64 protein-coding genes and 2 tRNA genes (2 of these 66 running past the window's edge) are annotated in these 53,989 nt (G+C 62.9%); 33 read left to right on the forward strand and 33 right to left on the reverse strand.

Annotation, left to right across the window (positions count from 1 at the left end):
* From IEY38_RS14490 to IEY38_RS14585, 21 genes are all read right to left on the reverse strand, one after another.
* Window positions 1-199 carry the start of a phage tail tube protein gene (locus tag IEY38_RS14490; protein ID WP_188978967.1) on the reverse strand. 713 nt of this gene lie to the left of the window's left edge, so the window shows 199 of its 912 coding nt (coding positions 1-199); it begins with the start codon at window positions 197-199; its stop codon lies beyond the left edge, outside the window.
* 40 nt (window positions 200-239) lie between these two features.
* Entirely contained in the window at window positions 240-758 is a 519-nt protein-coding gene (locus IEY38_RS14495) for a hypothetical protein (RefSeq protein ID WP_188978969.1), read from the reverse strand.
* On the reverse strand, window positions 758-1,174 hold the full coding sequence (locus IEY38_RS14500; protein WP_188978971.1) for a hypothetical protein: 417 nt from the start codon (window positions 1,172-1,174) through the stop codon (window positions 758-760). Before IEY38_RS14500 ends, IEY38_RS14495 begins: the two co-directional genes overlap by 1 nt.
* Entirely contained in the window at window positions 1,174-1,305 is a 132-nt protein-coding gene (locus IEY38_RS21660; protein WP_268238773.1) for a hypothetical protein, read from the reverse strand. Before IEY38_RS21660 ends, IEY38_RS14500 begins: the two co-directional genes overlap by 1 nt.
* Before the next feature lie 4 nt (window positions 1,306-1,309).
* Window positions 1,310-2,065, reverse strand: coding sequence for a hypothetical protein (locus tag IEY38_RS14505; protein WP_188978973.1), 756 nt, complete (start codon window positions 2,063-2,065; stop codon window positions 1,310-1,312).
* A 3-nt stretch (window positions 2,066-2,068) separates the two neighbouring features.
* Complete coding sequence (locus IEY38_RS14510; RefSeq protein WP_188978975.1) at window positions 2,069-2,338, reverse strand: hypothetical protein; 270 nt, start codon at window positions 2,336-2,338, stop codon at window positions 2,069-2,071.
* 2 nt (window positions 2,339-2,340) lie between these two features.
* Window positions 2,341-2,646: a hypothetical protein gene (locus IEY38_RS14515; protein ID WP_188978977.1), complete on the reverse strand. Its 306-nt coding sequence runs from the start codon at window positions 2,644-2,646 to the stop codon at window positions 2,341-2,343.
* Window positions 2,647-2,658: 12 nt separating this feature from the next.
* Window positions 2,659-3,984 (reverse strand): hypothetical protein, encoded by a 1,326-nt coding sequence (locus IEY38_RS14520; protein WP_188978979.1) that lies wholly within the window; start codon window positions 3,982-3,984, stop codon window positions 2,659-2,661.
* Between the two features lie 9 nt (window positions 3,985-3,993).
* Entirely contained in the window at window positions 3,994-5,331 is a 1,338-nt protein-coding gene (locus IEY38_RS14525; RefSeq protein WP_188978981.1) for a hypothetical protein, read from the reverse strand.
* A gap of 83 nt (window positions 5,332-5,414) precedes the next feature.
* Window positions 5,415-6,890 carry a phage portal family protein gene (locus IEY38_RS14530; RefSeq protein WP_188978983.1) on the reverse strand — a complete coding sequence of 492 codons (1,476 nt, stop codon included), beginning with the start codon at window positions 6,888-6,890 and terminating at the stop codon, window positions 5,415-5,417.
* Between the two features lie 21 nt (window positions 6,891-6,911).
* The gene (locus IEY38_RS14535; protein ID WP_188978985.1) at window positions 6,912-7,301 is read right to left on the reverse strand and encodes a KTSC domain-containing protein; all 390 of its coding nucleotides are present in this window, start codon (window positions 7,299-7,301) and stop codon (window positions 6,912-6,914) included.
* Entirely contained in the window at window positions 7,298-8,905 is a 1,608-nt protein-coding gene (locus IEY38_RS14540; protein WP_188978987.1) for a hypothetical protein, read from the reverse strand. The genes IEY38_RS14535 and IEY38_RS14540 overlap by 4 nt, the downstream gene beginning before the upstream one ends.
* Window positions 8,902-9,444, reverse strand: coding sequence for a hypothetical protein (locus IEY38_RS14545; RefSeq protein ID WP_188979480.1), 543 nt, complete (start codon window positions 9,442-9,444; stop codon window positions 8,902-8,904). The genes IEY38_RS14540 and IEY38_RS14545 overlap by 4 nt, the downstream gene beginning before the upstream one ends.
* 36 nt (window positions 9,445-9,480) lie before the next feature.
* Window positions 9,481-9,756: a hypothetical protein gene (locus tag IEY38_RS14550; protein WP_188978989.1), complete on the reverse strand. Its 276-nt coding sequence runs from the start codon at window positions 9,754-9,756 to the stop codon at window positions 9,481-9,483.
* A 72-nt stretch (window positions 9,757-9,828) separates the two neighbouring features.
* Window positions 9,829-10,074, reverse strand: coding sequence for a hypothetical protein (locus tag IEY38_RS14555; RefSeq protein ID WP_188978990.1), 246 nt, complete (start codon window positions 10,072-10,074; stop codon window positions 9,829-9,831).
* On the reverse strand, window positions 10,074-10,334 hold the full coding sequence (locus tag IEY38_RS14560; protein WP_188978992.1) for a hypothetical protein: 261 nt from the start codon (window positions 10,332-10,334) through the stop codon (window positions 10,074-10,076). Before IEY38_RS14560 ends, IEY38_RS14555 begins: the two co-directional genes overlap by 1 nt.
* 152 nt (window positions 10,335-10,486) lie before the next feature.
* The gene (locus tag IEY38_RS14565; protein ID WP_188978994.1) at window positions 10,487-11,035 is read right to left on the reverse strand and encodes a hypothetical protein; all 549 of its coding nucleotides are present in this window, start codon (window positions 11,033-11,035) and stop codon (window positions 10,487-10,489) included.
* 51 nt (window positions 11,036-11,086) lie between these two features.
* Complete coding sequence (locus IEY38_RS14570) at window positions 11,087-11,344, reverse strand: MarR family winged helix-turn-helix transcriptional regulator (RefSeq protein WP_188978996.1); 258 nt, start codon at window positions 11,342-11,344, stop codon at window positions 11,087-11,089.
* The gene (locus IEY38_RS14575; RefSeq protein WP_229775326.1) at window positions 11,341-15,294 is read right to left on the reverse strand and encodes a hypothetical protein; all 3,954 of its coding nucleotides are present in this window, start codon (window positions 15,292-15,294) and stop codon (window positions 11,341-11,343) included. Before IEY38_RS14575 ends, IEY38_RS14570 begins: the two co-directional genes overlap by 4 nt.
* Window positions 15,282-15,509, reverse strand: coding sequence for a hypothetical protein (locus IEY38_RS14580; RefSeq protein ID WP_188978999.1), 228 nt, complete (start codon window positions 15,507-15,509; stop codon window positions 15,282-15,284). Before IEY38_RS14580 ends, IEY38_RS14575 begins: the two co-directional genes overlap by 13 nt.
* 135 nt (window positions 15,510-15,644) lie before the next feature.
* A tRNA-Met gene (locus tag IEY38_RS14585) sits at window positions 15,645-15,791 on the reverse strand.
* A gap of 145 nt (window positions 15,792-15,936) precedes the next feature.
* On the opposite strand from IEY38_RS14585, the gene IEY38_RS14590 reads away from it, so the two are divergent.
* On the forward strand, window positions 15,937-16,947 hold the full coding sequence (locus tag IEY38_RS14590) for a DUF7115 domain-containing protein (protein ID WP_188979001.1): 1,011 nt from the start codon (window positions 15,937-15,939) through the stop codon (window positions 16,945-16,947).
* 167 nt (window positions 16,948-17,114) lie between these two features.
* On the opposite strand, the gene IEY38_RS14595 is transcribed toward IEY38_RS14590, so the two are convergent.
* Window positions 17,115-17,504, reverse strand: coding sequence for a DUF5830 family protein (locus tag IEY38_RS14595; RefSeq protein WP_188979467.1), 390 nt, complete (start codon window positions 17,502-17,504; stop codon window positions 17,115-17,117).
* 51 nt (window positions 17,505-17,555) lie between these two features.
* Between IEY38_RS14595 and IEY38_RS14600 the strand changes: the two genes are divergently transcribed.
* Complete coding sequence (locus IEY38_RS14600; RefSeq protein WP_188979003.1) at window positions 17,556-18,215, forward strand: TVP38/TMEM64 family protein; 660 nt, start codon at window positions 17,556-17,558, stop codon at window positions 18,213-18,215.
* On the opposite strand, the gene IEY38_RS14605 is transcribed toward IEY38_RS14600, so the two are convergent.
* Together IEY38_RS14605 and IEY38_RS21665 are read right to left on the reverse strand one after the other, a co-directional pair.
* A complete protein-coding gene (locus IEY38_RS14605) occupies window positions 18,193-20,769 on the reverse strand; it encodes a hybrid sensor histidine kinase/response regulator (RefSeq protein WP_188979005.1) in 2,577 nt (858 codons plus the stop codon). The genes IEY38_RS14600 and IEY38_RS14605 overlap by 23 nt on opposite strands.
* Window positions 20,770-20,815: 46 nt before the next feature.
* Window positions 20,816-20,938 carry an HVO_2523 family zinc finger protein gene (locus tag IEY38_RS21665; protein ID WP_004591539.1) on the reverse strand — a complete coding sequence of 41 codons (123 nt, stop codon included), beginning with the start codon at window positions 20,936-20,938 and terminating at the stop codon, window positions 20,816-20,818.
* Between the two features lie 105 nt (window positions 20,939-21,043).
* Between IEY38_RS21665 and IEY38_RS14610 the strand changes: the two genes are divergently transcribed.
* The gene (locus IEY38_RS14610) at window positions 21,044-22,564 is read left to right on the forward strand and encodes a sulfite oxidase (RefSeq protein WP_188979007.1); all 1,521 of its coding nucleotides are present in this window, start codon (window positions 21,044-21,046) and stop codon (window positions 22,562-22,564) included.
* A 43-nt stretch (window positions 22,565-22,607) separates the two neighbouring features.
* On the forward strand, window positions 22,608-22,898 hold the full coding sequence (locus tag IEY38_RS14615) for a DUF7526 family protein (protein WP_005538095.1): 291 nt from the start codon (window positions 22,608-22,610) through the stop codon (window positions 22,896-22,898).
* An 84-nt stretch (window positions 22,899-22,982) separates the two neighbouring features.
* Here the strand turns inward: IEY38_RS14615 and IEY38_RS14620 are convergent, their stop codons facing one another.
* Window positions 22,983-26,099 (reverse strand): adenosylcobalamin-dependent ribonucleoside-diphosphate reductase, encoded by a 3,117-nt coding sequence (locus IEY38_RS14620; RefSeq protein ID WP_188979014.1) that lies wholly within the window; start codon window positions 26,097-26,099, stop codon window positions 22,983-22,985.
* 573 nt (window positions 26,100-26,672) lie between these two features.
* Here IEY38_RS14620 and IEY38_RS14625 point away from each other — a divergent pair.
* The 3 genes from IEY38_RS14625 (at window position 26,673) to IEY38_RS14635 (ending at window position 29,865) form a co-directional block, all read left to right on the forward strand.
* Window positions 26,673-27,233: a J domain-containing protein gene (locus IEY38_RS14625; RefSeq protein ID WP_188979021.1), complete on the forward strand. Its 561-nt coding sequence runs from the start codon at window positions 26,673-26,675 to the stop codon at window positions 27,231-27,233.
* Between the two features lie 37 nt (window positions 27,234-27,270).
* Window positions 27,271-27,954: a phosphoglycolate phosphatase gene (locus IEY38_RS14630; RefSeq protein ID WP_188979030.1), complete on the forward strand. Its 684-nt coding sequence runs from the start codon at window positions 27,271-27,273 to the stop codon at window positions 27,952-27,954.
* Between the two features lie 279 nt (window positions 27,955-28,233).
* Window positions 28,234-29,865 (forward strand): GTPBP1 family GTP-binding protein, encoded by a 1,632-nt coding sequence (locus IEY38_RS14635; protein ID WP_188979032.1) that lies wholly within the window; start codon window positions 28,234-28,236, stop codon window positions 29,863-29,865.
* Between the two features lie 24 nt (window positions 29,866-29,889).
* Here the strand turns inward: IEY38_RS14635 and IEY38_RS14640 are convergent, their stop codons facing one another.
* The 6 genes from IEY38_RS14640 to IEY38_RS14665 form a co-directional block, all read right to left on the reverse strand.
* On the reverse strand, window positions 29,890-30,387 hold the full coding sequence (locus IEY38_RS14640) for a hypothetical protein (RefSeq protein WP_188979035.1): 498 nt from the start codon (window positions 30,385-30,387) through the stop codon (window positions 29,890-29,892).
* A gap of 5 nt (window positions 30,388-30,392) precedes the next feature.
* Window positions 30,393-31,325 (reverse strand): methenyltetrahydromethanopterin cyclohydrolase, encoded by a 933-nt coding sequence (gene mch, locus IEY38_RS14645; RefSeq protein WP_188979036.1) that lies wholly within the window; start codon window positions 31,323-31,325, stop codon window positions 30,393-30,395.
* Between the two features lie 24 nt (window positions 31,326-31,349).
* Window positions 31,350-31,682 carry an MTH1187 family thiamine-binding protein gene (locus tag IEY38_RS14650; RefSeq protein WP_170095641.1) on the reverse strand — a complete coding sequence of 111 codons (333 nt, stop codon included), beginning with the start codon at window positions 31,680-31,682 and terminating at the stop codon, window positions 31,350-31,352.
* Window positions 31,683-31,779: 97 nt separating this feature from the next.
* Window positions 31,780-32,430, reverse strand: coding sequence for an HVO_2922 family protein (locus IEY38_RS14655; RefSeq protein WP_188979039.1), 651 nt, complete (start codon window positions 32,428-32,430; stop codon window positions 31,780-31,782).
* Between the two features lie 229 nt (window positions 32,431-32,659).
* A complete protein-coding gene (locus tag IEY38_RS14660; protein WP_188979041.1) occupies window positions 32,660-34,063 on the reverse strand; it encodes a sensor histidine kinase in 1,404 nt (467 codons plus the stop codon).
* A gap of 343 nt (window positions 34,064-34,406) precedes the next feature.
* Window positions 34,407-34,478, reverse strand: a tRNA-Gly gene (locus tag IEY38_RS14665).
* Window positions 34,479-34,826: 348 nt separating this feature from the next.
* On the opposite strand from IEY38_RS14665, the gene IEY38_RS14670 reads away from it, so the two are divergent.
* The 26 genes from IEY38_RS14670 to IEY38_RS14795 all read left to right on the forward strand — a co-directional run bounded on the left by IEY38_RS14670 (window position 34,827) and on the right by IEY38_RS14795 (window position 50,529).
* Complete coding sequence (locus IEY38_RS14670) at window positions 34,827-35,672, forward strand: putative RNA uridine N3 methyltransferase (protein ID WP_004957426.1); 846 nt, start codon at window positions 34,827-34,829, stop codon at window positions 35,670-35,672.
* Between the two features lie 4 nt (window positions 35,673-35,676).
* Window positions 35,677-36,693 carry a 50S ribosomal protein L3 gene (gene rpl3p / locus IEY38_RS14675; protein WP_005538112.1) on the forward strand — a complete coding sequence of 339 codons (1,017 nt, stop codon included), beginning with the start codon at window positions 35,677-35,679 and terminating at the stop codon, window positions 36,691-36,693.
* Between the two features lie 3 nt (window positions 36,694-36,696).
* Window positions 36,697-37,437 (forward strand): 50S ribosomal protein L4, encoded by a 741-nt coding sequence (gene rpl4p, locus IEY38_RS14680; RefSeq protein ID WP_005538114.1) that lies wholly within the window; start codon window positions 36,697-36,699, stop codon window positions 37,435-37,437.
* Window positions 37,434-37,691 (forward strand): 50S ribosomal protein L23, encoded by a 258-nt coding sequence (locus IEY38_RS14685; RefSeq protein ID WP_005538115.1) that lies wholly within the window; start codon window positions 37,434-37,436, stop codon window positions 37,689-37,691. Before rpl4p ends, IEY38_RS14685 begins: the two co-directional genes overlap by 4 nt.
* 2 nt (window positions 37,692-37,693) lie before the next feature.
* The gene (locus IEY38_RS14690) at window positions 37,694-38,416 is read left to right on the forward strand and encodes a 50S ribosomal protein L2 (RefSeq protein WP_004516968.1); all 723 of its coding nucleotides are present in this window, start codon (window positions 37,694-37,696) and stop codon (window positions 38,414-38,416) included.
* Complete coding sequence (locus IEY38_RS14695) at window positions 38,413-38,835, forward strand: 30S ribosomal protein S19 (protein ID WP_188979044.1); 423 nt, start codon at window positions 38,413-38,415, stop codon at window positions 38,833-38,835. The genes IEY38_RS14690 and IEY38_RS14695 overlap by 4 nt, the downstream gene beginning before the upstream one ends.
* A 2-nt stretch (window positions 38,836-38,837) precedes the next feature.
* Complete coding sequence (locus IEY38_RS14700; protein WP_005538121.1) at window positions 38,838-39,305, forward strand: 50S ribosomal protein L22; 468 nt, start codon at window positions 38,838-38,840, stop codon at window positions 39,303-39,305.
* Entirely contained in the window at window positions 39,305-40,222 is a 918-nt protein-coding gene (locus IEY38_RS14705; protein ID WP_170095646.1) for a 30S ribosomal protein S3, read from the forward strand. Before IEY38_RS14700 ends, IEY38_RS14705 begins: the two co-directional genes overlap by 1 nt.
* The gene (gene rpmC / locus IEY38_RS14710; protein ID WP_004516964.1) at window positions 40,219-40,434 is read left to right on the forward strand and encodes a 50S ribosomal protein L29; all 216 of its coding nucleotides are present in this window, start codon (window positions 40,219-40,221) and stop codon (window positions 40,432-40,434) included. The genes IEY38_RS14705 and rpmC overlap by 4 nt, the downstream gene beginning before the upstream one ends.
* Entirely contained in the window at window positions 40,434-40,718 is a 285-nt protein-coding gene (locus IEY38_RS14715) for a ribonuclease P protein component 1 (RefSeq protein ID WP_188979046.1), read from the forward strand. The genes rpmC and IEY38_RS14715 overlap by 1 nt, the downstream gene beginning before the upstream one ends.
* Window positions 40,709-41,047, forward strand: coding sequence for a 30S ribosomal protein S17 (locus tag IEY38_RS14720; RefSeq protein WP_004591559.1), 339 nt, complete (start codon window positions 40,709-40,711; stop codon window positions 41,045-41,047). The genes IEY38_RS14715 and IEY38_RS14720 overlap by 10 nt, the downstream gene beginning before the upstream one ends.
* Complete coding sequence (locus IEY38_RS14725; RefSeq protein ID WP_004516961.1) at window positions 41,047-41,445, forward strand: 50S ribosomal protein L14; 399 nt, start codon at window positions 41,047-41,049, stop codon at window positions 41,443-41,445. Before IEY38_RS14720 ends, IEY38_RS14725 begins: the two co-directional genes overlap by 1 nt.
* A gap of 4 nt (window positions 41,446-41,449) precedes the next feature.
* The gene (gene rplX / locus IEY38_RS14730; RefSeq protein WP_004957398.1) at window positions 41,450-41,812 is read left to right on the forward strand and encodes a 50S ribosomal protein L24; all 363 of its coding nucleotides are present in this window, start codon (window positions 41,450-41,452) and stop codon (window positions 41,810-41,812) included.
* A complete protein-coding gene (locus tag IEY38_RS14735) occupies window positions 41,809-42,513 on the forward strand; it encodes a 30S ribosomal protein S4e (RefSeq protein WP_188979048.1) in 705 nt (234 codons plus the stop codon). The genes rplX and IEY38_RS14735 overlap by 4 nt, the downstream gene beginning before the upstream one ends.
* On the forward strand, window positions 42,510-43,043 hold the full coding sequence (locus IEY38_RS14740) for a 50S ribosomal protein L5 (protein WP_004591562.1): 534 nt from the start codon (window positions 42,510-42,512) through the stop codon (window positions 43,041-43,043). The genes IEY38_RS14735 and IEY38_RS14740 overlap by 4 nt, the downstream gene beginning before the upstream one ends.
* Window positions 43,040-43,225, forward strand: a complete 186-nt coding sequence (locus tag IEY38_RS14745) for a 30S ribosomal protein S14 (RefSeq protein ID WP_004591563.1) — start codon at window positions 43,040-43,042, stop codon at window positions 43,223-43,225. Before IEY38_RS14740 ends, IEY38_RS14745 begins: the two co-directional genes overlap by 4 nt.
* 2 nt (window positions 43,226-43,227) lie before the next feature.
* Window positions 43,228-43,620: a 30S ribosomal protein S8 gene (locus tag IEY38_RS14750; protein WP_004516956.1), complete on the forward strand. Its 393-nt coding sequence runs from the start codon at window positions 43,228-43,230 to the stop codon at window positions 43,618-43,620.
* A gap of 2 nt (window positions 43,621-43,622) precedes the next feature.
* Window positions 43,623-44,159, forward strand: a complete 537-nt coding sequence (locus IEY38_RS14755; protein WP_121303379.1) for a 50S ribosomal protein L6 — start codon at window positions 43,623-43,625, stop codon at window positions 44,157-44,159.
* Complete coding sequence (locus IEY38_RS14760; protein WP_005538129.1) at window positions 44,159-44,881, forward strand: 50S ribosomal protein L32e; 723 nt, start codon at window positions 44,159-44,161, stop codon at window positions 44,879-44,881. The genes IEY38_RS14755 and IEY38_RS14760 overlap by 1 nt, the downstream gene beginning before the upstream one ends.
* Window positions 44,881-45,330 (forward strand): 50S ribosomal protein L19e, encoded by a 450-nt coding sequence (locus tag IEY38_RS14765; protein WP_004516953.1) that lies wholly within the window; start codon window positions 44,881-44,883, stop codon window positions 45,328-45,330. Before IEY38_RS14760 ends, IEY38_RS14765 begins: the two co-directional genes overlap by 1 nt.
* Window positions 45,330-45,893: a 50S ribosomal protein L18 gene (locus tag IEY38_RS14770; RefSeq protein WP_049944128.1), complete on the forward strand. Its 564-nt coding sequence runs from the start codon at window positions 45,330-45,332 to the stop codon at window positions 45,891-45,893. Before IEY38_RS14765 ends, IEY38_RS14770 begins: the two co-directional genes overlap by 1 nt.
* Window positions 45,890-46,528: a 30S ribosomal protein S5 gene (locus IEY38_RS14775; RefSeq protein ID WP_004957374.1), complete on the forward strand. Its 639-nt coding sequence runs from the start codon at window positions 45,890-45,892 to the stop codon at window positions 46,526-46,528. Before IEY38_RS14770 ends, IEY38_RS14775 begins: the two co-directional genes overlap by 4 nt.
* Window positions 46,528-46,992 (forward strand): 50S ribosomal protein L30, encoded by a 465-nt coding sequence (gene rpmD, locus IEY38_RS14780; RefSeq protein ID WP_050036837.1) that lies wholly within the window; start codon window positions 46,528-46,530, stop codon window positions 46,990-46,992. Before IEY38_RS14775 ends, rpmD begins: the two co-directional genes overlap by 1 nt.
* Window positions 46,992-47,489, forward strand: a complete 498-nt coding sequence (locus IEY38_RS14785) for an uL15m family ribosomal protein (RefSeq protein WP_170095649.1) — start codon at window positions 46,992-46,994, stop codon at window positions 47,487-47,489. Before rpmD ends, IEY38_RS14785 begins: the two co-directional genes overlap by 1 nt.
* A 6-nt stretch (window positions 47,490-47,495) precedes the next feature.
* On the forward strand, window positions 47,496-48,959 hold the full coding sequence (gene secY, locus IEY38_RS14790) for a preprotein translocase subunit SecY (RefSeq protein WP_170095650.1): 1,464 nt from the start codon (window positions 47,496-47,498) through the stop codon (window positions 48,957-48,959).
* A gap of 466 nt (window positions 48,960-49,425) precedes the next feature.
* The gene (locus tag IEY38_RS14795; RefSeq protein ID WP_188979050.1) at window positions 49,426-50,529 is read left to right on the forward strand and encodes a glycosyltransferase family 4 protein; all 1,104 of its coding nucleotides are present in this window, start codon (window positions 49,426-49,428) and stop codon (window positions 50,527-50,529) included.
* A gap of 300 nt (window positions 50,530-50,829) precedes the next feature.
* On the opposite strand, the gene asnB is transcribed toward IEY38_RS14795, so the two are convergent.
* Window positions 50,830-52,728 carry an asparagine synthase (glutamine-hydrolyzing) gene (asnB, locus tag IEY38_RS14800; RefSeq protein ID WP_229775327.1) on the reverse strand — a complete coding sequence of 633 codons (1,899 nt, stop codon included), beginning with the start codon at window positions 52,726-52,728 and terminating at the stop codon, window positions 50,830-50,832.
* A 41-nt stretch (window positions 52,729-52,769) separates the two neighbouring features.
* On the reverse strand, window positions 52,770-53,989 hold the 3' portion of the coding sequence (locus IEY38_RS14805) for a sulfatase (protein ID WP_188979053.1). It continues 247 nt past the right edge of the window; only the last 1,220 of its 1,467 coding nucleotides appear in the window; its start codon lies off the right edge, out of view — the gene reads right to left on this strand; it ends in the stop codon at window positions 52,770-52,772.

Consider the following 53,989-nt stretch of genomic DNA (forward strand, 5'->3'; position numbering starts at 1 on the left):
TTGCCCCTTCCCAGTTGCCTTCACGACTGCCAGCTGGTGTTGGGTCGTCTGGGTGACGCGAGCGCTCGAGTGCTTGCTCAACTGTGAGGTCACCGACTGTAATGTCGATCCCTGGCTGCATCCAAGTTGGATCTGCCGGGAGCGTGCCGTAGCTGTTCTCGAGGGCGAACGCGGCGTTTGCCGAGCCCGCCCCCGTCATACGATTCCTCCGTTATGATTTGCGTGTAGAGTCATAGTTCTCAAATGGTTTCGTAACCGATGAGGCGGACTGTCCACGTCCAGAAATACTCGTCTTGCCACTCCTGGCTGCTGTCGGTTGGGTCGTCGACGGTTACGGTGTGGTAGGCGACGCGCCCGATGTCGTCGGCGTCAGGGTCAACCGCTGGGTAGGAAAGTTCCTGCTGGATTGCATTCTGCGCATAGAGAGCAATCTGTTTCGCGTGTTTGTTCGAGTCGACGTGGCCGAACTCGCCGCCCTGTGAAGTCAGACCTTTGAACCGACAGTCGACAGTCGTTGTGACACGCCGGCGGTTATCTGGGCCAGCGACCTCTGGGACGCGAGAGCCGAGCGAGGCCCCCAGCGCGGACGCTGTCGATAGCTCGACTGTTTTCTCTCGTTGGTCGGTTTCGAGGACGAGTGGTTCGTCGCGGTTGACGCGGTAGAGTCGTTCGGTGCCATCGTCATCAGCAGGCCAGCTACCTGGCCAGTTGGTACGGATCGTCTCAAGGACCCACGCGACCTCGTCTTGGACAGCCATCAGAGCCCTCCTGCAAGTTGTTCGACAGCGTCACGGATGGCGCGGGACTCGGGGATCCCGCCCGTCTCACTCCCCCAGTTGACCGACTCGGTCGTGATCCACTGGTCTTTCGCCTCCCAGTAGAAGTGCAACAGCGGGTTCCCCTCGATCGTGTGCGGGTCGACGCCCCACTCGAACAGTGCTGTCAGTTCTGGCCACTCAATCCTGGCCGAGACGGTGCTGTCGTCGCGCTCGACTGATAGTCTAGCCTCGGTGGGGATGTGGCCGATGTCGTAGTCGTTTCGACCGGCGTACGCCTCCCAGTTGTCACGGGCGATATCGATCAGTTCGGAGCCAATTTCATCGCGGAACTGTTGTTCCACATCGTCGAGGACAGCGGCCCTGAGATCATCTTCGAAGCTATCTGGAAGCGTCATCAGTACGCCTCCAGCAGGCTCTGTCTAGCCGCGTCGGACGGCGCCTGCGGGACGGTGATGTCCAGCGTCGCGCCGATCGGGTCGACGGTGAGTTCCAAGTTGAACTCGATGGTGACCGAGACGTCTGCCATCTCATCAGCCACCACCCGGCGGCGTCAGGTACGGTTCGAGTGCGTCGCGACCGTCGTCGACAAGTTGCTGGCGCTGCGTGTCGACGCCGACCAGCTGACCGTTGTCGGGGATGCTCGTCACAACGTCGTCCTCGATGACCAGCTCGGCAGCGGCGAGTTGGGCCACACCGCGACGGACGTCCTGCCAAGACTCGTCGGTAGCGTCCAGACCGTAGTCGAACTCGGCGGTCAGGATGCCGTTGAAGTCGTATCGGGGGCCGATAGACCGCGCCCTGACGTACAGATGGGTCCGGCCGTAGGAGTCCTGGCCCTTGCGAGCGACGTAGTAGTCTTCGCCACGGCCCTCGGTCTTGTCGTTGGCCGCGACCCAGTCCTCAACGCCGCCTCCACGGCCCCGAACCTCTAGGCCGGTCAGGGACTGGACGTAGCCGTGGGGAAGCGTGACGCGAGCGTACGGCCCCGCCTTCGTGACCGGGTAACGCGTGTCGCTGTCGTGAAACAGTTGGTCGCGCTGACTGTGTGGCGACGACGGGATGTCCAGTCGGACATCCGAGACAGTCGCCGGGCTGTCCGGGACGAGGTCCGTGCCGCCGCCGCTGTCGTACCAGTAGCGGTTGCCCTGCCGCTGGAGCCAGTCGCTTACTTTCTCGATAGCGGCAGTGACGAATTCGGTGCCGGTCGGACCGTATACGTCCGTCTCACTGAGGTCCTTGTCCTGCAGCGCTTTCCGGACGTCGTTTTCCTCGCAAAAGCCAGTCATGTGTTAGTCCTCAGACTCGCTGTGGTAGGGGCAGGGAAGTTCGCGACCGCAGACGTCGCCATCAGATTTGACCGTATCGCACGTCTCGACGGCGTCGTCTGGCGGCGGTTCGTCCTCCACGATGATGTCATCAGGATCGACCCCGTGGCGGCGAGCGAACGTTTGGAGCCAGCTGGCGTCGGCCTCGAAGGTCCCCTCCGAGTCGACCGGCCGACGGTCGCCGTTGACGTCCACCGCCGATGGTGGTACGTCCGAAGGGTGCTCGACCCGCATGGTCACGCCCCGGGGTCGCCGTCGACGCGGAGGATGATTTCACCGACATCGGTACCGGCGGTCGTATCGGTGCCATCCGCGGCGCTCGTCACCGAGAGATTTCCGGCGACGTGGTCATACCGGACGAACAGCGACTCGTCTTCCTGACCGGCGACGCTGACGCCGAGAACGACGTCGACGGCCGTCTCGGCCGCGGGGTCGTAGCCCTCAGAGCCAGCGTTGTCGAGACTGGACACATCGATGGTGTGGAAGACGGTGCGGTGGCTGCCCGAGTTGACGTGTTCGTCGTCGACTGTGGTGTGCGTCATGAGACGGACACCTCAGATGTCGTAGCCCTGCAGCCAGAGGCCGTGGTTGCCGTGCGCCTTGTCGATGAGGGTGCCGTACTCGAACATCGCGACCTTGTCGGCTAGCCCGGTCCGGCCCAGCGGGACCGTCGAGAAGGGAGCGAGCTGTCGGAACTGCGTCGCTCGCTCGTCGATGAGGAAGACGTCGCCCACATCGGAGTTCGACCCGACACCAGAGAGGCCGGCGTAGCTGCGGATGTTGTCACAGGGCGTGATGTTGACGGTGCCCTGCTCGGTCCCGATGGCCAGCCCTCGAGGGCCGTACTCGACGTCGGCGTCGTAGCCATCGACGCGGACAGTCGGCGTGACCTCGTCGTAGATGGCGTTGTAGTACTGCGGGCTGACGAGGTATCGAGCAGCGTCCCACATCAGGCCGGTGTTCGTGACCTGAACGGTGACCTCGTCGAGCATGTCCTCCAGGAAGCCGGACGACGTGGTCGTCTTGTCGATGGAGTTGCCGGCGTCGTCGAAGATCTTCGCCATACCCTCGTAGGCGTCGCCGTCCTCGACCGACTTGTCGCCGGCGCCGACCGACGGGTCGCCGTAGAAGATCTGCTTGGCCTTGAACAGCGCGTGAGCGATGGTGCGCTGCCCCAGCGTCGTCTCGCTCAGGTCCATGTAGTTGAGCGTGTCCTCGGCACGCTGGCTGTAGTCCGAGATGCGGGCCTGGTCGAGGTAGATCTTCATCTTCTTGTTGTCCGTCGAGAGGCTGAAGTCGCCCTCGTTCAGGCTAGAGATGTCGCCGGCGGCCTCGGATTCGCTGACCATCCCAATGGGGTCGGTGCGGTCATCGATGATGTTGTACTGGGCCTCGAACCCGGCCTGGGCCTGGGTCGTGATGACCGACAGGACCGGCGCGGCCGAGCGCTGGATGTCGACGAGGCGCGGGTCGACCTCCACTGGAGACGCCGCACCGACGACAGAGTAGTCGATGGCTGCACGCTCGGCCATCTGCTCGACGGGCGCGATGCGCTCGTTCTCGTCGACGTCGTGATACCCCTCACCAGCGGCGGCAGCGGCCGCGAACGGTGATCGAGTGCCGAACTGCTGCTCGGCTTGCGTCTCGGTCTCAGGGTCGTCCGCGTGCTGCTCGTGAGACTCTAGGAGCTTGTCCTGGATGTGCGAGACAGGGACGCCGACACGGCCGCGCTCGATGGGGACCTCGGGAAGCCCCATCGCTCGCAGCAGCGTGTCGTAGATGGTGCGGGCGTTGTTGTCGGTAGGCGTTGCGAGACGGGCCGCGATGTCGCGGTCCGTCTGTAGATCGTCGAAAGTGTTGGTGTCAGAAGTTGCGGACATGAAGTCCTCCTACAGAAGCTCCTGGGGGTTCGCGGTCTGGTCGTCCGTGTCGGTGCCACGGTCGTCGTCAGTCTCGACGTCCGGGTCTGTGTCGTCGAGGCCGTCGTGGAGATTGCGGATGTCGTCGGCGGTGAACTCCTCACCGTCGACAGTCAGCGACTGCGTGTCGCCGTCGCCGGCGTCGGCGGCCGACTGGTCGTCCATGTCGCCGTCATCATCGTCATCATCGTCATCGTCGTCCTCGTCGTCACCGTCCTCGCGAAGGGCCTCGGCGAGGGCCGACAGCGTCTCGGTCTGCTGCTGCTGCATTTCGAGCATGGACTCGCGGTAGTCCGCGGCGTCCATGCCGTCCTGTCCGTCCTGCGTGCCGTCCGGGTCATCGCCGGACGAGTCGTTGTCTGGGTCTGTCACAGAATCACGGGCATCGCTGCCCTCGTCGCCGCTGTCGCGGTCGGTCAGGAACGGCATGAACCGCTCACTGATCGGTTCGTCCAGCGGCGTAGTTTCGCGGAAGTACTCCTCGAGCGCCGTGTGGGCAGCATGGAACTCGTTGTCGTCGAACTGGTGGCGGGCAACGCTCCAGAGCCAGCTCTCAAAGTTCTCGACGCTACCGTCACCCTGCTCGTCCCGATAGGCGTTGACCAGCTGCTCGGCAGTCTCGGCCTGTTGGTCGGAGAGGTGGCGCTCATCGGAATCGGGGCCCATCACCACAGCCCGGAACGCGTCGACGAGCTGCTCCGCGTCGGCATCGGGGCGGTTGCCCACTGCCGCACGGGCCATCGCCTCGGCCGCCGACTGGGACGTCGTCCGCGGGTCGGCCGGGATGCCGACGATGGACGCTTCCATCAGGTCGACGCCGCCGGGAAACGAGTCGTCATCCCGCCAGCCGATAGACGACGAGAGATTCATGTCGCGCTCAACCTGGGACTTGATAGCCGCCAGTGCCTCGCGCAGCGAGCCGGTCGAGTCCGGGAGTGTCTCGGGATCCATCATCCGCGCGTCGGCCATGAGGAGGTCGCTCCCGTCGTCGCCGGCGTCGTACTCGACATCTGCCTCTCGCCACCCGCCGATCTTCCCGACAGCAGAGTAGCGGGACCCGCCGAGCTCCATGTTGCTGCCGTGGTCCAGAAACGTCGGCTCGCCGCCCGCGTTGATCTGGCGGGCCATCCCCTCCAGTTCCTCACGGGTGAGTGGGTCGTCGCCGTTGTTGCGCACCTCGCCGGTGCTAGCCAGCGGCATCCGAACGGTCATGACACCGTCCTCGCCGTCGTCTGCATCGCGGACGGTGATCTGATCGGCGTCAGATTGGTGGTAAACGCGGTGCTGAGGGTCGTCAGTGTCTGTCATATCATATCCTCTCAGAACAGCCGTGGTGATGGTGCCCTTCCCGTCGCGACCCCACGGCGGGCCGCGGTCATCGGGGATCGTGGTTACGCTACCGGCGAGCCATCGTCGCCCTCGTCCATGTCGGAGTCCGCATCGGGATCCGACCGAGCGTCCCGGAGCAGCGCGTCAAGGACATGTTTGGGATAGTCGCCGTAGTCGATGGTGTTGCCGTTCAACTCCACCGTCATGTCTTCCTCGGCGAGGTCCTGGTCGCCGCGCCGGCGGACGTACTGGCGATAGGTCAGCCCGCCGGCCTGCCACATCTCGCGGAGGCGCTGCTCCCGTGCCTGCTCCTCGCGCGGGTCGGTGAACCGAAGCCGGATGTCGAACGGGTTCTCGAGGGCGGTGTAGACATCGAACTGCTCGGCGATCTTCCGGAACGCCCGCTCGAACTGCTTACTGAATGGCCCGGCGATTCGCTTGTAGATCCGCGTCGCCTCGATCTCCCCGTTGGACCGGTTGGCGTCCTCAGTGAACCCGAGCTCGTGCTTGCCCAGACCCAGCGCTCCGAGGCACATGTTGAAGAACCAGCGCTGTTCCTCGATGATGTTGAGGTTGACCGCGGTCCCGCCGAGTTCGAGCCACTGGGCCCCGCCGTCGCCACCGATCACCGGGACGTCGCGTGGGTCGCCGCTGGCGGCCTCGATCTTCTCCTTGATGTCGGTGACGTTCGTCGCACCCATCACTTGGATGAGGCCCGGCGGGATCTGGTTGTCGGCGTAAAACCGGTTGTGGTGGGTCGTGCTGTTGGCGAGGATCTCTAGCCACTCCTTGACTTGCATCGACGGCGAGCGGGGGTAGAACTCGTAGGGCCGCTCGCCACGCGGGTAGTGCATGACCGCCAGCTGGTCGTGCTGCAGTGGCGTGGGGTCGATGCTCCCGAGCGTCCCGACACCGTCGGAGCTGAACGCGCCCTGGGCCTGGTAGAACGGCGGGTCGCCCCACACGCCGTGCCGGTCGACGTTGTGCCGGATGGTCAGCGCGTCTAGGTTCGACAGCGCGACCACGGGATACCGTCCGTTTTCACTCGGATGGAGCTGCCAGTAGCCTTGCCCCGGGCCGAGCATGTCGAAGACGGACCCGGTGATCAGGTCGTCGAGATCCTTGCTGCCTAGGTGTGGCCCAGTGAGGACGTCCCGGATAAGGTCGCGAACGGCAGCCTCGGTGGCGTCGACGTCGTCGGAGTCACTCTCGAAGGTGAGTTCGCCGCCAAGTAGCTGGTCGACGATGCCGTTGCCGATGGCCTGCATAGCGCTGGTCTGGACGATCTCCCGTGCCTCGATGGCATCGCGACCGCGTGGGTGACCGTACTGTTGGGTGCCCGTAAGCCAAGTCCCGTCATCGTCGGTCTTGACCGTCTCCGGGTCTTTGACGGTGACCTGCTCGCCCTCGACGGTGGCCTGTATCTCGCGCTGACCGGTCGCCGTCGCAGTGGCTGCCGTATCGGGTGCGACGCCGTCGGTGGCGCTGCTGTCCATCCGGTCCGCCGCCTCTCGTCGTGCCTCGTCGAAGATGCCCATGTGTATCAGTCTCCTATGGTGTTACGGGTCCGTCACGAACCGACGGGCCAGGTCGTTGTCCAGCCCGTGGCCTCGCTGCGGGAAGTCGCCCGTCGTGAGTAGCGTGTACGGAAAATCGTAGGCGATGTTGCGGTTGATGTACCCGCCCTTGCTGCTGGCGTCGACGAGGCCCGACCACGTCTGAGCCCCAACCTGCCAGTAGCGATAGATAGCGTCCGGCCCGTCTCGCAGGTAGCGGACATACAGGTCGTTGCTACCGAAGTCGTACAGCGCCGAGTGGACGTTCGACGACGAGAACGACGACGTCGGCATCGTGTCCAAGGGCGCCCGGATAGTTTCAGGCGCGTCGCCGGCGCGCTGGTTGGCCGGGTCGTGTTCGATGCCGATCCCGCCCGGCGCCGTCGTGTTCATCGGCGGAACCCATCCTGTTGCTGCTGTCGGAAGTTCTCGACGGCTTGGCCGAGCGGCGACTCCCGGAAGTCGCGACGCCCGTCGTCCTGGTCACCCAGTTTGGCCGACGCCGTCGGGATGCCTGTCTCGGCATCACGGGCCCAGATGGTCATCATGGCCGCGTCGAGACGGTCCGGCGAGCGGCCAAGTGCTTCCTTGAGCGTGCTCTTAGGCGTGAGCTTGAGCACCTTCGAGCCCGAGTGGCCACGACTGGCGAGGTGGCGCTCCTCGAACTCCAGTGTGCGCGCGGCGACCAGCATCTCCTCGTAGAGCTTGCGGTCGTCGATGCTGCCGCCATCCTGAAGCCACTGCCCGAGGAGGTGCAGGCCTTCGGCCCAACAGTCGTAGAACGACTTAGCCTCGGAGGGCTCACCGCCGGCGTTGAACCGGACGACATCGGGAAAGCGCGCCGAGAGCATGTCGGCCAGGCCCGACCCCTCGCCGACGGCGTCGACGGCCGCTGGCGCAACCTCGTAGTCTTGGAACGTCTGGGTGATGGCTTCGGCCTGGTCGACGTGGTCGGTGCCCTGGGCAGTGTAGGGCAGCTCCAATTGGTCGCCGAAGACGCTGCCTGCGACCGTCTCGTCACCACCGGCACGGGCGACGTCGACGGCCCATGCCTCGGGCTCGGCCGGGTAGTACTGCGGGTCACGCTCCCACGCCGCTTCGACGTCTGTCTTCGTGAAGGGGCGGTGGGCCCGAGCGCCGGCCGGCGGGACCACGCCAGCCCGACGTCGGTACCATCGGGCGTCGAGGTCGTCCCGGAAGTCGGGATGGTCTGGGTCTGAGACTCGTCGGGCTTCCCCGAGGCCGGGCCAGGGTTCATCGTTCCAGGCTTCCCAGTCCTCGCGGATCATCTCCAGGCCGACCACGCCGGGGATGTAGTCGGCGTCGATCTCGCCGGCGTCGACGCGAACGTTGTGCGCGTCCAGGCTAGAGAACTGGATGGTGTGCCATCGGTCGGATTCGAGGCGCTCGTACACCGGGTTAGCCTCGTCCTCCGGTGGGTTGCAGATGGCGAGCATCCGGTCGTTGCCGTCAGTGATGGACGAGCCCGCGCTGTCGAAGTGCTCCTCAGTGATGTAGGCCTTGTCGGCTTCCTCGATGATGACCAGCATGTGTTCGGCGTGCCGGCCTTCGAGGTCTCCGGGGTCACGTGGCGAGACAACCTTCGCGAACCAGTCGTCCTCGATTTCGAGCGTGGGCTGGCCGCCGACGTTGGGGGATCCGAGGTCGACCGGCAGCGCTGCGTTAAGTTCGGCATGCAGCGTCTTCATCGGCCGCCAGACGGCGTCGACGTACTGGCTGTACGACCCGGACGTCCCCAGCACGGTCGAGTTGAGGTTGGTGACCAGAAAGGCGAGCTTCGCGATGGCCACGCCATAGGACTTGCCCGGGCCGTTTCCCGACATGACTACGACCCGGCGATGCTCGGCCAGCGCCCGGAGGAGTTCGCGCTGCTGAGCCGTGAGGTTGACGCGAAGAACCTCCTCGGCGAAGTTGATGTATCGGTCAGGCCCATCCGTGTAGCGGGACAGGTCGATATCGACTGCGTCGGCGCTCATGAGTCACCACCTCCAAAGAGATCGCGTAGGCCCCCAACGCCACCGCCATCGCCGTCAATCTTGTCGTGGGCCTTGATGAGCTTCCGGACCAAGTCGATCTCCTCCTGGGCGGCTCGGTTGTTCATGCTCAGCGCTTTCGCGAGCTCCTTGATCTGCTTGGCCGACAGTCCGGGCTCGCCGTTCTTGCGACCCTCCTGAACCATCTTGTCGAATTTGTCGAAGAAGGACTCGGTGTCGGCATCGTTTTTCTCACGGAGATAGCGACGGAGGCGCACCAATCGCCAGTTGATGAGTTCCTCCAACTTCTCGGCGTCGTCGACATCGTCGAGCTTTTCAACGGCCTCGCGGTCCTCGTCGGAAAGGTGGTCGCTGAACAGCCCGTGTTTGAACGTCGTCGACTCTTCGCCGCGGTTGGACTTGCCGCCGTGGATGTCGCACTTACCGTGTTCTCCGATGGCGGCACGGCCGCAGCGCTGCCCGGACGACTTCGCTGTCGCCTCGCAGCGACCGAACTCAGTGTCTTCGGGATTCTGTGTCATGGGTGGCTCATGAGGTGAGTATGGGAGATGGGCGGCTCATGGGGTGATCAGCCAGATGAGTGCCGCCACCGCCCAGGCGTCAATGGCCAGCACGAACGGGATGGCGGCCACACGGGCGAGGAACCCGACCGGCGGGAGGTACTCCCACTGCCCGGGCCGCTGTCGATCCCACCGAACCGCGATGGTCACCGCGTTGCGCCAACAGGCCGCGAGTGTCGCGACCAGTAGGGTGATCAGCAGAAGAGCGTAGCCCAACCCGACAAGCGTCGCGACGGGCGACCGAAACAGTTCGATGAAGGGATTAGGAATCACTTGTCGGCCTCCTCGTCGTCGACGTCGTCTTGGTCGGCGTCGCGAACCTCGCCGTTCTCGAAAGTCAGTTCCTTACTCATCGTCATCTCCGTCACCGCCTTTGACCTGTTCAGCCTCGTCGAGCGCCGCGCCGAAGGTGCGCCGGCCGAACACGGCGAACCCAGCGGCGATGACGATGGCGAGGATGACGACCTCCCAGAGCGTGCCGAGCGGGTTGTCGGTGAGCTGGCCGTGGGCCCACAGCGCGGTGACCGTCGCGATGACTGCTGTCCCGACGGTGGCGCGAAGCGCTCGGTACGGTCGTTGGGGGCGTTGCATCAGATGGCTCCTCCCTGCTCGATGACTATTTCGAGCCCCTCAGGACCCAGCACCATTACCGTCATCATCGCGAAGGTTGCCAGCGGCGGAGCTCCAAGCGACATGGCGTACACGCCGCCGGACACACCAACCAACTGGATGAGGAGCTTCAGCGTCTTGAAGAGTTTCAGCGTCATCCCGTACTGGCCTCTTAAGCAGGCGTCGAGCGAGCTGTTGTACTGTGCGAGTTCGTGGCGGAGCGTCGGTTTACGACTGGCCATAGTGGCATTTCACGAGTGCCCGGCTGGGGAGTTGCACCCCGCGCTCGACGAGCGCACTATGTCCGGGCTGGGCGGTCGGCCAAGAACACACGAAATGGGGGGCCGACCGGTTGACAAGCGATGCGGACCCTACCGCCGGGGTACGTGGCGGATCATCGGGGCCGGCGAGCGATGGTAACAGCTTCCTCTACGGCTTTCGAAAACGTCGCGAAATCGTCGCCGGCGTAGTCCGGGCGCTGTTTGAGGTCGTGTACGGCGCCTAGCAACACCGGCCAGTCGTGAGCAATTTCCAGTTCGTCGAGTGTGGCCGAGATCCCCGCTGCCGCAGTGACGGCCTCGCTGCGGGAGCGCGTCGACGGTGTCCGGTGCGTGTCGACGGTACCGCAGTACCAACACGCCGAGGTGTCATCGTGACTTTCGTCCGGGGGATGTGCGTCTTCGAGACGCTGCGGAAGCCGAACGTACTCGTAGTACTTCCGGTCGAGAATGTCAAACCGCGAGCCGTTTGGGAGCTCTTCGTCGACGAACGCCTGGATGTCTCGATGCGAGTAGCCGATCTCGTGGGGGACCTCCTCACGTCGGCGGAGTCGACGGTAGCAGTGTTTGCACACGCCGTCGTTGCGCTCGATGGCGACAGCGAAGACGCGGTCGGGTGAGAGCGGTTGCTCGGTCCGGTCGCTGGTGGAGTTGGTCGTAGACATAGCTGGACAGGACACCGCCGGACGGCGGCTGAGGAAGCAGTCGCTACTATATCACTTCTGGGAGGGGTTATATCTCCGCTTAGTCCCGAGTTTCACGACTACCTGTCTGAGGTCCTCAGATTTCCGCGTTCTGAGGAGGTAGTCACAATTTTCGAGAGTATCGAGGGCATCGTCGAGTGTACTCTCGGAGAGCTGTGTTTCCCCCTGAAGCTCCTTGCGCGACAGCGGACCCTCATCGTTGAGGACGCGATAGACATATTTGGCACTGGGCGGGAGGTCGTCGAACCCTCCCGACTCAGCGCCAGTCACGAAGTTGGCCCACCTCCAGATGGAGATACCACCGCCGATTGCTCGCCATGTAGGGTAAAGACGCGACGGGCCCACTCCAGCCAATCGAGGCCAGATTCCGATTCGGACAGTAGCGACCGTAAGCGCCGCTTGGCCGCTACTTTGAAACTCCCGTTATTGGATAGTACTGATAACGCTGATTTCAAAGTAGCAGAATCGACGGCGTAGGCTACTCCAGCGTGCTGTTCGTACCGTTCGGGAGTGAGGAGGCCGATGTCCTCCAGCGCGTGGACCCAGTTGTACACCGTCCGCTGGGTGACATCCAGACCCGAGAGCTGGGCCAGTCGGTGGTAGCCTTCGACACGGTTCGAGATCGTGCCGTCATCGCGCTCGTTGACGAGCCGTTCTGCGCGGAACCCGTCGGGGCCGTCGCCCCGAATGGCGTCGTCGACGGCCTCCAAGAGATCGACGGCACCCTCGGGAACGGGGAGCATCGCTTCGAGCGGGTCAGCGAGCTCGTCGAACGACGCAACCTCGTCGATGGGGACATCGGTCGGGACGTTCGTCAGCAAATAGGCGTGTTTGGTCTCGTCGGCCAGCACAGGTCGAGTCCGGTGGATGACCTGGGTGAGTTCCTTCGAGCGACTCTCCTCGAAGAGGTCGCCGGTCAATCCCGAGAAGTGCTTTGTCGGGACAGCGCGGCCCTGCCCATCGCCATCCTCGAAATGGAGCTTCCGGTAGACGGGGTCCTCAGTATCGGCTCGCGTCGAGTACTCGGTCCCACCGGCATTGAGGTCGGAGTGGTCCATCGCGAGCAACTCGGCTTCGCGCTGGAGGTCCTCAACCTTCGGATGAGGAGCGCCGATAGCGACAACGGCGTCACAGTCGTTGTAGTTGAGCCCACGGGCAGCGTGATAGTGGAGCACTGGTGCGCCATCGGGGAACTCGAAGTGCTGCTGGAGACTGCGCTTGACGACGTACAGCGGCGACGTATGGACGTCGGCCGCGGTGTCGATGACGCGCTGGATGCGCTCCTGGAGGGACTCGCTGTCGTCGATGGTTCCAGCGTGATACTGGCCGTCTAGGACCTGCGTCGCGCGGAGGTTGAACGACTGGGGTTCGTCACCAGTGACGAGGACATCGTCGACGGGTGTCTGGTAGAGCCCGGCGATCTTCCGTTTGGTCGTCGTCGCGTCGAGGATCAGCGGCGAGTCGGGCAGCGACGATGGCTGGGGGAGCTCTTCGTAGAAAACGCCCTGAGGCTGACCGGCCTCTTCGGGTTCGAGATCGAGCTCGGCACGCGCCCGGGCCATGGGCCCGTCTCGGCGCGTGATGTTGTGCTCGTCTTCGTGCCAGTCGCAGGTGTCATCCTCACAGTGGCGAGCGCCGTTGTCGAAGACGATGTCGGACGCACACCAGGGACAGTTGTCCAGCGTCGTCGCGACGGCAATGGCCTTCCGGCAACTCTCCTCGTCAAGGCCGGCCGCCGCTGCGGCGGCTAGGAGCGCATCGAAGACGAGCGGAGTCCCCGACCAGCGATCATCACGCATTCGCGCGATGAGCGTCTCGTTGAAGTGAACCTTGCATTGGGCGAGTGACTCCTCAAGCATGGTCTCCTCAACGACAGCCTTTTCGACCTCTTTGTACCCCTCGCGCGGCATCCCGGGACGTTCGCGAACGGTCTTCGTTTGGACGTCGGCTTCGTCGACACCGTCAGGAAGATCGTCGATGTCGACCTCCCGGGTGATGGTTTCGCTGTCGACAGCGGGTGCGTCCAGATCGGCGAGGTCATCGGGCTCATCTGGGTCGGTAATGGCGTCGACGAGGTCCCGTGAGAAGCGAGCGAACTCGCCAAGTGCATCTCGGTACTCCTCGGGGCAGTTCGAGGTCATCCCCTCCAGTGCGTTGCCGACACGGGCGAGGTCCTCAACGGTGACGCGCCGGTCTGACCGGAGCGAGTCGGGACTCTCGTCGACGAGGATGTCTCGCTGCGGGCCGTCGGACCCTCGCTTCTGGACCGTCTTCAGGAGCTGGTACTGGTGGACGCCGACGACGCGGTCTTCGCTGGACAGCTCGTCGAACTGGTCCAGCCACGCACAGTGGCCGTGTTCGTCATGTCCGGGCAACTCCTCGGCAAGGATCTGGTGGGCTTTGACTGGGCCGAGCTCACCAGCCAGCGCCTCGTAGCGCTTGCGCCCCTCGTGGTCTTTCGCGAAGTCGTAGATGGGGCACATGTGGGGGCAGTCAGCAACGTGACCGTGTTCGGGGCACCTGTCCTGGTCGTCGTCGTGGTCGACGTCCATACAGACATCGCCGCGCTTCTGGGCGCCACCGCGGAGGTGGTAGTAGTCATCAGCGGTCGGGTCGTCCTCGATGAACTCCCGGGCCTTCTGATGCTTGTCGAAGAGCACGGCGTGGGGACGGTCCCGCTTGGCGGCGCCGATAGCGGCGTTCGTCGTCTTGCCGTTCCCCGGATCGTCGGCCCAGGCAACCGGCCCGTCAGCGTCGACGAACTCCTCGAAGCGCTCGCCCTGGAGGTGGTCCCAGCGGTCCTCGGGCGTGACCGACTGGCGCTCAAGACCCGGGGGCTCACACTCCTCGATAGGCCAGTGTTCTGAGATACCACCGGTGGTCTGCTCGGCGTCGTAGTCGTCTTCGAGCTCGGGAATGTCGAACCCGAGGTCGCGTAGATGCTCGATACCAGTCCACCAGTCGGCACCGGAGACCCCACCGGCTGCCTGCTCCGGACGGAGTTCGCCGGCGTCGATGGCGGCCATGACCACGGGTCCACCGTAGCCACCCCGATCGCCGGTGTCCATCCATCGCTCCGAGTTGACGATGTTCGCTGTCCCGTTGGAGTTCGGTCCCCAGGTCGGCGCGAACGCCCGTTCGCCATCGCTCGTCGACGCTGAGTCGTTCCAACGGTGGACGATGGTCCGCTCGGCAACGCGCTGGGCATTGAGGCGGTCTAGGGCATGGAAGATGTCTCGGATGTCGGTCGTTGTCTCGTCTGTCGATGTCGCCGTGGGCTCGTAGTCAGTGCTGTCAAACTCTTCGCGAGCAGCGGCGGGCTCGTCGACACGGTCGGCCTGACTGGCGGCGACCGGGTCGTTGACCTGGACAAGCGTCTCGACAACATCATCGTTCCACTCACGAACTTCGGTCGGCGTCCCGGCCACGTGGTCGCCGGTCATCACGCAGACTCGCTTGCCGGGATACACTTCGATAGCAGGGAGGTCGTCGTTGCTTCCCCACGGCTCGTCGTCGAGCTGCCACGATGCCTGCTTGACGCCGTCGGGAAGCTCACCGCGGTAGATGGCGTGGGCGCCGGCGCCGGACTGCGAGATGTCGGCGTAGGTCAGCCCGATATGCTCGAGTATCGCGATGAACGCTGGATGGAGCTCACCCGTCTCGGGATCGCGGACATCGTCGCCGTCAACGTAGGCGAAAGAGTCGTCTGGTTGCTGCAGGAACGCCCGGCCGTCAAGGCGCGGGTCGACCTCGGCCATCGCGATGCCCTCGCCGTCGAGGTAGTGGCCCTCGTAGCCCCACTTGTACCGAGCGTCGCAGTCACACGTCGATGCGGTCGTGTGGCCGTCCTTGCTGCACTCGGCGGGGGCGTCACTGTCTCCCCACGGCGCGAATGGCTTCTTATCTTGGTGGCCCATCCACTGCTCGCGCTCAAGCAGCGCATGCGGGTAGACATCCGGCTCTGAGCTAGCCCAGTCGGCTCCGCTCCAACGATCCCATTCGAGGCCTCGTTGCGGCCGTGATGGTGGAGCGCTTACGCAGTCCTCCGTATCTTTAGTTGAATCTTGTCCAGATTCAGTGGTGCCCTCGTTGAGGACCTCGGCGACATCGGCCGGTGGCTCGCCGAGCGCGCCGGCGATGGCGACCATGCTGGCGTCGGGATTGCGTTCGAGGTAGTTCTCGACACGCTCCCGCAGCGAGAGGTCGCTCAAGGCGACCACCTCCAATCGTCGAGCGTCGTCTGTCCGTCAGTGTCAGGCCGCTCAGGGCCGTCATTGGGATGGGGGACGTTCTCGACTCTTTCCTCGCCGTCGGCGTCGAGACGATCGTCGACGACATCGACAGTTTCGCCACTGTCGTCCAGCTCCGGTCGCTCGGTGATGTGCTGGCCGGTGGCGTCCAGAGCGGGCCCGTCGTAGGAGGCACGCCCACTCATGCCGGACACCCCGCAGTTTCCACTGCAATATTTTGAGAACTGTCTATTGCGTTATGTGATTCATCGGCCGGCTGACCGGTCAGTAGACCGTCGTTAGACCGGTTGTGCCAATGGGTATGTAAAGTTTCAGAGGAGTGCCCGGGGAGGGCTCCGAACCCTCGATCTCCGCATGGCCCAGGTCTGGGGCGTGACGAGCGCCCCGGGGTCATGACGGGTTTGCACTGCCGCATGAGTCGAGAGACCCTATGAGTGCGGCGCTATGTCCAGCTAAGCCACCCGGGCGCGGGTGCATTCAGCCGTTGGCCGTTGGCCGTCTTGAAGGTTCTCATCTCTGCCGGGACTGTGGCACAGTCCCACGCTGTGTCCGCCTGATCGGCGCTGATAATCGACCCGCGGATTTAAGCCACCACGCAGGTATGCAGGCAGTATGGAGATACCAGACCTCGTCCAGCAGGAACTCGGGGACGAGGAGATCCGGGGCGGTGTCAACCTCGGCGACGAAGACGCGGCCTGTTTCACACCGACCCGGACGCTCGTCTACCGCGGTGAGGGCCTTCTCAGCGACGAGAAGGTCGACAGCTATCCGCACGACTTCGAACGGCTCACGGTTTCGGAAGGCCGACGCAAGACCAAGTTCTCACTCATCTACACCGGTGAGAAACTCGAACTGTCTGTTCCCGGGAGCCGCAGCGACGCCGTCCTCGAACGGCTACTCGAAGGGAAGCTCACTGTCTCGGGCGGTATCGACCCGGACGAGAGTCTCGCCGGCGTGTTCCGGTTCAGCGAACTCACGTTGGTCGTTACCGACCGCCAGCTACTCAAGCACATCGGCAACGTCTCCTGGGATGCCGACTACGAGGCGTTCTCCTTCGACGACGTGACCGGTCTGGAGTTCGAGGAGGGGAGCGTCGCTACGGCTGTCGTCCTCTCGTTCAACGAGCGGCCAGAGCGGATCAAGGCACCGTCTGAGCAGGCACCAATAGTCCGGAAAACACTCGAAGAGGCTCTCTTCGCGTACCACGAGGTCAGTTCGCTCACTGAGCTCAATGCCAAGGTTGGGGCCGGTTCCGAGAAGAATGCCGACGAAGCCGGCAACGGTCTCGGCCTCGAATCCGGCATCGACCCGCTTGTGAGCAACGACGAGCAGGGCGGTGACGGTTCCGAAGGCGAATCCACGAGCGCCAGTACGCAGACCACGACCGCAGCGACCACCGAACAGGGAACCACCGCCGAGGCCACGACGGATTCCCAACCCAGTGACGCATCCAGCATCGACACCGACTCGGCTGAGCCGGACACCTCGGCAGACCCCGACATCGCTGAACTCGAAGCACAGGTCGCCGAACTGACCGCCGCTGTCGAGGCCCAGAACGAACAGCTCCAGAAGCAGGAGCGCACTATCAAACAGCTCATCAAGGAACTCCGCCAGGGCCGCTGAACCGTCTGTTTTTGACTGCACTCGTGTGTTTGGGGGGCGTTTGTCTAACGTCGTGACCGCGGCTACGACCTCGCTGCCACCAGGGCCGCTCTGCTATTGTGCTGCTCACGGCTCCTTCCGTCGCCGTTCGCATCAACGAGGGCCGCTCACTCCGTTCGCTCCCGTCGCTACTCCCGCCCTAATACTTTCCGAATGCACGTCGACCCGAACGGGCCCAGTTCACCGCCGTCGAACTGGACGAAGTGGCCCGTACTGATAGCCGCGCCACAGCGCTGACACGAGAACTCCCCCTCACGAACGACTACGTCGCTGTCGAAGTTCACGTGCGATCCCTGTGACCGCGGGCGGACGACGCCGTTCTCGCGTTCGATGAGGCCTCGCATCACTGCGGTGTCGAGGATCTCGCGCTGGACCTGCGGGTTTGTCGTCACCGTCTCGATACGGTCGAGCGCGTCGGCGACGGACAGTTCCCCGTGTTCCAGATGGGCGAGTAGTTCGACGCCGAGTTCGACCGGGTCTCGCGTCTCGGACACGATCGCCGATTCAACCCCGAGCAACGTAAAAGATACCACAAAGCGTTTGTCGATTGCTACCGCCCAATTGGGTAGATGGACCGCCTCGCGAAGCGACAGCTGGTCGGGACTGCCGGGCTGGTGGTAGTCGTCGCTATCGCGACAACGCTGCTCACGCCCGAACGGGTGGTGGCCCAGCTGATGCACCTCGCCGACCACCCCGTCTACCTCGCGGGTGTCATCGTCGGGCTGTATCTCGTCCGACCCTTCTTCGCGTGGCCGACGATGCCGCTGTCCGCGTTCGTCGGGTTCGTCCTCGGCGTCAGGTACGGCTTCCCGGTCGCACTGATGGGCGCACTCGTCACCTGCCTCATCCCCTACCGGTTCGCGCTCCGGGCCGGCGAACAGGGCGGGATGTTCGGCTGGCTGGGGGACTCCGGCCGCCGGATCATCGAGGTGACAGGCGAGACACGGGGCGTCCTCGCGGCGCGGCTCTCACCGGTGCCCGCGGACCCTGTTTCCTATGGGGCCGGGTTCGCTCGCGTCTCGCCGCGCTCCTTTGCGGTCGGGACGTTCCTCGGTGAGATTCCGTGGGTCGCCGTCGAGGTCACTGCGGGTGCGTCACTGCGGTCGCTGACGCTCACTGGCCTCACTATCGACGCGCTCCCACACGTCCTGCTGTTCTCCGCGGCGCTGGCCGTGCTGGTGCTAGCAGGGCCGGCTTACCGCCACGTCAGCGCTCCGAACTCGTCGTGAACTCGAACCGCGCGCCACCGCTTTCGCTCTCTGTCACCGACACCGCCCAGCCGTGGGCCTGTGCGACCTCATCGACGATTGCCAGCCCGAATCCGGTCCCGGTGTCGCTTGTGGTGTAGCCGCGCCCGAACACGTCGTCTCGCTCTTCCGGTGGGATACCGACACCGTCATCGGCGATGTAGAACCCGGTGTCCGTTGTCCCGACAGAGACAGTGATCGGTTCGTTGTCTGCACAACCTTCGTGAGCCCCCGTATCGTCTGACTGCGCCCGACTGTTCGTGGTCCCATGCTCCACACTGTTCCGGAACAGGTTCTCGAACACCGCCCGGAGCCGTGCCGCGTCGGCCTCGATCGTCGCCGTCCCGTCCTTTTCCAGCGTGGCTTCGCCGGTCTCGACATCGACCCAAGCCTGCCCTGCGAGGGCGGCGAGATCGACCATCGTCGTCTCGCCGACCGTATCGCCCTGTCTGGCGAGTGTCAACAGGTCGTTGATGAGTTCGTCCATCCGGTCGGCCGCGGACGCCGCCGCCTCGAGGTGTGATACGTCACCCGACGTCCGGGCGACCGATATCCGCCCTTTGACCACGTTCAACGGATTTCGCAGGTCGTGGCTGACGACGGATGCGAACTCCGCGAGCTGTCGCTCTCTCTTTTTCCGGTCGCTGATATCGCGGATGATCCCCGCTGTACCGTTGAACTCCCCGTCTGCGGCCGGAAGCAACGCGATGTGGATCTCGATAGGGGTGTGCTCCCCGGCCTGGTCGACGATGTCCGTCTCGAAGGTCACGTTCTGTCGAGTCGGGTCAGACAGCATGGTCCGGATGAGGTCACTGCCGCGGCTGATGTCCTCGCCGGCCATGATCGTGGAGATATGCTCGCCGACGAGTTCGTCGGATTCGAACCCCGTCAGTCGCTTTACCGCTTCGTTCACGTAGGTGAACACGCCTTCGTCGTCGAGGGTGTACACCGGGTCGCCGACGGCCTCGATGATCGTCTCGTAGCGTTCGAGTTCCCGCTCGCGTCGCTTGCGCTCCGTCGTCTCGCGCATCACGCCGACCGAGCCGTCGAAGTTCCCGTCCTCGTCGAACAGCGGTGCGATCCTGTCCTCGTTGATCCGGACTGTCCCGTCAGCGGCTATCGTCCGCATCTCGTAGGCCGCCCACGTCCGATCGTCGTCGTCAATCAAGTCACGGATGAGTGCTGTCCCTTTTTCGACGTCCCCTTCAGGCATGAACCGAGCCGGCTCCGAGCCGATGATCTCCGAGCGGTCGTACCCCAGATGGGCGGCCATCACATCGTTCACCATCTCTATCGTCCCGTCCCTATCGAGGACGTACATCGGGTCCCCGACGTTTTCGACCAGCGTCCGATACTCTCTGAGCTCCCGCTCCCGGCGCTTCCGCTCTGTGATGTCCCGGCCGATACCGGCAATCCCGAACAGGTCACCGCGCTCGTCCTCGATGAGCGATCCTTTGAACTCGTACTGGAGTCGCTCGCCGTCAGCCGTCTCGACACCTGCCTCGATAGTTCCGTACCCCGTCTCCAGCGTCTCTTCGAATATCCTCCATAGTTTCTGGTGGTCGGACTCCACGATGAGTTCCCCGATGTCCATCGATGCTAACTTCTCGTTTGTGTAGCCGGTCACCGACTGGACGGTATCGTTCCATCGGACCAGACTGCCGTCGGGGCCGACCACGTAGAGCATATCATCGACGGAGTCGATGAGTTTCTCAGTGAACGCCCGCTGGTTCGCGAGTTCCCGCTCGCGCTCTTCGCGTGCGGTTACGTCAGTGATGAACCCCTCTAGGATTTCGACGCCGTCGTCGTCGGTGTCGACCACGCGCCCGCGCTCCCACATCCAGCGAGTTTCACCGTCAGCCGTCTCGATCTGATAGGAGACTTCGAACGGTTCATTGGCGGCGATACAGGTCTGAACCGTCTCCCAGAGACGTTCCGTCTCGGAGTCTTTGATCAGCGTCCCCCAGGAAACGTCCCCACTCTCGAGTGCCGCCGAACTGTAGCCGACTAGCTCTGCTGCACCGTCGCTGACGAACTCCATCGGCCAATCGGGTTCGTTCCGTGCGCGGTACACCATCCCTGGGAGGTTCGAGATGAGCGTCGACAGCATCCGCTCGGACTCTTCGAGCGCGGTCTTGGCCCGCCGTTCCCCCACAGCCCGCTCGATACGATTCGCGAGTACGGCGTACTGGTCTGTCCCGACCCCCTTCTGCAGGTATTCGGTGACGCCGGCAGAGATCGCATCACTTGCGATTTCCTCGTTTCCTTTGCCGGTAAAGAGAATAAACGGAAGCTCCTCGTACTCCTTGCGGACGACCTTCAGAAACTCGAGTCCGTCCATGCCCGGCATGTCGTGATCGCTGACGACACAGTCGAACGCCTGTTCGGACAGTCGCTCTAACCCGTCGGTCGCACTTCGCTCGGTACAAACAGAGAGATCGTCGTTCGTTTGCTCCAGATGGACCGCAACGAGGTCACCGAGGTCGGGATCGTCGTCGACATGTAACACCGAAATCTCTTCCCCGTGACCACTCATACCACCCTTTTCATCGTTCCACGATAATAAACCCGTGAGCGTCTCGTCAGTAGAACGTGTCAGCGCAGTCGTAGACGACGCCGTGTTCCGGACAGACGTACTTGCAGTGTCGGTGGTACATCGCCCGCTCACAGAGCGGACAGGGCCGACCGCCGGGCTGCTCGTCCATGATTCAGTAGAGCAGCCGCGCTCGCTTGTGTCTTCCGGAGTTTCGGAACGGAATGTGGGTGAAATTGGAACAATCCCTTTTGCCGGGTAGACCGTCAGTTCAGGCATGACTGACGACCTTCTCGATTCGCCCGGCGGCCGACTGCTGGTCAGCGCCGTCGCAGCCATCGCCGGCCTGGCCGGCTCCTACGCGGTCACTGGCTACGCACCCGCGTTCATCGCCTCACCTATCGAACGGACGCTCGCGCGGTCGATGCCCGGCATCGTCGTCTCGACCGCTATCTCGACGCTCGGCAGCCTCGGCCAGCAGCTGAATCTCCTGCTCGCGATTGGCCTCGCGGGGCTGTTCATCGCGCTGGCTGCCAGAGCGGCCATCCTCACCGGCCAACTGGCGAACAACCGTGCCCTCCCGGTCGTCGGAACGGCTGTCATAACCTGGGCTGTCAGTGTCGTTCTCACCAGTGAGGTCGTCCTCGCCGCCGGACCGGCGGTGTCCGCTGCCGCCGTCGTCGGAGTTGCACAGACCCTTGACGGGCTCAGCGGCTCAGTGTCACCGATATCCTCGAAACGACGGCGGGCACTCTCGACGGTCGGTGTGGCTGTCGGGGCGGCAACGGTTGGCTACACAGTTGGCAACCGACGATCAGTCGCCGCGACCGGGGACGGCGCGCCGGCACTCACTGCCCCGGGAGCTGACCTCGCCGACGTCGAAGAAAAGCTCGCCGTCGCGACCGACTCCTCCCTGCAACTAGACGACATGGACCCGCTGGTCAGCGAGAGCTTCTACGAGGTCGACATCAACTCCATCGACCCGGAACTGTCGGCCGACGACTGGTCGCTCTCTATCACCGGTGCCGTCGAGGAAGAGGTCACGCTGGACTACGAGGACCTCCAGCAGATGGACGCCGAAAACCGGTTCGTCACGCTCCGCTGCGTCGGCGAAAGTCTGAATGGACACAAGATGGACACCGCACTGTGGACCGGCGTTTCCGTCGACAGCCTGCTCGAAGAAGCCGGCGTCCAGAGCGGCTGTGAGTGCGTGATGCTCCGGGCCGACGACGACTACTACGAGGAGTTCCCTATCGACGCGTTGCGGGGCGGCATGCTCGCCTACGGCATGAACGGGAAGATCCTCCCGCGCGGCCACGGCTACCCCGTCCGGGCGCTGGTCCCCGGCCACTGGGGTGAGGTCAACGTCAAGTGGCTCTCGGAGATCGAAGTCCTCGACGAGGAAGCCGACGGCTACTGGGAGAAGCGCGGCTGGCAGGGGACCGGACCGGTGAATCCGGTCGCCAAGCTCCACCACGAATCGATGCTTTCCGACGGCCGCCGGCGTATCGGCGGCCACGCATATGCCGGCCTACGCGGCGTCCAGCGCGTCGAAGTCTCCACCGACGGCGGCGAGACGTGGGCGGACGCAACGCTCTCGGACCAGCTGCCGGCGGCTGACGGCGACGGCCCCGCCGAGGACGCGTGGCGACAGTGGGAGTACACCTACGACCCGCCCTCGGACGGTCACACCGTCGTCGTCCGGATGGTCGACCAGCGCGGTGAGGTGCAGCCCGAAGACGAGACCGACTCGTATCCCAGCGGGGCCTCTGGCTGGGTGTCCAAACAGTACTCATAGTGCAAAGCGAGCGGCACATACCGCTGTAGTCGCTACTGTGCGTATGGACGAGACGATTGCGGGCGAGGTAATCCACGTCGTCCCGCCGGCCGACCACGAGGACTACGACTTCGAGCCCAAGATGGCGTCGCTCGCTGAGTCACGCTACGTCATCGTCTGCCGCAAGGGCGGGAAGCCGTCGTGGCTCGAACGGATAGTGGCATTTCTCCGCCGCCAGCCCATCGAGCCGGTCACGCTCGTCGCAGATTCGGCGGCCGAGGAAGGAACAGAAGTCACCGCGACTGTCGAGGAAACGACGATTACCGGCGTGTACGACGTGACGGAATTCCGGTAGCCAGCCCTCAGCGAGTTAGCGCACAGCGAAAAGAACGACCTTCAGGCGCGGTGAAATCCGAATCCGCGTGGTCAGACAGCTACGTCAGCACTCGGACCAGCCACAGGACTCGCAGGTCTTGCAACCCTCTGAGTAGTACAGCGACAGCGAGCCACAGTCAGGACACTCCGGGCTCTCGCCGGCGTCGATGATGTCCTGCTGGTCGCCGCTCGTGTCGGCTGCGGCGGCCGCGCCGCCGTCGGTCTGCGTCTGTGTGGTCGCCTCGCTCTCTCGCTCGGCGGTCTCTCCAGCTTTCTCGGCGGTCTCCTCCAGCGTGGTCTGGTCGGGGTAGGCCTTGTCGACGTCGCCGTCGAGGTAGCGACGCAGGGCCGTGCCGATGGCGTCCGGGATGGACTGGATCTGCTCGCCCTTGTCCCAAGCGACCTTCGGTGACCGGATACCCTGCAGCTCGTCGGCGATCTCTTCGGGGTCCACGCCCGAGCGCAGTGCCGTCGAGATAGTCTTTGCCAGCGCCTCGGTGAAGGAGGCGGTGAAGCCGCCGGAGTTGCCGATGTTGGCGAACAGCTCGAACGGCCGGTCGGCCTCGGGGTCCTCGTTGATGTTGACGTAGAGCTTCCCGTAGCCGGTGTCGATGCGCTGTGTCACGCCGTGGAGCACGTCCGGTCGGGTCTGCTTCTCGGCGTACTCGGCGTCCCCGTCGGCGACACCCAGCACCTGCTGGATGGAGTCGTCGATGGCGGCCTGAACGGCCTCGTCTTCGAGGAAGCCCTCGATGCCGCCAAAGACCTCCTCGATCTGTGCGACGATCTCGTCGGCGTCCATGTCCGAGAACTCCGTGTTCTGGGCGCGCGTCGTCAGCACCTGCTTGCTGCGGGTGCCGTCACGGTAGTAGGTGACGCCCTTGCCGCCGTGGTCGTAGATGTACTCGAACACTTCGGCGGCGTCCTCGGTCGTGGAGTCGTTCGGGGCGTTGACCGTCTTCGAGATGGCGGAGTCGACGCCCTCCTGACAGGCCACCTGAATGCCCGCGTGCTGCTTCGCGGACAGGTCGCCGGTCGTGACGAACAGTTCGCCGATGGCGTCGGGCACGGTCGTCAGCCCGTCGACGCCGTCGAACTCGTTGTTGGCCATCTGCTCCTGGGCCTCCTGTTTGACGGCTTCGACGTCGATGTCGTTGTCCTCCAGCGCACGGAGGAAGTAATCGTCGAACTCCACGAGCATCTCGTCGCCCTGAACGTCGTCGGAGACGTTCTTGTAGTAGGCGACGTTGTAGATCGGCTCACACCCGCCGGTCGTGTTGCCGATCATCGAGGTCGTCCCGGTCGGGGCGATGGTCGTGGTGTTGTGGTTGCGGATGGCGTAGCCGTCTGCCCAGTCCTCCGCGTCTTCGCCGGTCTGTTTCTCGAACCAGTCAGAGTACTCCGTCGGGTTCGCGTACTTGGAGTTCTCCCACTCGGAGAAGACACCACGTTCCTCGGCGAGTTCGTGGCTCGTGGCCTTGGACCCGTGGTTGATGTGGCGCATCGTCTGGCGGGCGATCTCGTTGGCCTCCTCGGTCCCGTAGGCGACACCAAGCTGGATGTACAGCTGGGCCAGGCCCATGATACCGAGCCCGATCTTGCGCATCTCCCGGACTTTCTGCTCGATCTTCTCGACCGGGAAGTCAGACATCGTGACGACGTTTTCGAGGAAGCGGGTGCCGAGTTCGATGCGTCGGTCGAACTCGTCCCAGTCGATGGCGTCCTCGAGGAACGCGTCGATAGCGGCTTCCGTCGAGTCATACTCGTCGGCGTGGGCCTCCGACCAGACGCGCCAGTCCGGCGCGTCCGTGGCGGCCAGCGTCGAGAGGTTGATGTGTCCGAGGTTACAGGCCTCGTACTCCTCGAGTGGCTGTTCGCCACACGGGTTCGTGGCGAGAATCTCGTGGTCGGGGTGCTCCTCGACGTCGAAGGAGTGCTGCTTGTTCACCCGTTCGAGGTAGATGACGCCGGGCTCGCCGTTCTCGTGAGCGCCCTCGACGATGTCGTCCCAGAGTTCCTCGGCCGGAATCGAGAGTTCCTCGCCGACCTCGACGTGTTCGCCGAGGCCGAACATATCGTACAGTTCCTTCGTCTCCTCGGTGACGATGTGGGCCTCGCCCGTTCGCGGGTTCGTGAAGGTGAACTCCTCGCCGGCTTTCAGTGCCTCCATGAACTCGTCGGTGACGCCGACGGAGATGTTGAAGTTCGACAGGTGGCCCTCGACGGCGTTGCGGAGGTGCTTTGGCACCTTGCCGTCGTCGTCGATGAGTTCCCGTGCTTCCTCCAGCGCTTCGGCGAAGGAGTTGTGCGTGAAGTCGTCAGGGTCGTTCAGGCGCAGCGTCTCGGCCAGCGAGACATCCTTGTTCTTGGCGTGGATGAACTGGATGACGTCCGGGTGGGAGACGCGCATGACGCCCATCTGTGCGCCACGGCGGGCGCCGCCCTGCGCGATCGTCTCGCACATCTGGTCGTAGGTCCGCATGAACGTGATTGGCCCGGAGGCGATGCCGCCGGTCGAGCCGACGGGGTCGCCGTACGGGCGGAGCTTCCAGAACGCATAGCCCATGCCACCGCCGGACTGGAAGACCTGTGCGGCCTCCTTTGCGGTCTGGTGGATGTCGTCGATGTCGTCGCCCGGTGAATCGACGAAACAGGCAGACAGCTGCTGGAGTTCGTCGCCGGCGTTCATCAGCGTCGGCGAGTTCGGCATAAAGGAGAGCTGCTCCATCTGCTCCTGGAAGGCGTCGGCGGTCGATTCGACATGGTCGCGGACATCCTCGGGCAGTTCCGGGACGACCGTCTCGTAGGCGAACTTGTTGACGTTATAGACAGAGAGTTCGGTCTCGACGTCGTCGTCGACTGACGTGCCCTTGCCAAACACTTCGTCGGCGAGTTCGTCGCGGCGTGGGTGGTCGGGCTTCAGCTGGTCGGGCGAGACGCGTACGTCGACGTCCTGCTTGTTGGCCTCGAACACAGCCTCGGCGAGCGCGATGTTCTTCGCGACGCGGTCGAAGAGGTCTTCGGGTTCCTCGATGAGGTCGCCGTCGGCATCCTTCCGGAGGTAGCGAGCCGGGAGGATGTTGTGGTAGGCGTTGCCTGTGAGCCGCTCTTCGATAGTGTCACCGTCGGTACGTTTGATCGGGAGCGTGATCTCGTCGGCGGAAAGGTCGCTGTTACTCATCGCCCGCTCCTCCTCCCGACAGCGGCCGTCTGTCGGTCGATACCCCTCGTCGTAGCTACCCGTGATCCTGTCATTTCTGGCGGCGAATACGTATTCATCGATAGCGTTTAATCCTTCTTGTCTGCGATCGGCGGTGGTCGTAGCGGTCTCCGGAGTCGCGGCTACGGTGTTCGACGAACTGTGCTGGTGACGCGTGAAACGATAGTCGCGTACAACGGAATAGATGCCGTCGTTTCTCCTTAATACTGTCCAGACCGAGGTGAAAGTGAAACCCCGACCCTGTGAACCACCAGACGTGAGCGAAATATCCAGTAGAAACTGGCGGGGGTTTGTGGCTAGCGATATACGCTTACTAACAATTCGTAGGGAGGGAGTAAGGCTGTGTCAGACGCACCGCTGTAATGCGGTTTTGACAGAATTTGTCTATCAGTCCGTGCGATGTCGGTCTTGTGTTCGTATGCGCTGTTTCGCCCCTGTCCCGTCCGGGACGCTGTCCGCTATCGAGTTTAGGGGCAGACCGGCTGGGGTGCGAGAGGCGGGACGCTTACAGGTCTGTGGACCAAAGAAATGTGCGTGCAGTACGACGGGCTCACCAAGGGAATCGCAGTGGTGTTCGGAGGCCTGACAGTCGTCCTGACAGCGGTGGGCCTCGTTATCAATCCCGCAGTACTCTTCCTGGCACTCATGTTCGGGGTGTCGACGTATTTCATGTACTACCACCTCAGCGGGAAGATGGCTGCAAGCCTCTACGAGCGGGTCGAGCGACAGGCGGCACAGAACACGGGGAACGCCCGCCGTGGCGGGTTTGGGGCCGGCCCACGGGAGGAGTGGGAACCGCCGCGAGACGGTCGCCGAGCGCGCCGTTCGCAGGCGAGCCAGGGGCGACGACGTCGCCGGCAGGGACGGCAGCGACAGCGACGCCAGACAGCGGGCGACCGACAGCGCGCCCAGTCATCGGGACCGAGTCCGGCGGAAGCCTACCGGCGGCTGGGCCTCGATCCGGACGCCGACCAGAGTACTATCAAACGAGCCTACCGGGAGAAGGTCAAAGAGGTCCATCCCGACACCGATAGCGGGAGCGAGACGGAGTTCAAGCAGGTGCAAGCGGCCTACGAGACGCTGACCGACGACTGACCGCAATTCCCATATGCGGTGCTCCAAACCCGGACGTATGGACAGCGACACGCCGCCGATTATTGTCGATATCGATGGGACACTGACCGACGAGAGCCGAGCGATTGACCACCGTGTCATGCCGGTCCTCCGCGAGTGGCCCGCACGCGTCGTCATCGCCACCGGCAAGGCAATGCCGTTCCCGATTGCGCTCTGTGAGTTTCTCGGCATCGAGCGGACAGTCGTCGCCGAGAACGGCGGCGTCGTGTTCGTCGAACCGACCGACGAACTCAGGCTGGAAGGCGATCAGGAGGCGGCGCTGGCGGTCGGCGAAGCCTACCGTGATCTGGGCCACAACCTCGGGTTCGGGCAGGTCGACCTGGCAAACCGATGGCGCGAGACGGAACTTGTCGTCTCGCTCGACCAGCCGCTCGAACCGCTGGAGGAACTGGCCGCGGCACGCGGGCTCGTCGTCCTCGACACCGGCTTCGCCTACCACGTGACGGACCCAGTCGTCGACAAGGGGACAGGACTCGAAGCGGTGTGCGCGGAACTGGATCTGGAGCCGGCAGAGTTTCTGGCGGTCGGCGACTCGGTGAACGACGCCCAGATGTTCGACCTAGCCGGTGAGGCCGTGGCTGTCGCCAACGCCGATGAAACGGCGCTCGAACGGGCTGACCGGGTGACCGATGCGAGCTATGGCGACGGCTTTCTCGAAGCGGTCGCACCGTATCGGGATTGACTCCTCCCGTTCGGCATTCCCTGTTGCTGTCAGAACCGTCGCTAATCGGATTGGCAAGCAGGAGACACCAATCGACAGCGCCCGATATCCACGGGGCAGCGTCACACGACCGCAAACCCCGTTTAGCGGCTCAGTCCACGAGCTGTCTGGCTGCGCCTTTCGGTATAAATATCCGTCCGGTCGATACTATGAGAGACACACTCAGCCACCGGATTCAGGAGCGCTCTGGAGCCGTAAATCCGGGGAAGGCTTATATCTACCCCACAGTAACGGGAGGATATGAGCCCCGACCGGGCTGTCCTCCGGCGCGCGCTTGACCGCGGCGAGCGGGAGGGTGGCAGCGTCGAGTTCAAAGAACGGCTCACCGAGAACCTCCACCTGTCCGAGGGGCGACTCGAATCCCTCGCGGCACAACTCCGCCACCGCGTTCTCTCCGGGGATGGGGAGGCGACGTACGTCGTCGGCGTCACCGACGACGGCGGTCTGGCCGGCATCTCGCCGGCGGAGTTCTCAGAGTCGATGGACGTACTCAGTCTGCTGGCAGAGGAGGCCGGCGCACACATTGAGGATGTCAAAACGTGGGGCGTCGACGGCGTCTCGGACGACGGGTCGACCGACACAGACGGTATCGTAGGCGTCGCGACGGTCTCCGAAGGGTCGGTCCTCGCGGACGACGACCATATCGTCGTGGGCACCGCCGGCCACGTCGACCACGGCAAATCCACGCTCGTGGGGTCGCTGGTCACCGGTGACGCCGACGACGGCGAAGGTGGGACACGCGGCTTTCTCGATGTCCAGCCTCACGAAGTCGAGCGGGGACTGTCCGCGGACCTCTCCTACGGCGTCTACGGCTTCGACGACGACGGCGAGCCGATCCGCATGGACAATCCCCATCGGAAGGACGACCGTGCTCGCGTCGTCGAGGAGTCCGACCGGCTCGTCTCCTTCGTCGACACGGTGGGTCACGAGCCGTGGCTTCGGACGACAATCCGTGGCCTCGTTGGCCAGAAACTCGACTACGGCCTCCTGACCGTCGCGGCCGACGACGGGGTGACTGAGACGACGCGAGAACACCTCGGTATCCTGCTAGCGACGGACCCCCCCACGATTGTTGCCATTACGAAAACCGACCTCGTCGACGGAGAGCGGGTCGCCGAAGTCGAACGCTCCGTCGAGCAGGCACTGCGAGAGGTCGACAAGACGCCGCTCCGGGTCGAGCGTCACGGCGTCGACACGGCTATCGATGAAATTTCTGAGACCGTCGTTCCCGTCGTCACCACCAGCGCCGTCACGAAGGAGGGGCTGGACGCCCTCGACGACATGTTCGAGGCGCTGCCCAAGACCGCCGGTGAGGTGGGTGACTTCCGGATGTATGTCGACCGGACGTACAACGTCCAGGGGGTCGGCGCGGTCGCCTCCGGCACCATCAAATCCGGCGCGGTCGAGGCCGGCGACGAGCTATTACTTGGACCCATGCAGGACGGGAGCTTCCGGGAGGTCGAAGTGCGGTCCATCGAGATGCACTACCACCGGGTCGACGAGGCCAAGGCGGGCCGCATCGTGGGTATCGCGCTGAAAGGCGTCCGCGAGGCGGACATCGAGCGTGGGATGGTCCTGCTGCCGAGCGACGCGGACCCGTCGCCGGTACAGGAGTTCGAAGCCGAGGTGATGGTGTTGAACCATCCGACCCGCATCGGCGACGGTTACGAGCCAGTGGTCCACCTCGAAACGGTCAGCGAGGCCGCGGCCTTCTACCCGGAAGGAGGACAGCTACTCCCGGGCGACGCCGGCAAGACCCGAGTCCGATTCAAGTTCCGCTCCTATCTCGTCGAAGAGGGCCAGAAGTTCGTCTTCCGCGAGGGAAGCTCGAAGGGCGTCGGGACCGTCACAGATATCGACCCGACGGAGTAGCGACCCGCCGTCTCCACTCTCTGCTCACCGGTCCACGTCATCTCCGGTCGGTAACCGATAGCCGTCATCCGTTTTCTCGGCGAGTCCGAACAGCACGGCCCACTCCAGCAGATTCGCCGTGCGCTCCCGCCAGACGGCTTCCCAGTCGGCGTGCCGCTCGCGCTCCCAGCGGGGAATCTCAGCCCGGAGCGCATCGAACGCAGCTTCAGTGCCTACTGCCTCCGAATCGAGAGCGGCGAGGAGTACGTCGACACCGAAAATCGATTCCTCGAATGCCGCTGCAAGGTCCGCCCGGTCGGGGTCGGTCCTCGTCCGGTAGTAGCCCCGGTCGCTCTCGGCGACCAGTCCCAGCGCCCGCAGGAACACCAGGTACTTTTGGGCCGTTTCGCGGTCTGACACGTCAGTCGCCGTCTGTATCGCCCGGCAACAGTCGGCCTCGCTGTCGGGGACGAGCGGAATCGCCGCTCTTGCAGTGTCTAAAAAAGAGTCCGAACGGGCCGGCGGTGCGACCTTGTAGCGCACGGTTCCTACAGGCCGAAGCTCTCGGCTAACACGTTCTCGCTCGTCCCGCCGACAACGTGCGTGTCGCCACCGACGACATCGATGGTGACGGCGGCCGGGCCGAACAGTTCGACGGGAAGCTCCGCGAAGTCCCAGTCCACGTCCTCAAAGACGCCCTCCAGCGGTTCGCCGTATTCTCGGGCTGCGATGGAGGGAACCTCGTCGAAGCGGTCGAAGGACTCGTCGACGGTGAGGTGGACCTCGCTCCCGTAGGCGAGCGCGTCAGTGGTCCGGGCCATCGCAGTGGCTTCGTCGCCAGCGACCGGCGCGACCGGCGCACGGCCGCTGGCCGACAGCACCGACACCGGGTCGAAGCCGAGTTCGGCAAGCCGGAAGACGGCCAGTTCGGCGGCTCGGGCCGCGGCGACGACGCTCCCGGTGACACTCGCCGTCGCGAACGACGGCAGGAACACGCCGGTCTCGGGGACGCCGGTACGCTCGGCGACCTGGCTCGCGACGGCCTCGTCCGGCAGTTCATCGGTCTCTAGAGCCAGCACAGCGAAGTCGGCGTCCTCGCGGTAGCCGATCCGCTCGAAGGCTTCCTCTTCGGCAACGAGTGCGCGTGCGGGGCCGCTCCCGAGCGCCTCGAAGCCGTCGGCGGCCAGCTCCCAGCCGCCCTTCTGTGAGCACAGCAGGGCCAGTGCCGGGTGGTCTGTCGACAGTTCGACGTGGTTCAGCGGCGCGCCGCCGATGGTGTCCATCGTGGACTGGACCGTCGCCAGCCCGGCTGTCTGAATTTCCGCGAGCAGCATGCCGGCCTCGACAGCGCCAGGGACTTCGACGCCGAAGTCCAGCACCGCGGCGTCACCCTCCAGCGCGTGTACGTCTATCGTGAGCTCGTCGGCGAAGTCGATGGCCTCGTCTACGAGTTCCGTGGCCATCCGATTGAGACTATCCATACGCCGTGTTTGGCACCCTTCCCTTTAATCTCCGCCTTCCCCGGCGTCGCTTCTGGCCGCCCGACCGAGATGCTCCTCGACGGCGTCGACCTTGTCCTGTGCCTGCTGGTCGACGCTCCGCTTGTCATCGATCTTCAGGAACGTGCTCACACGGTCGGTCTGCTCGCCGACGGCCTCGTGAGCGGCGTGGGTGGCCGCGAACAGTTCCTCGCTGTCTTCTGCTTCGATAATGGTCCCCATCGGCGTCGTCTCGTACTCGACGTCGAACGCCTCCAGCGCCGCGACAGCGTCGGCGACGTACGACGACATGCTGCCTTCGATGACCGGTGCAACCGAGAGAAACCCTATGCAGGTCATACTGGTTCCCACGCGCGCCCACGACCTAACCGCTATGGTACTCGCGCAACACTATCGGTGTCGGACTTGAGTAAAGAACTGCCGCTGTTCGAAACGCTTACTCGCCTTCCTCGACCGGTGCCCCGCGAGCGTTCGTCTTGACGCTCTGGAGCCCCTGCTTCGCTTTCTGCTTGGAGGCGTAGCCCTGCCCGCAGTCGGCGATGATCTCGCCGTTGTCGTGGCGGAGTCGCCAGCGCGCCTTCCCCTCGCTGTCTTTGAATAGTTCAAACGTCGCTTTGCTGCCTCCCTCTTCGACAACACCGTCGTCGTCTTTGGACTTGTCGACGACGTACGCGCCGGGCGCGTTGGTTTTGACGCTTTCGAGGCCCTGCTCGGCCTTCTGCTTGGAGGCGTAGCCTTCCCCACTGTCGGCAATGATATTACCATTGTCGTGGCGAAGCCGCCAGCGGTACTGCTTGGCACTGTCCTCGTACACCTCGAACGTCGCCTTGCTCGCGGCCACATCGGTCTCCACCGTCCCTTCGTTCTCGTCCCACTCCATATCGATTTCGAGTGTGACAGTCCCGTCTTCCCGCTCGACCTCGACCTCGAGCTCGGATTCGGCCGGTGGTGTGACCGTCACAGTCTGTTCTTCGTCAGCCGGCGCGGGCTCACCGCGGCTGAGCCTGTTTGCCAATCGTCGGAAGTACGACGCGATTCCTCTGCGACTCCGTGTTTCCTGTGACTCGTGGACCGTCTCGTCCGTCATACACTCTCATTGTTGATGGGACAACAAATAATGATACTCCATACTCGAAGCAGCCACCGTGTGTAACCATAACACATGGTGGAGAGTCGATAATCTGCAATTTGGCGGCAGAGAGTTGCGCTGAGCCTGTTTTTTCAATCGTTGCTACTCCGGGGGTACTGGCGCTGTGCACTCCAATTTTACAGTAACACTTGGCGACAGATTCGACACGCGAGCATAGTCGCCAGAATCAGCAGCGAATTTCGAAGCGCGCCCCGCCGTCTTGGCCCTCGGCGATGGTGATGTCCCAGCCGTGTGCGGCGACGATGTCCGTGACGATAGAGAGTCCGAACCCGGACCCGCCGTCACTGGTCGTATACCCGTGGTCAAGCACTTTCGACCGGCCCTCCGGTGGGATGCCGCGTCCGTCGTCTTCGAGATAGAAGCCCGACAACTCCGTCTCGTCCGCATCGTCAAGTGTGCCAACACGGAGGGTCAGCGGTGTATCGTTGTGGTCGAACGCGTTCCGAAAAAGGTTCTCGAAAATCTGCAACAGGCGACCATAGTCTGCCCCGACCACAGTGTCTCTTGAAACGTCCAGTTCGAGCGTCCCGCCGCCTGTCTGGGTATGTCCCCACGCGTCCTCGGCGACGGCGCATAGTGAGACCTGCGACAGGTCGGTAATGCTTTGGCCCACACGAGCGAGCGTCAGCAACTCGTCTATCATCGTTTCCATCCGCTCAAGATTCCGCTCCATCGTCTCGACGTGCGCCGTTGGAGCGTCATCCCGGATAAAATCGACTCGGGCCTTCGTGACCATCAATGGGTTTCGGAGGTCATGCGACACGACGCTCGCGAACTGGTCCAGTTTCTCGTTTGACTGTTCGAGTTCCCGTTTTGTTTCTTTGAGTTTCTGTTCGTCGTGTTTCTGCTGTGTGATTTCCCTGGAAATGAACTGGATGGTGTTGGTGTCACCAGTCTCGCTGAGAGGGGTAACGATGTTGTGGAAGTGTCGCACGCCAATCGAATCCTGAAACGTCACCGCGCTCCCGGCCGTAATGGCCCGCTGGCCGTATTCGAGTCGCTCGGAAGCCATCTCGTCCGGGAGCACGTCTGTTAACTGCGAGTCAATGAGCTCCGGGCGGGTAGTGTTATGTGCTCGGGCCATCGATTTGTTCGCTGCAAGGATTTGCCCGTCGGTAGTGACCTCCACGATCTCGTCCGGCGTGTTGTCGACCAGTCGCTCGTACTTCTGCTGTGCCCGGTGCTGGCCAACGACGTTCCGTATCCGCGTGGCGAGCAACGTGAGACGCTCCCCGTCTATGATTTTCTTCTTCTGGAGGTAGTCATCGACACCAGTACCGATTGCGTCGCTGGCGACATCCTCGCCGCCCTGCCCGGTCAGCAGAATGAACGGTATCGAGAACTCCGAATCGACGTTCGTGCAGAGCTCTAACCCGTCCATTCCGGGCATTTTATAATCGCTGATAACACAGTCGACGCGCTGCTCGCGCAGCGACTCGAGTGCGTCCCGCCCCGAACTCGCTGTGTTGGTGGTAAAGCCGTGTGCGTCGTTGAGTTTCTCCGACGTTATCTCGACAAAAAAGTCACTGTCGTCAACAACGAGGACGCTGATATCTCCGACGACATCCATACTGCATCGCTCTTAGTGTTGAGGATCTTTAACTGCCGGGTTTTGCAACGGATACATGACAGCTTCACCCCTTTTCAGAGTTATATTCCACCAAACTAACTGCGAACTGGCTGCAGTCTGGCGGTATCGAGGAAATATCTCGCGATGGGGCGTCGATGTCTTGCCAGTCCACGCAGTAGTGACTCGGACCCACGGATTCCAGCCGTACGCTCAGCGGGACTCCTCGAAAATTGTACTCGTAACAGCGCGCTGGCTGGGAGTGAGCAACCGCGAAGCGATTGCACGACTCACGGATACCGAGCACATGTGACGCGGTGCTCAGTGGAATAGTTCGTCGTAGAAATGCGCTGGCTGGGATTTGAACCCAGGTTGTGACCATGGCAAGGTCACGTGATACCAACTACACTACCAGCGCTTGCTTTGTCTGCTCTGACCTTCACGACGGGTGGTCGCTCAGTGCCAGCGTGCAACGCCTCGTTGCAATCAAATCTGGCGGGGGTGAGAGTAAAAAGCCTTCCGTTTTCCGGGGAAAACCATGGGAGGTGAGGGCAATCACCGCCCCGTCTGAGCCCTGGACCGTGTGATGGCGTCACGAGACATGGCCTTTCGGAAGCGGCAATCTAGTGATCGGGTGCATCGGTCCCGAACCGGCATGACGGACCATGTGAACGCGACGCATCGCGAACGTGAAACGGGGGCTTTTTAAGCCCTGGAAAGGGAGATATCGGCACAGTCTAGTGGCGCGACGTGGAAGCGTCACGGCATGACGACCAGCGTACTCGTGCCGTCTTCCCTCGCACGGGAAGCCGAAGACAGACGCGAGGCAACTCGCAAGCTCGGTTACGTGGCCCGCGCGGCCGCGGTCTACCGGGTTGATCGGCTGACAGTGTACCCCGACCCTGACGGGGCGGGCAAATGGGAAGACGGGTTCGTCGAAACCGTGCTGCGGTACGCCGCGACGCCCCCGCACCTCCGAAAAGAGATGTGGGGTAAGCGGGACGAACTGGAGTACGTCGGCGTCCTGCCGCCGCTCCGCGTGCGTTCACAGACCGGCTCCGGATCTGAGGGTTCGGGGTCGTTAAGACAGGGAATCGTGACCGAGGTCGGAGCTGATGGGCGCGTCCGGGTCAATTGCGGCATGCAACACCCGATCTCCCTTCCCGTCCCAGCGGATATGGACGTGGAACAGGGGGAGCGCGTGACCGTCAGGGTCTCTTCGCGACGGCCGGTCCGGGCGAAACTCGTCGACGCCCCTACAACGGGATTCGACGTTGTCGCCGCGGACCTCGATGCGGCACTCTCGCGCGACGATGCCGGGCTCACTATCGCGTCCTCGCGATACGGCGAGCCGGTAACGTCGACCCGTCTCGGCCAGCTGGCCGAGCGGCGCGACGCCGAGGGCGGCATGACAGTCGCCTTCGGGGCACCCGAGCGCGGGTTACCGTCGATACTCGACGTTGCCCCGGACGCCGTCGGGGGAGACCAGACGAGCGACGAACCAGAAGGGTTCGACCTCTGGCTGAATACGGTTCCGAACCAGGGCAGTGAGGTCGTGCGAACGGAAGAAGCTCTGTTCGCCTCCCTCACCTGTCTAACCCTCACGGAGTAAACGAATGCCACAACCAAGCAGACCACGCAAAGGCTCAATGGGCTTTGGCCCGCGCAAGCGCTCGACGAGCGAGACACCTCGCTTCAACAGCTGGCCGTCTGACGACGGACAGCCGGGCGTCCAGGGGTTCGCCGGCTACAAGGCAGGCATGACACACGTCGTGCTCGTCAACGACGAACCCAACTCCCCCCGCGAGGGGATGGAGGAGACTGTCCCGGTGACAGTCATCGAGACGCCGCCGATGCGCGCCGTCGCCCTGCGAGCGTACGAAGACACGCCGTACGGTCAGCGTCCGCTGACGGAAGTCTGGACCGACGAGTTCCACTCGGAACTCGACCGGACCCTGGACGTTCCGGAGGACCACGACCCGGACGCTGCTGAGGAACAGATACGCGACGCTCACGAGGCCGGTGACCTCGGGGACCTGCGACTCATTACGCACACCGTCCCCGACGCCGTCCCGAGCGTCCCGAAGAAAAAGCCCGACGTGATGGAGACTCGCGTCGGCGGTGGGTCCGTTTCGGACCGCCTCGACCACGCCCTCGACATCGTCGAGGACGGTGGCGAACACGCGATGAACGACATCTTCCGCGCCGGCGAGTACGCCGACGTGGCCGGTGTCACGAAAGGCAAAGGGACGCAGGGTCCCGTCAAGCGGTGGGGCGTCCAGAAGCGGAAAGGCAAGCACGCCCGTCAGGGCTGGCGCCGACGGATCGGCAACCTCGGTCCGTGGAACCCGTCCCGCGTGCGCTCGACGGTCCCCCAGCAGGGGCAGACCGGCTACCACCAGCGCACCGAGCTCAACAAGCGCCTCATCGACATCGGCGAGGGCGACGAACCCACCGTCGATGGCGGCTTCGTCAACTACGGCGAGGTCGATGGGCCGTACACGCTCGTGAAGGGCTCCGTGCCCGGTCCGGACAAGCGCCTGGTGCGCTTCCGGCCCGCGGTGCGTCCGAACGACCAGCCGCGCCTCGACCCCGAGGTGCGCTACGTCTCCAACGAATCGAACCAGGGATAACCTATGCAGGCAACAATCTACGACCTGGACGGCAACACAGACGGCGAGGTCGACCTGCCGGACGTCTTCGAGACGCCGGTTCGGTCCGACCTCATCGGCAAAGCTGTACGTGCCGCACAGGCCAACCGAAAGCAGGACTACGGGTCCGACGAGTATGCCGGCCTCCGAACGCCGGCAGAGTCCTTCGGTAGCGGCCGCGGGCAGGCACACATCCCGAAGCAGGACGGTCGTGCCCGCCGCGTCCCGCAGGCGGTCAAAGGGCGAAGCGCCCACCCGCCGAAAACCGAGAAGGACCGCTCGCTCGACCTCAACGACAAGGAACGGCAGCTGGCCGTTCGCTCGGCGCTGGCTGCGACGGCCGACGCCGACCTCGTCGCCGACCGCGGCCACGAGTTCGACCGTGACGAAGTGCCCGTCGTCGTCTCCGACGACTTCGAGGACCTCGTCAAGACGCAGGAAGTCGTCTCGCTGCTGGAGGCGCTCGACGTCCACGCGGACATCGACCGCGCCGACGAGACGAAGATCAAGGCTGGACAGGGTTCGGCCCGTGGACGGAAGTACCGTCGTCCCGCCTCGATTCTCTTCGTGACCAGCGACGAGCCGTCGACGGCCGCCCGCAACCTCGCGGGGGCCGACGTGGCAACCGCCAGCGAGGTCAACACTGAAGACCTCGCGCCTGGCGGTGCGCCCGGTCGACTCACCGTCTTCACGGAATCCGCACTCGCGGAGGTGGCCGAGCGATGAGCTGGGATGTCATCAAACACCCACACGTCACAGAGAAGGCCATGAACGACATGGACTTCCAGAACAAGCTCCAGTTCGCCGTCGATGACCGCGCCTCCAAGGGCGAGGTCGCCGACGCCGTCGAGGGGCAGTACGACGTGACAGTCGAACAGGTCAACACGCAGAACACGATGGACGGCGAAAAGAAGGCCGTCGTTCGCCTCTCTGAGGACGACGACGCCCAGGAAGTCGCCTCCAGAATTGGGGTGTTCTAACGATGGGACGACGAATCCAAGGACAACGGCGCGGCCGCGGGACCTCCACGTTCCGTGCTCCGTCGCACCGTTACAAGGCTGATCTGGAGCACCGCAAGGTCGAGGACGGCGACGTTGTCGCCGGCACGGTCGTCGACATCGAGCACGACCCGGCCCGCTCGGCCCCGGTCGCCGCCGTCGAGTTCGAAGACGGCGACCGCCGACTCATCCTCGCGCCGGAAGGCGTCGGGGTGGGCGACGAGCTACAGGTCGGCGTCAGCGCCGAGATCGCACCCGGGAACACGCTCCCGCTGGCCGAGATCCCAGAGGGGGTCCCGGTGTGCAACGTCGAATCCAGCCCCGGTGACGGTGGGAAGTTCGCCCGCGCGTCGGGTGTCAACGCCCAGCTGCTCACCCACGACCGCAACGTCGCGGTCGTCAAGCTCCCTTCCGGGGAGATGAAGCGGCTTGACCCGCAGTGTCGCGCCACCATCGGCGTCGTCGCCGGTGGCGGCCGAACTGACAAGCCGTTCGTGAAGGCTGGCAACAAGCATCACAAGATGAAAGCGCGAGGGACGAAGTGGCCAAACGTCCGTGGTGTGGCGATGAACGCCGTCGACCACCCGTTCGGTGGTGGCGGACGCCAGCACCCCGGCAAGCCCAAGTCCATCTCGCGGAACGCCCCGCCTGGCCGTAAGGTCGGGGACATCGCCTCGAAGCGAACAGGTCGAGGTGGCAACGAATGAGCTCAGAATACCAAATCGGCCACGAAGGAGAGTTCTCCTTCCGCGGCCACACGCTCGACGAGCTGCAGGAGATGGAGCTCGAGGAAGTCGCGGAACTGCTCCCCGCTCGACAGCGGCGAAGTATCGTACGCGGCCTGACCGAGGAGAAACACAAGCTCCTCGAAAAGGCCCGCAAGGCCGGCGAAGAGGAGACAGCCAACGACCCGATCCGGACACACCTGCGCGACATGCCGGTTGTCCCGGAGATGGTCGGGCTGACCTTCGCCGTCCACGACGGCCAGAACTTCGAGCGTGTCAAAGTCGAGCCCGAGATGCTCGGCCACTACCTCGGTGAGTTCCAGCTCACCCGGAGTAGTGTCGAACACGGTCAGGCCGGTATCGGAGCGACACGCTCCTCGAAGTTCGTACCGCTCAAATAATCATGGGAATCAGTTACTCAGTCGAAGCCGACCCGGACACGACGGCCAAAGCGATGCTCCGGGAGCGGCAGATGAGCTTCAAGCACAGCAAGGCCATCGCCCGCGAGATCAAGGGCAAAACGGCCGGCGAGGCTGTCGACTACCTCGAGGCGGTTATCGAGGGCGACCAGCCCGTTCCGTTCAAACAACACAACTCGGGCGTCGGCCACAAACGCAAGGTCGACGGCTGGGACGCCGGGCGCTACCCGGAGAAGGCCAGCAAGGCCTTCCTCGACCTGCTCGAGAACGCGGTCGGCAACGCCGACCATCAGGGCTTCGACGGTGAGGCCATGACGATCAAGCACGTCGCCGCCCACAAGGTCGGCGAGCAGCAGGGTCGCAAGCCCCGCGCAATGGGGCGTGCCTCGGCGTGGAACAGTCCGCAGGTCGACGTCGAACTCATCCTCGAAGAGCCGGAGGTCGAAGACTAATGGCCGACGAACAACAGTTCATCGAGGACGGGCTCCAGCGCACCCAGATCGACGAGTTCTTCGCAGAGGAACTTGGTCGAGCCGGCTACGGCGGCATGGACGTCGCCAAGACGCCGATGGGGACCCAGATCGTGCTCAAAGCCGAGAAGCCAGGGATGGTCATCGGCAAGGGCGGGAAGAACATCCGGAAGATCACGACGGAACTCGAGGACCGATTTAACCTCGACGACCCGCAAGTCGACGTGCAGGAAGTCGACGAGCCGGACCTCAACGCCCGCATCGTCGCGGACCGCCTGGCCAACGCACTCGAGCGTGGCTGGTACTTCCGCAAAGCGGGCCACACCACCATCGACCGCATCATGGAGTCGGGCGCACTCGGCGCAGAGATCGTCCTCTCCGGAAAGGTCACGGGTGCACGCTCACGCGTGGAGAAGTTCAACCGCGGCTACGTCAAGCACAACGGCGAACCCGCGGAGGAGATCGTCGACAGCGGCGTCGGCGTCGCCGTGATGAAGCTCGGTACCATTGGGGTCCGAGTCAAGATCATCCCGCCGGACGCGGAACTCCCCGACGACTTCGAGATCTACGAGGATGTCGACGTCGAGGACTACGTGGCCGACACCGACGGCGAGTCCGTCGAAGAACTCCTCGAAGGCGAGCCCGAAGACAGCGAGACGGCCGAAGAACTCGACGAAGACGTGGCCGCCGGGGCCGACGACGACTCCGAGACCGACGAGGAGTTCGTCGACGAGGAGATCGTCGAGGAAGACGTCGAAGTCCCGACTGACGACGATGTCGAGGACGTCGACGTCGACGAACTCGAAGACGCTGTCGACGAGGAACTCGACGAGGACGTCGAAGCGGAAGCAGAAGAGCTGATGGACGAAATGGACGACGAGGAGGGTGACGACGAATGACCGTCCTGCACGTCCAGGAAATTCGGGACATGACGCCCGCCGAGCGCGAGGCGGAACTCGACGACCTGAAGACCGAACTACTGAACGCCCGGGCCGTCCAGGCCGCGGGTGGTGCGCCGGAGAACCCCGGTCGCATCAAGGAGCTGCGGAAGGCCATCGCCCGCATCAAGACGATTCAGGGCGAAGAAGGCGACCTGCAGGAGAACGAATAATGCCACTGACACCCGAGACGCTCCCACGACACGAACTCGTCGGCCTCGACTGCGAGGTCGTCTCGGCGTCCAATCCGGACGTCGTCGGTATCAGCGGAACTGTCGTCATGGAGACGACACAGATGCTGACACTCGAGGGAGCCGACTGGGTGTGGCACGTGCCGAAGGACAGCGCGACGTTCGCGTTCGACCTGTCGACCGAGACGGTTCTCGTCGACGGCGACCGACTCGTCGCGCGTCCCGCTCGTCGCACAGAGAACACAGGAGATTCACTATGGCGCTAGGACTGAACGTACAGGAACCGGAGGAAACCTGTGCCGATCAGAACTGCCCGTTCCACGGAGAGCTCTCCGTGCGCGGACAGACACTGAACGGCGAGGTAGCCTCCACTGACATGGAGAAGACCGTTGTCGTCGAGCGCGAGTACGACGTGAAGGTGCCGAAATACGACCGCTTCATGAAGCGGCGGAGCCGCGTTCCGGCTCACGCACCGGATTGTCTCGACCTCGCGGTCGGTGACACGGTCACGATAGCAGAGTGTCGACCGCTCTCGAAAACGAAAAGCCACGTCGTCGTTGGCGTGGTCGCCGACGAACAGGACGGTGATGCCTGATGGAAGCACTCGGTGCTGACGTCACGCAAGGCCTCGAGAAGGGCTCGCTCATCACGTGTGCGGACAACACGGGAGCGCGCGAACTCAAGGTCATTTCCGTCCACGGCTACTCGGGAACGAAGAACCGCCACCCCAAAGCTGGGCTGGGCGACAAGATCACGGTCTCGGTCACCAAGGGGACGCCCGAAATGCGTCGCCAGGTGCTCGAAGCCGTCGTCGTCCGCCAGCGAAAGCCGATCCGTCGACCCGACGGCACCCGCGTCAAGTTCGAAGACAACGCGGCCGTCATCGTCGACGAGAACGAGGACCCGCGCGGGACTGAGCTGAAAGGTCCCATCGCACGGGAAGTCGCACAGCGATTCGGCAGTGTGGCATCAGCAGCGACGATGATTGTATAGAACCATGAGCAAGCAACCAGACAAACAACGCAAGAGTCAACGACGTGCCCCGCTTCACGAGCGGCATAAGCAGGTCCGGGCAACGCTGTCTGCCGACCTCCGCGAGGAGTACGGCCAGCGCAACGTCCGCGTCAACGCCGGTGACACCGTCGAGGTGCTCCGTGGCGACTTCGCTGGCGAGGAAGGCGAAGTCATCAACGTAGACCTCGACAAGGCTGTCATCCACGTCGAAGACGTCACGCTCGAGAAGACGGACGGCGAGGAAGTCCCGCGACCGCTGGACACCTCGAACGTCCGCGTGACGGACCTAGACCTCGAAGACGAGAAGCGCGAGGCGCGTCTCGAATCGGAGGATGATTCCGCATGAGTAACCACCAGAAGCGACTCTCGGTGCCGAACAGTTGGCCCGTAGAGCGCAAGACTGCGACGTTTACGGTGAAAGCCGGCGCCGGCCCGCACGGTGAGGATGGGGTTCCCCTGCTCATCGTCCTTCGGGACGTGCTCGGCTACGCCGACAACCGCAAAGAAGCCCGCTACGCCCTCAACGAGGACAACGTCCTCATCAACGGGAAGGCCATCTCCGACGAGGAACGCCCCGTCGGGATGTTCGACATCCTGGCCTTCACCGAGCGCGAGGAGTACTACCGCGTGTTCCCCGGCGAGGGTGGTCGGCTCGCGCTGACCGCAATCGACCCGGACGCGGCCCAGTCCAAGCTCGGCAAGATCGTCACCAAGACCCACGTCTCCGGTGGCGATGTCCAGCTGGGCCTCCACGACGGTGAGACGCTCATCGTCGAGGACGACCAGACCTACGACGCTGGCGACTCCATCGTCGTCGGCAACGAGGACGGCGAAATCGTCGCCCACTTCGAGTACGAAGAGGGCGCGCTCGTCACTGCCGTCGACGGTGCCCACGCGGGCGAAGTCGGCGAAGTCGAGGAGATTCAGGTGACGCCGGGGTCGGCCCAGAACAACGTGATCGTCTCGCAGGACGAGGGCGAAGGCTTCGAGACAGTCGAAGAGTACGTCGTCGTCATCGACGAGAACTTCACGGGTGATGACGAATGAGCTCCGAGAGTGAGTCCGGCGGCGACTTCCACGAGATGCGCGAACCGCGCATCGAGAAGGTCGTCGTCCACATGGGTATCGGCCACGGTGGCCGCGACCTCGCCAACGCAGAGGACATTCTCGGGGAGATCACCGGGCAGACGCCAGTACGAACGAAGGCCAAGCGGACCGTCGGCGAGTTCGACATCCGCGAGGGCGACCCCATCGGTGCGAAGGTCACCCTCCGCGACGAGATGGCCGAAGAGTTCCTTCAGACGGCGCTGCCGCTCGCCGAACTGGCGACGAGTCAGTTCGACGACACCGGCAACTTCAGCTTCGGCGTTGAGGAACACACCGAGTTCCCGAGTCAGGAGTACGACCCGAGCATCGGAATCTACGGGCTGGACGTGACGGTCAACCTCGTCCGTCCCGGCTACCGCGTCGCCAAGCGCGACAAGGCGTCGCGCTCGATTCCGACGAAGCATCGACTCAACCCGGCGGACGCCGTCGCCTTCATCGAGTCGACCTACGACGTGGAGGTGAGCGAATGAGCGAAAGTGAAACCACAGACGAGCCTGATTCCGAGACGGCATCCAGTGAGCGAACTGGCCAGCTCGAGTCCTGTCAGCGCTGCGGTCGCGAACAGGGACTCGTCGGCAAGTACGACATCTGGCTGTGCCGCCAGTGCTTCCGCGAGATTTCGCGGGGCATGGGCTTCAGGAAGTACAGCTAACAATGACAGGGAACGACCCATTTGCCAACGCACTGTCGGCGCTTAACAACGCCGAAAGCGTCGGGCACCTAGAGCAGACAGTATCGCCAGCTTCGAACGAGATCGGCAGCGTCCTCGAGGTCTTCTACGACCGCGGGTACATCGACGGATTCAGTTTCGTCGACGACGGCAAAGCCGGCGAGTTCGAAGTTGAACTGAAAGGAGCCATCAACGAGTGTGGCCCGGTCAAGCCCCGCTACTCTGCGGGCGCAGACGAGTTCGAGAAGTGGGAGAAGCGGTTCCTCCCCGCCCGTGACTACGGGACCCTCGTCGTGACGACCAGCCACGGCATCATGAGCCACTACGAGGCTCGTGAGCAGGGCGTTGGTGGCCAAGTCATCGCGTACGTATACTAACAATGCCACGAGTAGAACTGGAGATTCCGGAGGACGTGGACGCCGAGCAGGACCATCTCGACATCACTGTCGAGGGGGACAACGGCAGCGTCACGCGTCGGCTCTGGTACCCTGACATCGACGTGTCCGTCGACGGCGACACAGTCGTCATCGAATCCGATGAGGACAACGCCAAGACGATGTCGACGATCGGTACCTTCCAGAGCCACATCGAGAACATGTTCCACGGCGTGACCGAGGGCTGGGAGTACGGTATGGAGGTCTTTTACTCTCACTTCCCAATGCAGGTCGACGTCGAGGGTGACGAAGTCGTCATCGAGAACTTCCTGGGCGAGAAGGCCCCCCGCCGCACGACGATCCACGGCGACACGGACGTTGAAATCGACGGCGAGGAGCTGACCGTCAGCGGTCCCGACATCGAAGCCGTCGGCCAGACCGCTGCCGACATCGAGCAGCTCACGCGCATCAACGACAAGGACGTGCGCGTGTTCCAGGACGGGGTGTACATCACCCGCAAACCGAACCGAGGTGACGCCTAATGGCGGACAACGAAGAAGACGTGCCAGAGGAAGAGTACACCGAACTGACCGACATCAGCGGCGTCGGTCCGTCCAAGGCGGAGTCACTCCGCGAGGCCGGCTTCGAGTCGGTCGAGGACGTTCGCGGTGCCGATCAGTCCGCGCTCGCCGATGTCAGCGGCATCGGGAACGCGCTGGCGGCCCGAATCAAGGCCGACGTCGGCGGACTCGAAGTCGAGTCCGAGACCGAAGCCGAAGTCGAAGAGGAAGGCGGCGAGGAAGCGCCCGACGAGGACGTGGAGACGGAACTCCAGGCCCGCGGGCTCACCGAGAAGACGCCGGACCTCTCCGATGAGGAAGCGCGGCTACTGACCCAGCGACACCGGGTCGGCAAGCCGCAGTTCAACCGCCAGGACCACCACAAGAAAAAGCGCGTCTCGACCTCGTGGCGCAAGCCCCGCGGCCAGCTCTCGAAGCAGCGCCGCGGCATCAAGGGCAAGGGCGACACGGTCCAGGCGGGCTTCCGCTCGCCGACTGCGGTGCGCGGCAAGCACCCATCCGGCTTCGAGGAGGTTCGCGTGCACAACGTGGACGATCTTGAAGGCGTCGACGGCGACACCGAAGCCGTGCGGATCGCCTCGAAGGTCGGCGCTCGCAAGCGCGAGCGAATCGAAGAGGAAGCCGAGGACGCGGGCATCCGCGTGCTCAACCCCACCTACGTCGAAGTCGAGGTGAGTGAGTGATGACTGATCTCTCTGCACAGAAGCGACTCGCGGCTGACGTCCTTGACGTCGGGAAGAACCGCGTCTGGTTCAACCCCGAGCGACAGGGCGATATCGCCGACGCGATCACCCGCGAGGACGTTCGCGAACTAGTCGATGAGGGCGCCATTCAGGCGAAAGACAAGAAAGGCAACTCCCGTGGACGCGCCCGGGAGCGCCAGAAGAAGCGTGCGTACGGCCACCAGAAGGGAGCCGGTTCCCGGAAGGGCAAGGCAGGCGCACGGCAGAACTCCAAGGAGGACTGGGAGTCACGCATCCGCGCACAGCGGACGAAGCTGCGCGAACTGCGTGACGAGGGAACGCTTTCGAGTTCGCAGTACCGCGACCTGTACGACAAGGCCGGCGGTGGCGAGTTCGACAGCGTTGCCGATCTCGAACGTTACATCGACGCAAACCACGGTGACGCATAATGGCGACAGGACCACGATACAAAGTACCGATGCGGCGACGCCGCGAGGCCAGAACCGATTACCATCAGCGGTTGCGCCTGTTGAAATCCGGTAAGCCACGTCTCGTTGCTCGAAAGAGCAATAAACACGTCAGGGCGCAGCTGGTGACGCTTGGCCCCAACGGTGACGATACTCTCGCGTCCGCTCACTCTAGCGACCTCGCTGAGTACGGCTGGGAGGCCCCGACGGGCAACATGCCCTCGGCCTACCTCACCGGTCTGCTCGCCGGGCTTCGCGCGCAGGAAGCGGGCATCGAGGAGGCAGTGCTTGACATCGGACTCAACAGCCCGACCCCCGGAAGCAAAGTATTCGCAATACAGGAAGGCGCAATCGACGCCGGCCTGGACATTCCGCACAACGACGACGTACTCGCCGACTGGCAGCGCACGCGCGGTGCCCACATCGCCGAGTACGACGAGCAGCTCGACGAGCCGCTGTACAGCGGCGACTTCGACGCTGCAGACCTCCCGGAGCACTTCGACGAGCTCCGAGAGACCCTACTGGACGGTGACATCGAACTATGAGTGCTAACAACGGATGGGAGCCACGGACACGCCTCGGCAAGCAGGTCGTCGAGGGCGAGATCGACTCCATGCAGGAGGCGCTGAACTCCGGACTCCCGCTGAAAGAATCGGAAGTCGTCGACCAGCTCGTTCCCGATCTGGAAGACGAAGTGCTGGACATCAACATGGTCCAGCGGATGACAGACTCCGGCCGCCGCGTGAAGTTCCGCTGCGTGGTCGCCGTTGGCAACCGCGACGGCCTCATCGGCTACGCCGAGGGGCGTGACGATCAGGTCGGCGGTGCCATCCAGAAAGCTATCGACATCGCGAAGCTGAACATCATCGATGTCTCCCGCGGCTGCGGGTCCTGGGAGTGTGGCTGTGGCCGTCCGCACACGGTCGCGCTACGCACCGAGGGCAAGGCCGGGAGCGTCGAGGTCGAGCTGCAGCCGGCCCCGCGAGGGCTGGGTCTGGCGGGCGGGGAGACCGTCCGCAAGGTGCTCGAACTCGCCGGTATCGAGGACATCTGGACACGCAGTAGCGGGAACACACGCACCACGGTCAACTTCGCGAAGGCGACGTTCAACGCCCTGCAGAACACGGCCGAGGCGCGCGTCCCCGAACGAACCTTCGAGAAGCGAGAGGTGATTGAGTGATGCACGCGCTCGTTCAGCTCCGTGGCGAAGTCAACATGCACACCGACATCCAGGACACGCTGGAGATGCTCAACATCCACCACGTGAACCACTGCACGCTCGTCCCCGAGACGGACGCCTACCGCGGCATGGTGACGAAGGTCAACGACTTCGTCGCATTCGGCGAGCCGAGCCAGGAGACGCTGGAGACAGTTCTGGCCACGCGCGCCGAACCGCTTGAGGGCGACGCCGACGTGGACGACGAGTGGGTCGCCGAGAACACGGACTACGACGACATCTCCGGGCTCGCGTTCGCGCTCCTCTCTGAGGAGACGACGCTGCGCGAGCAGGGCCTGTCCCCGACGCTCCGTCTGCACCCGCCACGCGGCGGCCACGACGGCGTCAAACACCCCGTCAAGGAGGGCGGCCAGCTCGGCAAACACGACACCGAGGGAATCGACGAACTCCTGGAGGCGATGCGATAATGACGAGTAAAAAGAAACGACAGCGCGGCTCGCGCACGCACGGCGGCGGCTCGCACAAGAACCGACGTGGTGCCGGCCACCGCGGTGGTCGCGGTGCCGCAGGCCGTGACAAGCACGAGTTCCACAACCACGAACCGCTCGGCAAGAGTGGCTTCAAGCGCCCGCAGAAGGTGCAGGAAGAGGCCGCAACCATCGACGTTCGCGAGATCGACGAAAACGTCACGCTGCTGGCTGCCGATGACGTCGCTGAAGTCGAAGACGGTGGCTTCCGTGTCGATGTCCGTGATGTGGTCGAAGAGGCCGACGACGCCGACTACGTGAAGGTACTCGGTGCCGGCCAAGTTCGCCACGAACTCACGCTCATCGCCGACGACTTCTCCGAGGGCGCTCGCGAGAAGGTCGAAGCCGCAGGCGGGAGCGTCGAACTGACCGACCTCGGCGAGGAGCGCCAGGCCGAGGCCGAAGAAACCGAAGACGCGGACGCGGACGAGGAATAACGAACGATGAGCTGGAAGGACACCGCCGAACCACTGCTTGTCCGGATGCCCGCAGTCCAGCGGCCGGAAGGACACGTCCCGTTCAAGCGCAAGCTCACTTGGACAGGGGGCGTACTCCTGCTGTATTTCTTCCTGACGAACGTGAAACTGTTCGGGCTGGACATCGACGCCAGCCAACAGGTGTTCGGGCGCTTCTCCTCGATTCTGGCCTCTGGCCAGGGGAGCATCTTGCAGCTGGGTATCGGTCCGATCGTCACGGCGTCCATCGTGTTGCAGCTCCTCGGTGGGGCGGACCTACTCGGGCTAGACACCCAAGACGACCCACGCGACCAGATCCTCTATCAGGGGCTCCAGAAGCTGCTGGTGCTCGTAATGATCTGTCTCACCGGGCTCCCGATGGTGTTTGCTGGCGGCTTCCTCCCGGCAGACACGGCGGTCGCAAGTTCCCTGGGTATCGGTACGACCGGTGTCCAGTGGCTCATCTTCGGCCAGATGTTCGTCGGCGGTGTCCTCATCCTGTTCATGGACGAGGTCATCTCCAAATGGGGTGTCGGCTCCGGTATCGGCCTGTTCATTGTCGCCGGCGTGAGCCAACGGCTCATCGGCGGCGTCCTGACGACGCCGTTTATCGGCAACAGTGAAGGGATCATCTACACCTGGTACCTGTTCATCACCGGCCAGCGCGGCACCGGGCCAGTGCTGGCCGCTGATGGCCTCCAGACCGTGCTGCTCCAGGGCGAACTGCTGGGGCTGTTCACGACGGTCCTCATCTTCGCAGTGGTCGTCTACGCCGAATCCGTTCGTGTCGAGATCCCGCTGTCGAACGCCCGCGTGAAAGGTGCCCGTGGCCGGTTCCCGGTCAAGCTCATCTACGCGAGCGTCCTGCCGATGATCCTCGTTCGGGCGTTGCAGGCGAACATCCAGTTCCTGGGCCGGATTCTCGACGCTCAGCTGGGCTCGATGCCGGCGTTCCTCGGGACGTATTCGAACGGTCAGCCCACTGGCGGCCTGTTCTACTTCCTCGCCCCAGTTCAGAGCCGTGGCGACTGGATGTGGTGGCTCGAAGGAACCACCCAACCGGTCTGGCAGATCCTGACACGCGTCGGCATCGACCTGTCTGTTATGCTGGTCGGTGGCGCCGTCTTCGCCGTGTTCTGGGTCGAAACCACCGATATGGGCCCGGAGGCGACGGCCAAGCAGATCCACAACTCCGGGATGCAGATCCCCGGCTTCCGACAGAACGTCGGCGTCATCGAGAAGGTCCTTGAGCGGTATATCCCGCAAGTGACTGTTATCGGCGGCGCACTCGTTGGGCTGCTCGCAGTGATGGCCAATATGCTGGGAACCATCGGCGGCGTCTCCGGTACCGGGCTGCTGCTGACGGTCTCCATTACGTACAAGCTGTACGAGGAGATCGCCGAAGAGCAGCTCATGGAGATGCATCCGATGATGCGCCAGATGTTCGGATAGACCGTAGAACATCTGCAGGCTGAAGTCGGCTTCGGAAATGATCTTTCCGGGTTGACTCTTGCCTTATGCACAGATTAAATCAGCTACAGATACGTTCATTATTTATCCGACTTCTATCTTAAGAGATCGAAAATACGTCAAAACCCGTTATGGAAATTGGAAGAGGACCAATCAAGAATTATTTGATAAAGCAGGTTATTTTTACTGACGTGGATGCGGTATACCTTTTACTCTAGCTCGGTTCGAGTTCGATAATGCTAATACTCGTAAAAAACTGCGCCGGATTCATAGGTGACTATCTACGAGATCGTCCGGCTTGTGTCGACTACAACGCCGTTAATTCAAAGCTCACAAAGTCACTTGATTATGAAATTGAGCTGAAATTCCGGGAGAGGGTCGTGGAATGCGTCGAATGTTCCAGACCGAACCCGAAATGGTATGAGCAGTTAGTTCTGGAGAGTTGACCATGCGTATTCTTCGCGTTGCGCAGAACCTGTATCCTGAGGTTCCCGGCGGTGGGAGCTACCATGTCCACGCGATGAGCCGAGATCAAGCTGCGATGGGCCACGACATAACGGTGTTGACGGTCTCCGACAACGGTAGCCTGCCACGGCATGAAGAACGGGACGGTTACACGGTGGTGCGTCGATCACCGTCGGTCGAGTTACTAGGCAATGCCATCTCGCTGGGTGTGGCACGGCTTCTTTGTGAGGGTCCTGATTTCGACGTGATACACGCTCACTCGCACCTGTATTTCTCGACGAATCTAGCGGCATTGAAACGGCGATTGGGCGACGTTCCGCTGGCGATTACGAACCATGGACTCTACTCGCAGAACGCACCCGAGTGGTTGTTCGACCTGTACCTGCAGACCGTGGGTCGGTGGACGTTCAACCGGGCGGATATTATATTCTGTTACACTGATGAGGATCGCGACCGGGTACGGGAGTTCGGCGTCGATTCCCCGATAGAGGTCGTCCACAACGGGATCGATACTGAACGATTCCGGCCCGACGGTCCCGAGATTGACCGGATCGATCACGACGGGCCCGTAGTGCTGTTCGTCGGGCGGCTGGTTGAGGGCAAGCGGCCCGGCGACGCGGTGGCGGCGGTCTCACAACTGGCCGAAGAGCGGAACGCGAAACTGTACGTGGCCGGCGATGGCCCGTTGCGGTCGGAACTGGATGAGGACCACGTTGAGTCCCTCGGACAACTCCCCTACGAGGAGATGCCGGCGGTGTACCGGGCCGCGGACGCGCTGATCTTGCCCAGTCGTGCCGAGGGATTGCCCCGGACAGTGCTGGAGGCGATGGCCTCGGGCGTTCCGGTCGTGGTCAGCGATCTGGAGCAGGTTACGTCCGTTATCGGCGACGGCGGCGTGATTGTACCTGTCGGCGACGTCCCTGGGTTCGTTGAGGGACTCGAGACGGTAATCGACGATGGTGCGGCCGATCCGCGGGTGCAGATTGAGGGACAGTTCGACTGGGCGGAAACCGTCGAGCGGACAACGATGGTTCTGGAAGAGTTGTGTAGCGATGGCGGGTCCCGTCGAAACGATGGTGAACTGTGAAGATCGTCGAGTGGGTGCCCACATGACGAATACTCCTGCAGATATCCAAGTCCTCCAAGCTGTCCTTCGCATTCGCAGACATTGTCGTCATCTCGGTGGGGTCGGCCTGTTCGAAGAAGTCGGGCCACTCGTCTAATGTTATGCCGAGTTCAGTGACAATGTTTTCGTGTGTCTGACAGGTCAGTTGTTTCGTCGTAATCGACCGGACCGTCGTAGATTTCCGTCGTGCCGTCCACGTCGCAAATGTACTTGTAACGCCGTGCGGATCGTTCTGGGCGAGAGGTCGTGTTCGGAGAGACCTCAGGATGAGGATGAGAGTACACCGGCATCAACCATCCGATTGTGCCATCTGGCGAAGACATAGGCACTCCAAAGGAATTTGCTATGCTCGTGGTTGCCATCCACATGTTCGTCACGGACATCCAGCACTTCTCTGGGGTTGAATAGTTTGGTATCCATTCCCGTAATCGTATCACGAAACTCCCCGGCAAGCTCGTTCTTAAACCACTCGCCAATTGGCATATCGAATCCTTGCTTGTTTCGTTCCAGGATCGAGTCCGGTAAACGATCCTCGAAAGCACGCTTTAGCACGCGTTTTTGTTCAGTTCGAGTGATCTTGTACTCACTTGGGAGCGACAGAGCATACTCAACGACAGCTTGATCAAGGAACGGTACACGGACTTCGAGGGAATTATACATGCTTGCAAGGTCGGTCTTCTGGAGGATCTGGTTCGGGAGCCCGAACCGCGTATCAACCGCCAGAATCCGGGACATGTCGTCGCGCCTGTTCTCTGGAAGGGTTGTTACATGATCTCGGTGTTCATCTCGCATGCGTTCCTCTCCGGCTACGACCGGGCTACCGGTAGTCAGCGTCTGCACAGTGTCCTCGGAGCAAATTCGATTCCATTCGAAGTGGCGATCGGACACGGTTTCCTCATCACCACGGATGAACTTCTGCGCTTTGCGAACGAGTTCTCCACGGTGGCCGGATCGAGAGGCTTCCAGCCCGTTGATAGCAGGCGTAATCAGATTTGCCCGGAGAGACTTCGGAAGACTGCGATAATACTTTGAGTAGTACTCCCCACGGTACTTGCTGTACCCGGCAAAGAGTTCATCAGCACCGTCTCCCGAAAGTGCGACTTTGACGTTCTGGCTGGTTTCGCGCGAGACGATGTAAGTCGGGATGAGCGACGGATCCGCGAATGGTTCTCCAAGCCTGTCTAGGACGGTCGGGATCGTGTCTCGAACATCGTCTGGGGTCACGGTGAACTTAGTGTGGTCAGTGTTGTGGAAATCAGCGACTTCACGGGCGGCCCACGACTCATCAAAGAGCGACTGATCGAAGCCGACTGTGAACGTCCGAACTTGCTCGTCGATCAGCTCGGCCATCGTCCCAACGATGATGCTTGAGTCGATACCGCCACTCAAAAATGCGCCCAGTGGAACGTCACTCATCAGCCGTCGTTCGATGGCGTCGTCGATTCGATTTCGGAGTGTGTCGACAGCGTCCTCGAAAGACGGCTCCCGGCGTTCGATAGATGGCGTATAGAACTTTTCGTGAGTCCGGTCACCATCGTCGATGATGACGAGTTCGCCGGGCTCGAGCTTCCGGACGTTGTTGAATATCGTTCGCGGTGCGGGAATCTGGCCGAACGCAAAATACTCTGAGATAGCCCGTTGGTCGAGGCCGCCATGATCGATGCTGGATTCGAGGAGCGCCGGGAGTTCTGAAGCAAAGGCGATCGTATCGCCATCGTCAGCAAGCAAGAGCGGTTTGATACCCATGCGGTCCCGAGCGAGGAGGAGCCGGTCTTTGTCGGTATCCCAGATGGCAAAGGCAAACATCCCGCGCAAGTATTTGACGAACGAGAGCCCATGTTCTTCGTAGAGGTGGACCAGCACCTCAGTATCGGTGTCGGTTTCAAAGGTGTGTCGCGGTTCGAGATTGTTTCGCAACTCGGGATAGTTATAGATCTCGCCGTTGAAGATGACGCTGATAGTCTCGTCCTCGTTGAAGATCGGTTGGCGACCAGTATCGAGACCCACGATGCTCAGGCGGCGATGTGCAAGTCCGACCAGCCCATCGCAAAAGTAGCCTGACTCATCCGGACCCCGATAGTTGAGGCAGTCGTTCATCCGTTCGAGAATCCGTGTGTCGGGGGAGTTACTCGTCGAATAGAGGCCAGAAATCCCACACATTGAGATAAGTCAGATTTGTATGGTCCAATACATAAAGACCATCATTGGAGGTATCCGAGGTCTTCCAGCCGAGATCTTGTGTCATCGTCCATCGAAACGTCTTCCAATCGTTCTGTTTGCTCGAAGGAATTGAGCCACTCGTCTAACATCGTATCGAGTCGCTCAACAATGTCCAGCTTGGTGCCCGCAAGATTGGTCTGCTCGCCAGGATCGCCTTGGATGTCGTAAAGTTCGCACGAGCCGTCAGAACCGCGGATATACTTGTACCGATCAGTTCGGATCGATTTGAGCGAGCGGTCATATTCGTAGACGTGGTCAGGTAGATCGCCGACTTTGGTCTCCAAGGCGTCCATGGATGGCTGTGGTGCCATGTATTCGGCGACAGCGTATTCGCGGGATTGCTCGGTATCAGGATGGAACGAGACGCCCTGGAATTGGTTGCGCACTTCCGGGGCGTCGATATCAAGCGTGTCGAGAATCGATGGAGCGATATCGATCAATTGAACGAGATCAGTCCGGTCGTTATCCTTGAAGGGCCCACCATGCACGTACAGCGGGACGTGCAATAGTGTGTCATAGAGGGCGTACTGGTGGTCCATCAGACCGTGCTCCCCGATATTTTCACCGTGGTCGCCCGTGACGATGAACAGCGTGTCGTCCCACTCGCTTTCAGACTTGAGAAGATGGATAAGTGCTTCGATCTTCTCTTCAAGATAGGAAATCTCGGCCCGGTAGAGTGCCCGAAGGATCTCGAAGTCCTCGTCTGTCAGGTCAACGGTACCGGCAATGTACCCCCAGGCGTCTTGTGAGATCTCCATCGCTTCCCCGTAGGTAATTCCTTCTGGCAGGTGCTGTTTTGTGTGTGCTTTCGGCGGGCGATATTCGAGATGCGGTTCGAGATAATTGACGAACAAAAAGAATGGACGTGAATCGTCTCTTCCTGTGAGCCAATCCTTGATCCACTCATTGGTGCGAGCAGCCCCATCATCGTTTGCCCGACGGAAGTACTGGCCATAGACTGCATTTGAGATATTAGTTATCGGATTTCCATCGAAGACAGCTTTCACCGCCTCTTTGAACATATCAAGCCCGTTTTCCATCTGAGCGATTTTCCCGAGGTCGGTATCGGCCTGAACGTACTGCCAAGTCTTGAAGAACGTCTCGAAACCACGGCCGAAGCCGAACTCTTCACTGATCCACGTGTTGTTTGAGACGGCAACGGTCTCGTAGTCGTGAGTCTGGAGGATTTCAGGGAGTGTGG

The organism is Haloarcula sebkhae, from assembly GCF_014647415.1.
GTDB classification, from domain to species: domain Archaea; phylum Halobacteriota; class Halobacteria; order Halobacteriales; family Haloarculaceae; genus Haloarcula; species Haloarcula sebkhae.

Excerpts from the sequence above, each read along its gene's own strand:
- IEY38_RS14495 (WP_188978969.1), bottom strand. The coding sequence starts at position 758 with ATGGCTGTCCAAGACGAGGTCGCGTGGGTCCTTGAGACGATCCGTACC.
- IEY38_RS14500 (WP_188978971.1), bottom strand. The coding sequence starts at position 1,174 with ATGACGCTTCCAGATAGCTTCGAAGATGATCTCAGGGCCGCTGTCCTC.
- IEY38_RS21660 (WP_268238773.1), bottom strand. The coding sequence starts at position 1,305 with ATGGCAGACGTCTCGGTCACCATCGAGTTCAACTTGGAACTCACCGTC.
- IEY38_RS14505 (WP_188978973.1), bottom strand. The coding sequence starts at position 2,065 with ATGACTGGCTTTTGCGAGGAAAACGACGTCCGGAAAGCGCTGCAGGAC.
- IEY38_RS14510 (WP_188978975.1), bottom strand. The coding sequence starts at position 2,338 with ATGCGGGTCGAGCACCCTTCGGACGTACCACCATCGGCGGTGGACGTC.
- IEY38_RS14515 (WP_188978977.1), bottom strand. The coding sequence starts at position 2,646 with ATGACGCACACCACAGTCGACGACGAACACGTCAACTCGGGCAGCCAC.
- IEY38_RS14520 (WP_188978979.1), bottom strand. The coding sequence starts at position 3,984 with ATGTCCGCAACTTCTGACACCAACACTTTCGACGATCTACAGACGGAC.
- IEY38_RS14525 (WP_188978981.1), bottom strand. The coding sequence starts at position 5,331 with ATGACAGACACTGACGACCCTCAGCACCGCGTTTACCACCAATCTGAC.
- IEY38_RS14530 (WP_188978983.1), bottom strand. The coding sequence starts at position 6,890 with ATGGGCATCTTCGACGAGGCACGACGAGAGGCGGCGGACCGGATGGAC.
- IEY38_RS14535 (WP_188978985.1), bottom strand. The coding sequence starts at position 7,301 with ATGAACACGACGGCGCCGGGCGGGATCGGCATCGAACACGACCCGGCC.
- IEY38_RS14540 (WP_188978987.1), bottom strand. The coding sequence starts at position 8,905 with ATGAGCGCCGACGCAGTCGATATCGACCTGTCCCGCTACACGGATGGG.
- IEY38_RS14545 (WP_188979480.1), bottom strand. The coding sequence starts at position 9,444 with ATGACACAGAATCCCGAAGACACTGAGTTCGGTCGCTGCGAGGCGACA.
- IEY38_RS14555 (WP_188978990.1), bottom strand. The coding sequence starts at position 10,074 with ATGCAACGCCCCCAACGACCGTACCGAGCGCTTCGCGCCACCGTCGGG.
- IEY38_RS14560 (WP_188978992.1), bottom strand. The coding sequence starts at position 10,334 with ATGGCCAGTCGTAAACCGACGCTCCGCCACGAACTCGCACAGTACAAC.
- IEY38_RS14565 (WP_188978994.1), bottom strand. The coding sequence starts at position 11,035 with ATGTCTACGACCAACTCCACCAGCGACCGGACCGAGCAACCGCTCTCA.
- IEY38_RS14580 (WP_188978999.1), bottom strand. The coding sequence starts at position 15,509 with ATGAGTGGGCGTGCCTCCTACGACGGGCCCGCTCTGGACGCCACCGGC.
- IEY38_RS14590 (WP_188979001.1), top strand. The coding sequence starts at position 15,937 with ATGGAGATACCAGACCTCGTCCAGCAGGAACTCGGGGACGAGGAGATC.
- IEY38_RS14600 (WP_188979003.1), top strand. The coding sequence starts at position 17,556 with ATGGACCGCCTCGCGAAGCGACAGCTGGTCGGGACTGCCGGGCTGGTG.
- IEY38_RS14605 (WP_188979005.1), bottom strand. The coding sequence starts at position 20,769 with ATGAGTGGTCACGGGGAAGAGATTTCGGTGTTACATGTCGACGACGAT.
- IEY38_RS21665 (WP_004591539.1), bottom strand. The coding sequence starts at position 20,938 with ATGGACGAGCAGCCCGGCGGTCGGCCCTGTCCGCTCTGTGAGCGGGCG.
- IEY38_RS14610 (WP_188979007.1), top strand. The coding sequence starts at position 21,044 with ATGACTGACGACCTTCTCGATTCGCCCGGCGGCCGACTGCTGGTCAGC.
- IEY38_RS14615 (WP_005538095.1), top strand. The coding sequence starts at position 22,608 with ATGGACGAGACGATTGCGGGCGAGGTAATCCACGTCGTCCCGCCGGCC.
- IEY38_RS14620 (WP_188979014.1), bottom strand. The coding sequence starts at position 26,099 with ATGAGTAACAGCGACCTTTCCGCCGACGAGATCACGCTCCCGATCAAA.
- IEY38_RS14630 (WP_188979030.1), top strand. The coding sequence starts at position 27,271 with ATGGACAGCGACACGCCGCCGATTATTGTCGATATCGATGGGACACTG.
- IEY38_RS14635 (WP_188979032.1), top strand. The coding sequence starts at position 28,234 with ATGAGCCCCGACCGGGCTGTCCTCCGGCGCGCGCTTGACCGCGGCGAG.
- mch (WP_188979036.1), bottom strand. The coding sequence starts at position 31,325 with ATGGATAGTCTCAATCGGATGGCCACGGAACTCGTAGACGAGGCCATC.
- IEY38_RS14650 (WP_170095641.1), bottom strand. The coding sequence starts at position 31,682 with ATGACCTGCATAGGGTTTCTCTCGGTTGCACCGGTCATCGAAGGCAGC.
- IEY38_RS14655 (WP_188979039.1), bottom strand. The coding sequence starts at position 32,430 with ATGACGGACGAGACGGTCCACGAGTCACAGGAAACACGGAGTCGCAGA.
- IEY38_RS14660 (WP_188979041.1), bottom strand. The coding sequence starts at position 34,063 with ATGGATGTCGTCGGAGATATCAGCGTCCTCGTTGTTGACGACAGTGAC.
- IEY38_RS14670 (WP_004957426.1), top strand. The coding sequence starts at position 34,827 with ATGACGACCAGCGTACTCGTGCCGTCTTCCCTCGCACGGGAAGCCGAA.
- rpl3p (WP_005538112.1), top strand. The coding sequence starts at position 35,677 with ATGCCACAACCAAGCAGACCACGCAAAGGCTCAATGGGCTTTGGCCCG.
- rpl4p (WP_005538114.1), top strand. The coding sequence starts at position 36,697 with ATGCAGGCAACAATCTACGACCTGGACGGCAACACAGACGGCGAGGTC.
- IEY38_RS14685 (WP_005538115.1), top strand. The coding sequence starts at position 37,434 with ATGAGCTGGGATGTCATCAAACACCCACACGTCACAGAGAAGGCCATG.
- IEY38_RS14690 (WP_004516968.1), top strand. The coding sequence starts at position 37,694 with ATGGGACGACGAATCCAAGGACAACGGCGCGGCCGCGGGACCTCCACG.
- IEY38_RS14695 (WP_188979044.1), top strand. The coding sequence starts at position 38,413 with ATGAGCTCAGAATACCAAATCGGCCACGAAGGAGAGTTCTCCTTCCGC.
- IEY38_RS14700 (WP_005538121.1), top strand. The coding sequence starts at position 38,838 with ATGGGAATCAGTTACTCAGTCGAAGCCGACCCGGACACGACGGCCAAA.
- IEY38_RS14705 (WP_170095646.1), top strand. The coding sequence starts at position 39,305 with ATGGCCGACGAACAACAGTTCATCGAGGACGGGCTCCAGCGCACCCAG.
- rpmC (WP_004516964.1), top strand. The coding sequence starts at position 40,219 with ATGACCGTCCTGCACGTCCAGGAAATTCGGGACATGACGCCCGCCGAG.
- IEY38_RS14715 (WP_188979046.1), top strand. The coding sequence starts at position 40,434 with ATGCCACTGACACCCGAGACGCTCCCACGACACGAACTCGTCGGCCTC.
- IEY38_RS14720 (WP_004591559.1), top strand. The coding sequence starts at position 40,709 with ATGGCGCTAGGACTGAACGTACAGGAACCGGAGGAAACCTGTGCCGAT.
- IEY38_RS14725 (WP_004516961.1), top strand. The coding sequence starts at position 41,047 with ATGGAAGCACTCGGTGCTGACGTCACGCAAGGCCTCGAGAAGGGCTCG.
- rplX (WP_004957398.1), top strand. The coding sequence starts at position 41,450 with ATGAGCAAGCAACCAGACAAACAACGCAAGAGTCAACGACGTGCCCCG.
- IEY38_RS14735 (WP_188979048.1), top strand. The coding sequence starts at position 41,809 with ATGAGTAACCACCAGAAGCGACTCTCGGTGCCGAACAGTTGGCCCGTA.
- IEY38_RS14740 (WP_004591562.1), top strand. The coding sequence starts at position 42,510 with ATGAGCTCCGAGAGTGAGTCCGGCGGCGACTTCCACGAGATGCGCGAA.
- IEY38_RS14745 (WP_004591563.1), top strand. The coding sequence starts at position 43,040 with ATGAGCGAAAGTGAAACCACAGACGAGCCTGATTCCGAGACGGCATCC.
- IEY38_RS14750 (WP_004516956.1), top strand. The coding sequence starts at position 43,228 with ATGACAGGGAACGACCCATTTGCCAACGCACTGTCGGCGCTTAACAAC.
- IEY38_RS14755 (WP_121303379.1), top strand. The coding sequence starts at position 43,623 with ATGCCACGAGTAGAACTGGAGATTCCGGAGGACGTGGACGCCGAGCAG.
- IEY38_RS14760 (WP_005538129.1), top strand. The coding sequence starts at position 44,159 with ATGGCGGACAACGAAGAAGACGTGCCAGAGGAAGAGTACACCGAACTG.
- IEY38_RS14765 (WP_004516953.1), top strand. The coding sequence starts at position 44,881 with ATGACTGATCTCTCTGCACAGAAGCGACTCGCGGCTGACGTCCTTGAC.
- IEY38_RS14770 (WP_049944128.1), top strand. The coding sequence starts at position 45,330 with ATGGCGACAGGACCACGATACAAAGTACCGATGCGGCGACGCCGCGAG.
- IEY38_RS14775 (WP_004957374.1), top strand. The coding sequence starts at position 45,890 with ATGAGTGCTAACAACGGATGGGAGCCACGGACACGCCTCGGCAAGCAG.
- rpmD (WP_050036837.1), top strand. The coding sequence starts at position 46,528 with ATGCACGCGCTCGTTCAGCTCCGTGGCGAAGTCAACATGCACACCGAC.
- IEY38_RS14785 (WP_170095649.1), top strand. The coding sequence starts at position 46,992 with ATGACGAGTAAAAAGAAACGACAGCGCGGCTCGCGCACGCACGGCGGC.
- secY (WP_170095650.1), top strand. The coding sequence starts at position 47,496 with ATGAGCTGGAAGGACACCGCCGAACCACTGCTTGTCCGGATGCCCGCA.
- IEY38_RS14795 (WP_188979050.1), top strand. The coding sequence starts at position 49,426 with ATGCGTATTCTTCGCGTTGCGCAGAACCTGTATCCTGAGGTTCCCGGC.
- asnB (WP_229775327.1), bottom strand. The coding sequence starts at position 52,728 with ATGTGTGGGATTTCTGGCCTCTATTCGACGAGTAACTCCCCCGACACA.